The sequence below is a fragment of the Streptomyces sp. NPDC032161 genome, assembly GCF_040636995.1.
Classification (GTDB): Bacteria; Actinomycetota; Actinomycetes; order Streptomycetales; family Streptomycetaceae; genus Streptomyces.
The window spans coordinates 633,133-690,803 of the sequence record NZ_JBEZVN010000001.1; the positions used below are offsets into that span (position 1 = coordinate 633,133).

45 protein-coding genes are annotated in these 57,671 nt (G+C 72.4%); 17 read left to right on the forward strand and 28 right to left on the reverse strand.

From position 1 onward, the window contains the following. Positions 1 to 183: 183 nt before the first annotated feature. From AB0E67_RS02655 to AB0E67_RS02670, 4 genes are all read right to left on the reverse strand, one after another. On the reverse strand, positions 184 to 522 hold the full coding sequence (locus AB0E67_RS02655; protein WP_362021418.1) for a hypothetical protein: 339 nt from the start codon (positions 520 to 522) through the stop codon (positions 184 to 186). A 17-nt stretch (positions 523 to 539) separates the two neighbouring features. Beyond that, entirely contained in the window at positions 540 to 908 is a 369-nt protein-coding gene (locus AB0E67_RS02660) for a WhiB family transcriptional regulator (RefSeq protein WP_362019936.1), read from the reverse strand. A gap of 196 nt (positions 909 to 1,104) precedes the next feature. Then, positions 1,105 to 1,431: a hypothetical protein gene (locus tag AB0E67_RS02665; RefSeq protein WP_362019939.1), complete on the reverse strand. Its 327-nt coding sequence runs from the start codon at positions 1,429 to 1,431 to the stop codon at positions 1,105 to 1,107. A gap of 164 nt (positions 1,432 to 1,595) precedes the next feature. After that, positions 1,596 to 3,791, reverse strand: coding sequence for an ATP-dependent DNA helicase UvrD2 (locus AB0E67_RS02670; RefSeq protein ID WP_362019941.1), 2,196 nt, complete (start codon positions 3,789 to 3,791; stop codon positions 1,596 to 1,598). Between the two features lie 280 nt (positions 3,792 to 4,071). Between AB0E67_RS02670 and AB0E67_RS02675 the strand changes: the two genes are divergently transcribed. Then, positions 4,072 to 4,326 (forward strand): mycoredoxin, encoded by a 255-nt coding sequence (locus AB0E67_RS02675; RefSeq protein WP_362019944.1) that lies wholly within the window; start codon positions 4,072 to 4,074, stop codon positions 4,324 to 4,326. A gap of 123 nt (positions 4,327 to 4,449) precedes the next feature. On the opposite strand, the gene nudC is transcribed toward AB0E67_RS02675, so the two are convergent. The 5 genes from nudC to AB0E67_RS02700 all read right to left on the reverse strand — a co-directional run bounded on the left by nudC (position 4,450) and on the right by AB0E67_RS02700 (position 15,476). Then, positions 4,450 to 5,397, reverse strand: coding sequence for an NAD(+) diphosphatase (nudC, locus tag AB0E67_RS02680; RefSeq protein ID WP_351525924.1), 948 nt, complete (start codon positions 5,395 to 5,397; stop codon positions 4,450 to 4,452). 55 nt (positions 5,398 to 5,452) lie between these two features. Further along, positions 5,453 to 6,847 carry a dipeptidase gene (locus AB0E67_RS02685; protein ID WP_362019947.1) on the reverse strand — a complete coding sequence of 465 codons (1,395 nt, stop codon included), beginning with the start codon at positions 6,845 to 6,847 and terminating at the stop codon, positions 5,453 to 5,455. A gap of 10 nt (positions 6,848 to 6,857) precedes the next feature. After that, on the reverse strand, positions 6,858 to 10,649 hold the full coding sequence (locus AB0E67_RS02690; protein WP_362019950.1) for an ATP-dependent DNA helicase: 3,792 nt from the start codon (positions 10,647 to 10,649) through the stop codon (positions 6,858 to 6,860). Positions 10,650 to 10,940: 291 nt separating this feature from the next. Further along, positions 10,941 to 14,585 carry an ATP-dependent DNA helicase gene (locus tag AB0E67_RS02695; protein WP_362019953.1) on the reverse strand — a complete coding sequence of 1,215 codons (3,645 nt, stop codon included), beginning with the start codon at positions 14,583 to 14,585 and terminating at the stop codon, positions 10,941 to 10,943. Positions 14,586 to 15,071: 486 nt separating this feature from the next. Further along, entirely contained in the window at positions 15,072 to 15,476 is a 405-nt protein-coding gene (locus AB0E67_RS02700; RefSeq protein WP_362021420.1) for an MGMT family protein, read from the reverse strand. A gap of 374 nt (positions 15,477 to 15,850) precedes the next feature. Between AB0E67_RS02700 and AB0E67_RS02705 the strand changes: the two genes are divergently transcribed. The 3 genes from AB0E67_RS02705 to AB0E67_RS02715 all read left to right on the forward strand — a co-directional run bounded on the left by AB0E67_RS02705 (position 15,851) and on the right by AB0E67_RS02715 (position 22,337). Further along, positions 15,851 to 18,751, forward strand: coding sequence for a lysylphosphatidylglycerol synthase transmembrane domain-containing protein (locus tag AB0E67_RS02705; protein ID WP_362019956.1), 2,901 nt, complete (start codon positions 15,851 to 15,853; stop codon positions 18,749 to 18,751). Positions 18,752 to 18,817: 66 nt separating this feature from the next. After that, positions 18,818 to 20,440 carry an alpha/beta hydrolase gene (locus AB0E67_RS02710; RefSeq protein ID WP_362019959.1) on the forward strand — a complete coding sequence of 541 codons (1,623 nt, stop codon included), beginning with the start codon at positions 18,818 to 18,820 and terminating at the stop codon, positions 20,438 to 20,440. Between the two features lie 292 nt (positions 20,441 to 20,732). After that, a complete protein-coding gene (locus AB0E67_RS02715) occupies positions 20,733 to 22,337 on the forward strand; it encodes an alpha/beta hydrolase (protein WP_362019961.1) in 1,605 nt (534 codons plus the stop codon). A gap of 162 nt (positions 22,338 to 22,499) precedes the next feature. On the opposite strand, the gene moeZ is transcribed toward AB0E67_RS02715, so the two are convergent. The 12 genes from moeZ to AB0E67_RS02775 form a co-directional block, all read right to left on the reverse strand. After that, positions 22,500 to 23,678: an adenylyltransferase/sulfurtransferase MoeZ gene (moeZ, locus tag AB0E67_RS02720; protein WP_351524267.1), complete on the reverse strand. Its 1,179-nt coding sequence runs from the start codon at positions 23,676 to 23,678 to the stop codon at positions 22,500 to 22,502. 85 nt (positions 23,679 to 23,763) lie between these two features. Further along, positions 23,764 to 24,672, reverse strand: a complete 909-nt coding sequence (locus AB0E67_RS02725) for a spherulation-specific family 4 protein (protein WP_362019964.1) — start codon at positions 24,670 to 24,672, stop codon at positions 23,764 to 23,766. Then, a complete protein-coding gene (locus AB0E67_RS02730) occupies positions 24,660 to 25,625 on the reverse strand; it encodes an NAD-dependent epimerase/dehydratase family protein (protein WP_362019967.1) in 966 nt (321 codons plus the stop codon). The genes AB0E67_RS02725 and AB0E67_RS02730 overlap by 13 nt, the downstream gene beginning before the upstream one ends. A 201-nt stretch (positions 25,626 to 25,826) precedes the next feature. Next, positions 25,827 to 27,419: a hypothetical protein gene (locus AB0E67_RS02735; RefSeq protein WP_362019970.1), complete on the reverse strand. Its 1,593-nt coding sequence runs from the start codon at positions 27,417 to 27,419 to the stop codon at positions 25,827 to 25,829. Between the two features lie 97 nt (positions 27,420 to 27,516). Further along, positions 27,517 to 29,451 carry a glycosyltransferase gene (locus AB0E67_RS02740; RefSeq protein WP_362019973.1) on the reverse strand — a complete coding sequence of 645 codons (1,935 nt, stop codon included), beginning with the start codon at positions 29,449 to 29,451 and terminating at the stop codon, positions 27,517 to 27,519. Between the two features lie 190 nt (positions 29,452 to 29,641). Then, the gene (locus tag AB0E67_RS02745; protein ID WP_362019976.1) at positions 29,642 to 31,414 is read right to left on the reverse strand and encodes an ABC transporter ATP-binding protein; all 1,773 of its coding nucleotides are present in this window, start codon (positions 31,412 to 31,414) and stop codon (positions 29,642 to 29,644) included. Further along, positions 31,411 to 32,400 (reverse strand): ABC transporter permease, encoded by a 990-nt coding sequence (locus AB0E67_RS02750; protein ID WP_362019979.1) that lies wholly within the window; start codon positions 32,398 to 32,400, stop codon positions 31,411 to 31,413. Before AB0E67_RS02750 ends, AB0E67_RS02745 begins: the two co-directional genes overlap by 4 nt. Beyond that, on the reverse strand, positions 32,397 to 33,515 hold the full coding sequence (locus AB0E67_RS02755; RefSeq protein ID WP_362019982.1) for an ABC transporter permease: 1,119 nt from the start codon (positions 33,513 to 33,515) through the stop codon (positions 32,397 to 32,399). Before AB0E67_RS02755 ends, AB0E67_RS02750 begins: the two co-directional genes overlap by 4 nt. Positions 33,516 to 33,529: 14 nt before the next feature. Continuing rightward, a complete protein-coding gene (locus tag AB0E67_RS02760; RefSeq protein WP_362019985.1) occupies positions 33,530 to 35,254 on the reverse strand; it encodes an ABC transporter substrate-binding protein in 1,725 nt (574 codons plus the stop codon). Between the two features lie 278 nt (positions 35,255 to 35,532). Further along, positions 35,533 to 35,628: an Ms4533A family Cys-rich leader peptide gene (locus AB0E67_RS02765; protein ID WP_362019988.1), complete on the reverse strand. Its 96-nt coding sequence runs from the start codon at positions 35,626 to 35,628 to the stop codon at positions 35,533 to 35,535. A 169-nt stretch (positions 35,629 to 35,797) separates the two neighbouring features. Then, positions 35,798 to 37,141 carry a DUF3152 domain-containing protein gene (locus AB0E67_RS02770; RefSeq protein ID WP_362019991.1) on the reverse strand — a complete coding sequence of 448 codons (1,344 nt, stop codon included), beginning with the start codon at positions 37,139 to 37,141 and terminating at the stop codon, positions 35,798 to 35,800. 8 nt (positions 37,142 to 37,149) lie between these two features. Then, on the reverse strand, positions 37,150 to 38,109 hold the full coding sequence (locus AB0E67_RS02775; RefSeq protein ID WP_362019994.1) for an alpha/beta hydrolase: 960 nt from the start codon (positions 38,107 to 38,109) through the stop codon (positions 37,150 to 37,152). Positions 38,110 to 38,399: 290 nt separating this feature from the next. Here AB0E67_RS02775 and AB0E67_RS02780 point away from each other — a divergent pair, with 290 nt between their 5' ends. The 4 genes from AB0E67_RS02780 (at position 38,400) to AB0E67_RS02795 (ending at position 40,307) form a co-directional block, all read left to right on the forward strand. Further along, the gene (locus AB0E67_RS02780; protein ID WP_351525254.1) at positions 38,400 to 38,615 is read left to right on the forward strand and encodes a hypothetical protein; all 216 of its coding nucleotides are present in this window, start codon (positions 38,400 to 38,402) and stop codon (positions 38,613 to 38,615) included. 168 nt (positions 38,616 to 38,783) lie between these two features. Then, the gene (locus AB0E67_RS02785; protein ID WP_073781814.1) at positions 38,784 to 39,425 is read left to right on the forward strand and encodes a TetR/AcrR family transcriptional regulator; all 642 of its coding nucleotides are present in this window, start codon (positions 38,784 to 38,786) and stop codon (positions 39,423 to 39,425) included. Positions 39,426 to 39,605: 180 nt separating this feature from the next. After that, positions 39,606 to 39,833: a DUF3107 domain-containing protein gene (locus tag AB0E67_RS02790; RefSeq protein WP_362019998.1), complete on the forward strand. Its 228-nt coding sequence runs from the start codon at positions 39,606 to 39,608 to the stop codon at positions 39,831 to 39,833. A 201-nt stretch (positions 39,834 to 40,034) separates the two neighbouring features. Continuing rightward, positions 40,035 to 40,307: a hypothetical protein gene (locus AB0E67_RS02795; RefSeq protein WP_362020001.1), complete on the forward strand. Its 273-nt coding sequence runs from the start codon at positions 40,035 to 40,037 to the stop codon at positions 40,305 to 40,307. An 85-nt stretch (positions 40,308 to 40,392) separates the two neighbouring features. On the opposite strand, the gene AB0E67_RS02800 is transcribed toward AB0E67_RS02795, so the two are convergent. Next, positions 40,393 to 41,127 carry a ferritin-like fold-containing protein gene (locus AB0E67_RS02800; protein WP_362020004.1) on the reverse strand — a complete coding sequence of 245 codons (735 nt, stop codon included), beginning with the start codon at positions 41,125 to 41,127 and terminating at the stop codon, positions 40,393 to 40,395. 482 nt (positions 41,128 to 41,609) lie between these two features. On the opposite strand from AB0E67_RS02800, the gene AB0E67_RS02805 reads away from it, so the two are divergent. Together AB0E67_RS02805 and AB0E67_RS02810 are read left to right on the forward strand one after the other, a co-directional pair. After that, positions 41,610 to 43,442, forward strand: a complete 1,833-nt coding sequence (locus AB0E67_RS02805) for a DEAD/DEAH box helicase (RefSeq protein WP_362020007.1) — start codon at positions 41,610 to 41,612, stop codon at positions 43,440 to 43,442. A gap of 331 nt (positions 43,443 to 43,773) precedes the next feature. Continuing rightward, positions 43,774 to 44,643, forward strand: a complete 870-nt coding sequence (locus tag AB0E67_RS02810; RefSeq protein ID WP_362020010.1) for an alpha/beta hydrolase — start codon at positions 43,774 to 43,776, stop codon at positions 44,641 to 44,643. Positions 44,644 to 44,751: 108 nt separating this feature from the next. Here AB0E67_RS02810 and AB0E67_RS02815 read toward each other — a convergent pair whose 3' ends face one another. Continuing rightward, entirely contained in the window at positions 44,752 to 45,687 is a 936-nt protein-coding gene (locus AB0E67_RS02815; RefSeq protein WP_362020011.1) for an NYN domain-containing protein, read from the reverse strand. A gap of 245 nt (positions 45,688 to 45,932) precedes the next feature. On the opposite strand from AB0E67_RS02815, the gene AB0E67_RS02820 reads away from it, so the two are divergent. Continuing rightward, positions 45,933 to 46,085, forward strand: coding sequence for a hypothetical protein (locus AB0E67_RS02820; RefSeq protein WP_199883112.1), 153 nt, complete (start codon positions 45,933 to 45,935; stop codon positions 46,083 to 46,085). A 77-nt stretch (positions 46,086 to 46,162) separates the two neighbouring features. Here AB0E67_RS02820 and AB0E67_RS02825 read toward each other — a convergent pair whose 3' ends face one another. The 3 genes from AB0E67_RS02825 to AB0E67_RS02835 form a co-directional block, all read right to left on the reverse strand. Further along, the gene (locus AB0E67_RS02825) at positions 46,163 to 46,768 is read right to left on the reverse strand and encodes a MarC family protein (protein WP_360111766.1); all 606 of its coding nucleotides are present in this window, start codon (positions 46,766 to 46,768) and stop codon (positions 46,163 to 46,165) included. A 242-nt stretch (positions 46,769 to 47,010) separates the two neighbouring features. After that, complete coding sequence (locus AB0E67_RS02830) at positions 47,011 to 47,877, reverse strand: PHP domain-containing protein (RefSeq protein WP_351627347.1); 867 nt, start codon at positions 47,875 to 47,877, stop codon at positions 47,011 to 47,013. Between the two features lie 303 nt (positions 47,878 to 48,180). After that, on the reverse strand, positions 48,181 to 48,819 hold the full coding sequence (locus tag AB0E67_RS02835) for a DUF6758 family protein (protein WP_362020016.1): 639 nt from the start codon (positions 48,817 to 48,819) through the stop codon (positions 48,181 to 48,183). Between the two features lie 162 nt (positions 48,820 to 48,981). On the opposite strand from AB0E67_RS02835, the gene AB0E67_RS02840 reads away from it, so the two are divergent. After that, positions 48,982 to 50,214 (forward strand): MFS transporter, encoded by a 1,233-nt coding sequence (locus AB0E67_RS02840; protein ID WP_362020019.1) that lies wholly within the window; start codon positions 48,982 to 48,984, stop codon positions 50,212 to 50,214. 129 nt (positions 50,215 to 50,343) lie between these two features. On the opposite strand, the gene AB0E67_RS02845 is transcribed toward AB0E67_RS02840, so the two are convergent. Next, complete coding sequence (locus tag AB0E67_RS02845) at positions 50,344 to 50,964, reverse strand: suppressor of fused domain protein (RefSeq protein ID WP_362020022.1); 621 nt, start codon at positions 50,962 to 50,964, stop codon at positions 50,344 to 50,346. A 409-nt stretch (positions 50,965 to 51,373) separates the two neighbouring features. Here AB0E67_RS02845 and AB0E67_RS02850 point away from each other — a divergent pair, with 409 nt between their 5' ends. Both AB0E67_RS02850 and AB0E67_RS02855 read left to right on the forward strand, forming a co-directional pair. After that, positions 51,374 to 52,489, forward strand: a complete 1,116-nt coding sequence (locus tag AB0E67_RS02850) for a magnesium and cobalt transport protein CorA (RefSeq protein WP_362020025.1) — start codon at positions 51,374 to 51,376, stop codon at positions 52,487 to 52,489. 253 nt (positions 52,490 to 52,742) lie between these two features. Then, positions 52,743 to 53,264, forward strand: a complete 522-nt coding sequence (locus AB0E67_RS02855; protein ID WP_362020028.1) for a hypothetical protein — start codon at positions 52,743 to 52,745, stop codon at positions 53,262 to 53,264. A gap of 114 nt (positions 53,265 to 53,378) precedes the next feature. Here the strand turns inward: AB0E67_RS02855 and AB0E67_RS02860 are convergent, their stop codons facing one another. Beyond that, positions 53,379 to 54,143, reverse strand: a complete 765-nt coding sequence (locus AB0E67_RS02860) for a hypothetical protein (RefSeq protein ID WP_362020031.1) — start codon at positions 54,141 to 54,143, stop codon at positions 53,379 to 53,381. A gap of 315 nt (positions 54,144 to 54,458) precedes the next feature. On the opposite strand from AB0E67_RS02860, the gene AB0E67_RS02865 reads away from it, so the two are divergent. The 3 genes from AB0E67_RS02865 (at position 54,459) to AB0E67_RS02875 (ending at position 57,612) form a co-directional block, all read left to right on the forward strand. After that, a complete protein-coding gene (locus AB0E67_RS02865) occupies positions 54,459 to 55,733 on the forward strand; it encodes a CBS domain-containing protein (RefSeq protein WP_362020034.1) in 1,275 nt (424 codons plus the stop codon). Continuing rightward, positions 55,723 to 56,289, forward strand: a complete 567-nt coding sequence (locus tag AB0E67_RS02870) for a DUF1003 domain-containing protein (protein WP_362020036.1) — start codon at positions 55,723 to 55,725, stop codon at positions 56,287 to 56,289. Before AB0E67_RS02865 ends, AB0E67_RS02870 begins: the two co-directional genes overlap by 11 nt. A gap of 189 nt (positions 56,290 to 56,478) precedes the next feature. Further along, complete coding sequence (locus AB0E67_RS02875; protein WP_362020039.1) at positions 56,479 to 57,612, forward strand: Mrp/NBP35 family ATP-binding protein; 1,134 nt, start codon at positions 56,479 to 56,481, stop codon at positions 57,610 to 57,612. Positions 57,613 to 57,671 lie beyond the last annotated feature (59 nt).

Genomic DNA, 57,671 nt, shown 5'->3' on the forward strand with positions numbered 1-57,671 from the left:
GCCGAACGACCGTGGGGCCGGTCCGTTCGGACCGGCCCCACGGAAGGGGTACTGAAGAAGGGGTACTGAGGAACCGGGTACGGGACCAGGTCCGTCGCCACCGGGCGGAGCGGTCGCCCGGCGGGGGCGGTGCCGGTGAAGGGCCCGGGTCAGTGCCCTCCCGCGCTTGTGCCGAGAGGGCTGCTAATGCATGACCGCCATGGCCAGCGCTCGGCGGGCGCGCATCGATACGCGCTCGGCCCTGCGCTGCATCCGACGCGCGTTGACCAGGCGCACGGCCCGGCGTTGCGTATCGGCCTCCCTCATGCGCTCGTGCATATGAGCACGGGCCAGGGCTTCTGGGATGAGTTGCATCTCGCGGGTCCTGTTCTGGCGCGAATCGTTCGCACCGATGATCGTGACGTTCGGTGTTGCGGAGCCGACGGGCTCATGTGTGGGGACGGACATTGGTGCCTGATTTCGGGGATCGTGGGTGCGGGGACGGTCGATGGTGCCGGTGCGCTTCGTGGGTTTGGGGGCCATGACCCCCAGTCCGGCGGTCACGCCGCGACCGGGTTCTTGCGCGGACGGCCCCGAGGCCGCTTGCGGGCGACGACGACGCCCTGGACGAAGAGCTCACCGCCCCAGACGCCCCAAGGCTCGCGCCGCTCCTTGGCACCTGCGAGGCACGCCTCGACGAGCGGGCAGGTGCGGCAGAGCGACTTGGCGTACTCGACATCGGCCGGCGACTCGGCGAAGAAGACCTCCGGGTCGTAGGAGCGGCAGGGGACGGGTACGTCGAGGTTCTCGATGGCGTCATCGAGCGAGGTGAGCGTGGTGAGGGGGGTCAAGGTGGAGTCCTCCGTGAGGCCGGGCGGCGGGATCGGGTCGGAAAGCGGTACGGACGGGGCGTGCGCTTCGAGTTGCACGGTGGGTGGTGTCCTCGTCTGGTCGTTCCGGCCTGTTGGCCGGAGGGCGGCTGGTACCGGGTGCTGCTTGTCCCGAGGCTCCTTCGCGCTGTCCGTCCGCATGGACGGGCAGGCTGTCCGTCCGTTCGGACAAACAAAAGGGCCGCGGATCCCGAGTGGGGTTCCGCGGCCCTGAAGGCGCCGGCCTGATGCTGAATCAGGCTGGATCACTCCAGGGTTCAGGCCCACGGAAGGCCCACATCGTGTGGTGGTGCGTCGTCTGCTTCTTGGCGCCGGCTTCCACTCCCGCACCGACAGCGGCGAAGGCATAGGCCTGGGCCTGCCCCTTCACTACTGCTGCTGCCGGTGCCTGAGCCGGTCGCTCATTGCGCTCCCGCACGGGGAAGCTCGCGGAGGACAGCGGGCTGACGACGGACAGACCGGTGCCACGGAGCGAGAAATCGCGGGAGCAGACGAGGCCGAGCGAGCAGGCGGAGACGACCGAGAGATCGGTCATTTTGTTGGTCTTGATGATGCTGATCACTTCAATCGCCTCCTCTCGGCGTCTCGGGGGACCGGCGGACCGATCCTGCGTATTCGAATAAGTACAGCACAGAGCCAGGGCTTCGGAGAAGCCGCTGTCCCTGTGGTTAAGAACCTATGGTGATGACTGGGGCAGGCGCAAACTATTTTTCCGACGAGTTTCCCTCACGCCTCGTCGGAGGCGTCCGGCGTCTGCTCCTCCCCCGTCCCACCTGCGCAAATGGCAAGAACTGCGGTCCCGAAGCGGTTCAGCTTCCGCGTGCCGACACCGGAGATCACCGCCAGTTCGCCCGCGCTGCCCGGCACCGCCTCGGCGATCGCCATCAACGTCTTGTCGGTGAACACGCAATAGGGGGGCTGGCCGATCTCCTTGGCTCTGACGGACCGCCAGTCGCGCAGTCGCTCGTACAACGCCTCGTCCATGTCGGACGGGCAGTCGTCACAGCGCATCAGCTTCATCTCGCCCGCGTCGGTGAGGGTCTTCCCGCAGACCCGGCACCGGGCCGGGCCGCGCCGGGTGCGCCTGGCGACCGGGCTCCGGCGTCGTTCGGCGCCGCCGTCCACTGCCGCCTCGATGTGCGGACCGCGGGCCGCCGTCCCGGGGCGCAGCCCGGTCAGGAACCTGCTCGGACGGCGTCCCGCGCGTCCGCCCGGCGAACGGGCGAGCGACCACGACAGCGAGAGGTGGACACGGGCCCGGGTGATGCCGACATAGAGGAGCCGCCGCTCCTCCTCGATCTGCTCGTCGGTCCTGGCGTAGGCGATCGGCAGCATGCCCTCGGTCAGTCCGACCAGGAACACGGCGTCCCATTCCAGACCCTTCGCCGAGTGCAGCGAGGCGAGGGTGACCCCCTGAACCGTGGGGGCGTGCTGGGCGGCGGCCCGTTCGTCGAGCTCCGCCATCAGGTCGGAGAGCGTCGCCCCCGGCCTGGCCCGTTCGAAGTCCTCGGCGAGCCGGACCAGTGCGGCGAGGGACTCCCAGCGGTCGCGCACCGCCCCGGAACCCGCGGGCGGCTTCGGTGCCCAACCCTTGGTGGACAGCACCGCGCGCACCTGGGCCGCCAGGTCCTCCGCGTCGTCCAGCAGACGGTCGTTGCCTCCCGCGCGCGCGGCGCCTCGCAGGGCCGTGCCCGCCTCCCGCACCTCCGCCCGCTCGAAGAAGCGCTCCGCGCCGCGCAGCTGGTAGGGCACGCCCGCGTCGGCCAGGGCCTGTTCGTAGACCTCGGACTGGGAGTTGACCCGGTAGAGCACGGCGATCTCGCCCGCCGGGACGCCCGCGGCGATCAGGTCGCGCACGCGGCGGGCGGTGCCCTCCGCCTCCGCGGGCTCGTCCGCGTACTCCGTACGGACGGGCTCGGGGCCGGGGTCGCGCTGCGAGATCAGTTCCAGCCGGTGCTCGGCGGCGCGGCCGCGGGCCTGGCCGAGCAGCCCGTTGGCCAGATGGACGACCTGGGGGGTGGAGCGGTAGTCCCGGACCAGCTTGACGACGGTCGCGTGCGGGTGGCGGCTGCGGAAGCTCAGCAGGTGTTCGGGGGTGGCTCCGGTGAAGGAGTAGATCGTCTGGCTCGCGTCGCCGACGACGCACAGACTGTCCCGCTCTCCGAGCCAGAGGTCGAGCAGCCGTTGCTGGAGGGGGCTGACGTCCTGGTACTCGTCGACCACGAAGTGCTGGTACTGGCGGCGGACGTGCTCGGCGATGTCGTGACGGTCCTGGAGGATGGCGACGGTCAGCAGCAGCACGTCCTCGAAGTCGATGACCGCGTGATCGCGCTTCAGCTGCTCGTACATGGCGTAGATCTGGGAGATCTCGGCCGGATCGCGCGGGGCGTCCCGATGGGTCCTGGCGACCACGGCCGGATAGTCGGCGGGCACGGTCTGGGTGACCTTGGACCACTCGATCTCGCTCGTGACGTCTCGCAGCTCGTTGCGGTCGAGCCGGATGCGGCAACGAGTCGCCGCCTCCGCGACCAGCTGGACCTTGCGCTCCAGCAGCCGCGGCAGGTCGCCGCCGACCGCCTTCGGCCAGAAGTACTGGAGCTGGCGCAGCGCGGCGGAGTGGAACGTCCGCGCCTGCACCCCGCCCGCGCCGAGCTGGCGCAGCCGTCCGCGCATCTCGCCCGCGGCCCGATTGGTGAACGTGACGGCGAGCACGCTCGCCGGCTGGAGTATCCCCGCGCGCACCCCGTAGGCGATGCGATGAGTGATCGCACGCGTCTTGCCCGTACCGGCCCCGGCCAGCACACACACCGGGCCATGCAGGGCCGTGGCGACCTCGCGCTGCTCGGGGTCGAGCCCGTCGAGCACGGCGTCGGCCGACTCGGGGACCTGTGGGAAGAGGGAGGAATGCGTTGCTGCTGTCACCCCGCCATGCTGCCAGGTTGCTCGTGACCGGTGCGGAGGTTGTCCACAGGGGCGGTCCGTCCGTCGTACTAATCGCCGCGCTCCGCGTTGCTCGCGGGGCTCCGCCCGATCACGGGGCTCCGTACGGGCCGGGCTCCGTTACGGAGACGCTGTCGCGGGCCCGGTGTGAGATGTCTCCGGACCGGGCGGCGACGGGAATGGTGCTCGGCTCGCGTACGTTGCCCATCCGGGCGGACCGAGCAGGACCGCGCAGTCGGACGAGACAGAGGAGCGGGAAGAGATGCCGGGCACTGTGACGATGTACAGCACCACGTGGTGCGGCTACTGCCGTCGGCTCAAGAGCCAGATGGACCGCGAGGGCATCGCGTACAACGAGATCAACATCGAGCAGGACCCGGAGTCCGCCGCCTTCGTCGAGAAGGCCAACGGGGGCAACCAGACCGTGCCCACCGTCCTGGTGATCGGCTCGACAGGCGCCGAGGCCGTCATGACGAACCCGTCCCTGGCCCAGGTGAAGCAGGCGCTCGCCGTCTGATCCGCCGACGCGGCAACGCCCCTCACCGGTATCGGTGAGGGGCGTTCTCGCGTCTTCCGGTCGTCGTCCCGCGTCGTCCGGTCGTCGCGTCTCCGCCGGTCGTCGCGCGCCCGGCAGACGTGCTCAGCCGACGCTGCCCGGCTTGGGAAGCGGCTTTCCGTACCACATCTCGATCAGGCGGGACGCGATCGAGATGCCGTACGGGGGCAGGACCTCGCCCGATTCGAAGGCCGCGGTCAGTTCCTCGCGGGAGAACCAGCGGGCTTCCTCGATCTCCTCGCCGTCCACGTCGATCTCGGCGGAGGTCGCCCGCGCCATGAAGCCGAGCATCAGACTGGACGGGAACGGCCAGGGCTGGCTGGCGACGTACTCGACCTCGCCGACCGTGATGCCCGCCTCCTCGAAGACCTCGCGGGCCACGGACTGCTCGATCGACTCCCCCGGCTCGACGAACCCCGCGAGCGTGGAGAAGCGGCCCTCGGGCCAGTGCACCTGACGGCCGAGCAGCGCGCGGTCCTGGTCGTCCGTCACCAGCATGATGACCGCGGGGTCGGTGCGCGGGTAGTGCTCGGCGCCGCAGGTCGGGCAGCGGCGGATGTGGCCGGCCGCCGCGATGACCGTGCGCTCCCCGCAGCGCGAGCAGAAGCGGTGCAGACGCTGCCAGTTCTCCAGGGCCACCGCGTGCACCATCAGTCCGGCGTCCCGGGGGCCGAGCAGCATCCCGGCCTCGCGCAACCCGGCCGGACGGGCCGGCTGGTCCATGCGGCCGGGCAACGAGTCCTTCTGGAGCGCGAAGTAGCTGACGCCGTCCGCGTCGGTGCCCAGGAAGTAGCGGTGGGTCTCGGTGAGCGGGGCCTCGAAGGCCGGTGTCATGACGATCTCCGTACCGCCGTCGGCGGTGTCGTCGATCAGCACCTGTCCGCCGGACACGACGAAGACGCGCGTGGTCGGGTGGCTCCACGCGGCGGCCAGCCATGCCTCGTCGAGGCGGTGGTGCGCCGCGCGGTCGATGCCGCTGGGCGCCGTGAGACCGATGGGCCGGTCCGTGACGGCGTTGTCGAAGGTGCTCACAGGTGCTTCCTACTCCCCGGGACGGTTCGGGTGTTCAGAGGGCTCGGCGAAAAGCTCAACGGAGTGCCTCGGCCAGTTCGCCCCAGAGGTGGGCGGTCGTCTCCACGCCCTTGAACAGCAGGTCCAGTTCGACCTTCTCGTTGGGGGCGTGCCAGCCGTCGGAGGGGACGGAGATGCCGAGGAAGAGAACGGGGGCGCCGAGGACGTCCTGCAGGTCGGCGGCGGGCCCCGAGCCGCCTTCGCGGGTGAAGAGGATCTTCCGGCCGAAGGCTCGTCCCATCGCGCGCGAGATCGCTCGCAGGGCGGGGTGGTCCAGCGGCGTGAGGCAGGGGCGGGTGGCCGGGGAGAAGGTGATCCGGTGTCGGATGCCGGCCGGGATCCGGGCCTCGGCCCAGGCGCGGACCACCTGCTGGATGTGGTCGGGGTCCTGGCCCGCGACCAGCCGGAAGCTGATCTTCACCAGGGCGGAGGAGGGGATGATCGTCTTGCTGCCCGCGCCCTGGTAGCCGCCGCCGATGCCGTTGACCTCTGCGGTGGGGCGGGCCCAGACGCGTTCCAACGTGGAGTAGCCGGCCTCTCCGGACGCCGACCGGGACCTGGCGGTGCGCAGCCAGCTCTCCTCGTCGAAGGGGAGTTCGGCGAAGAGTGCGCGCTCGGCCTCGGTGAGCCCCGTCACACCGTCGTAGAAGCCGGGTATCGCGATCCGGCCGTCCGCGTCGTGCAGCGCGGCGACGAGCCGGGCCACGGCGGTCGCGGGGTTGGGGACGGCGCCGCCGAACGAACCGGAGTGGATGTCCTGCTCGGGGCCGTACAGCTCGATCTCGCACTCGGCGAGGCCGCGCATGCCCGTACAGACCGTGGGCGTGTTCTCGTCCCACATGCCGGTGTCGGAGACGATCACGGCGTCGGCGGCGAGGCGGGCGGCCCGTTCCTCGACCAGGGCTCGGAAGTGCGGCGAACCGGACTCCTCCTCGCCCTCGATCAGCAGCTTGAGGTTGACGGCGGGGGCGGTACGGCCGGTGGCGGCGAGGTGGGCCCGCACACCGAGGGTGTGGAAGAACACCTGTCCCTTGTCGTCGGCGGCACCCCGCCCGTACATGCGGCCGTCGCGGATCACGGGCTCGAACGGGTCGGTGTCCCAGCCGTCCTGGCGGGCTGCGGGCTGCACGTCGTGATGCCCGTAGACGAGGACGGTCGGGGCGTCCGGGTCGCCGGACGGCCACTCGGCGAAGACGGCGGGGGCGCCGGGGGTGTCCCAGATCTCGGTGACCGGGAAGCCGGTCTCCTGCAGCTTGGCGGACAGCCACTCGGCGCTGCGCCGTACGTCCCCGTCGTGCTCCGGCTGGGCGGACACGGACGGGATGCGCAGCCAGGAGGCGAGGTCGTCGAGGAAGGCTGTGCGGTGCTGCTCGGTGTACGTGTGGACGGCGCTGTCCGGGGTGTCGCTCATGGTGTCGAGCCTATCGGCCGTCGGGAGATGGCTCGTCCAGCAGGATCCGCTCCAGTTCCGCCCGGCCCGGGAGCCGGGCGGGCCGTACGGTCTCGCCGCTGCGCACGTACAGGAACGTGGCCGTGACGGCGGTGAGGGGCAGATCGTGCAGTTCGGCCCAGGCCAGGCGGTAGATCGCGAGCTGGAGGGGGTCGGCGGTGCGGGTGCGGGTGGTCTTCCAGTCGACGATCTCGTACGTGTCCTCCCCGGTGCGGTAGACGGCGTCGATCCGCCCCCTGATCACCCGGCCCGCGAGGGTGATCTGGAACGGGGTCTCCACTCGGTGGGGAGTGCGGCGGGCGTACGGGGTGCGCTCGAACGCCTCCTTGAGCGCGGCGAGATCCCGCTCGTCGGCGATCTCGGCCTCGCTCTCGTCACCACCGGGCAGCTCGTCCGGGCCGAGCATGGGCAGGGGAAGCTCCTCGAAGCGGGACTCCACCCAGGCGTGGAATCGGGTGCCCCTGCGGGCCGCGGGCTGTGGTGGCCTCGGCATGGGACGGGCCAGCTCCCGTGCGAAGCCGTCGGGGTCGTCCGCGAGCTTCAGCAGTTGGGTGGCGGAGAGCGCGGGGGGTACGAGGACGTCGCGCACGGTGGCGCGGGCGCGGCGCAGTTCGCCGGTGAGGGCGTCGAGGTCGCGGTCCCAGGAGGCCAGCACGCGGGCCTCCTCCGGGGTGAGGCGGTGCGTCCCGGGGGTGCGGCGTGGTTCGGGAGGACGGGGGGCCTCCTCGGCGCGCTCGGGGGCACGGGCCGCCGGGACGGAGGTGGCGGTGCCCGGAGCGGAGGCGGGTGCGGAGGCCGGTGCGGGCGGGCGCTCCGTCGACAGGGCGTCCCAGTCGTCGGTCCAGTCCTCGGCCCCGTCGGGGTAGATCTCGTCGGGGTACGCCTCCTCCGGAGACGTCTCGTCCGGATACGGCTCGTCGGCGGGGAAGGGGGCGTTCCCGTACGGGTCGTCGTGCGCATCCGGGGCGGCGGCCCGCGTCCCGTACGCGTCCGGGTCGGCCTCCGTCGCGGTCAGGGCGTCCAGATGCGCCAGGACCGTTTCGGCGGCGGCCCTGCGGCGGATCAGCGCGGTGCCGTCGAGGGGCAGCGGCCATGCCCGGTCGGCCTGCTTCTCCTCCAGCGCGGGGTTCTCCTCGCCCTCGGCCGGTTCGTCGGCCCATGCCTCGATCTCGCCGTGTCCGGCCGCACAGTGCTCGTACAGCGCGTGCAGGAAGGCGGACGGGCCGCGCGGCTTCTTCTGGGTCGGCCCCCACCAGTGGCCGGAACCCAGCAGCAGCGATCGGGGCCTGGTGAAGGTCACATAGCCCAGGCGGAGCTCCTCGGTGTGCTGATGCTCCTTCATCGCTTCCTTGAACCCCTTGAGCCCCTTGGCGTCCGGGGAGTCGAGGGCGGGGAGCGTGGCCGTGTCGCCGCGCAGGGCGTGCGGCAGGACCTGGGGCTGGGACGTCCAGGCGTCGCGGGACTGGCCGCTGGGGAACTGACCGGCGACCAGTCCGGGCACCGCGACGACCTCCCACTCCAGGCCCTTGGACTTGTGCGCGGTGAGGACCTTGACGGTGTTCTCGCCGCCGGGCAGGGCGTTGTCCAGGCCCTTCTCGTACTGGACGGCGGTGCGCAGGAAACCCAGGAAGGCGAGGAGCGTGGCCTCGCTCTCGACGGAGGCGAAGCGGGCGGCCACGTCGAGGAAGTTGGCCAGCGTCTCGCGGCGGCGGGCGGCCAGCGCGTGCGGCGACGCGGAGAGCTCGACCTCCAGGCCGGTGGTGGCGAGGACCCGGTGCAGCACGTCCATGAGGGGATCGGCCAGGGAGCGGCGCAGGTCGCGCAGTTCGGCGGCCAGGTGGGCGAAGCGGACGCGGGCCTCGGCGGAGAACGGCAGCCCGTCGTCCGCCTCGCCGCCCGATTCGAGGAAGGTGTCCAGCGCGTCGGCGAGCGAGATCACTTCGGCCGGGTCGGTGCCTTCGACGGCCTCGGCAAGACGCCGTTCGGGATCGGGACCGTCCTCCTCGCCGTGGCCCGCGCGGTGCACGAGGAGGCGGGCGCGACGGCCGAGGAGGGCCAGGTCCCGGGGGCCGATCCGCCAGCGGGGGCCGGTGAGCAACCGGACCAGGGAGGCGTTGGCCCCCGGGTCCTGGAGGACCTCGCAGACCGCGACGAGGTCGGCGACCTCGGGCAGGTGGAGCAGCCCGGAGAGGCCGACGACCTCGACCGGGACGTCACGGGCCACCAGCGCGGCGTGGATCTCCGGGAAATCGCCCGCGGTGCGGCACAGGACGGCGATCTCGCCGGGGTGCCCGTCGGTCCTGACGAGGTGGGCGATGGAGTCGGCGATCCAGTCGATCTCCTCGTCGTGGGTGCGGAGCAGGGCGCAGCGGACGGTGCCGTCGCGCTCGGCGCCCGGGGCGGGGCGCAGGGCCTCGACGCCCTCGTGCATGGCGCGCAGGGGCGCGGCGAGGCCGTTGGCGAGGTGGAGGAGCCGGCCGCCGCTGCGGCGGTTCTCGCTGAGGGAATAGCGGGTGGCGGGGGTGCCGTCGGCGTGCGGGAAGTGGAGCGGGAAGTCGTCGAGGTTGGCGACGGAGGCGCCTCGCCAGCCGTAGATCGCCTGGCAGGGGTCGCCCACGGCGGTGACCGCGTGGCCGGTCGGCGTCGCGTCCGCCGCCTGCCCGTGGCCGTTCCCCGTCCGTCCGTGGCCGGTCGGCGTCATGTCCGCCGCCTGCCCGTGGCCGTTCCCTGCCGCGTCCGCCGTCTGCCGGTGGCCGTTCCCCGTCTGCCGGTGGCCGTTCCCCGTCTGCCGGTGGCCGTTCCCCGTCGCGCCTGCCCACGTGGTCCCCGCCGCTTCCATCCGCGCGGTCCGCGTCGCCCCTGTCCCTGCGGTCGCCGACGCCGCGTCCGGTCGGCGGCCGAAGAGGGCGGAGAGCAGGAGCCGTTGGGCGACCGAGGTGTCCTGGTACTCGTCGAGCAGCACGACCCGGAACTCGTCGCGCAGGATCGTGCCGACCTCCGGGCGGGTCAGTGCCAGTTCGGCGGAGAGCGCGATCTGGTCGCCGAAGTCGAGGAGGTCGCGGCTCCTCTTGGCCTCGCGGTAGCGCCGGGTCAGGTCCAGCAGCTCGCGGCGGGCCCGCGCGGTCTCGGGGATCTTGCGCAGCTCGGCGTTGGTGAGCCGGGCCGTTTCGAGCGTGTGGAACAGATCAGTGTCGTACTCCGCCAGTTCCTCGGGCCGCACGAGGTGCTCGGCCAGTTCGGCGTCGAGGGCCAGCAGATCGCTGACCAGTGTGGCGAACGACCTGGTCAGGGCCGGGTACGGACCGGGGGCCTCACGCAGTACGCGGGCGGCGAGCTGATAGCGGGTGGCGTCGGCGAGGAGGCGTGTGGTGGGCTCCAGCCCGATGCGCAGTCCGTGTTCGGTGAGAAGCCGGCCGGCGAACGCGTGGTACGTGGAGATGCTCGGCTCGCCGGGCGGGTCGTCCGGATCGATGACGTCCGGGTCGGTGACCCCGGCGGCCACGAGGGCCTTGCGGACGCGTTCGGCGAGCTCGCCCGCCGCCTTGTTGGTGAAGGTGAGCCCGAGGACCTGCTCGGGAGCGACCTGTCCGGTCCCCACCAGCCACACCACGCGCGCGGCCATCACCGTGGTCTTCCCCGACCCGGCTCCGGCGACGATCACCTGCGGGGCGGGCGGCGCGATGATGCAGGCCGTCTGCTCCGGGGTGAACGGGATCCCGAGGAGTTCCTTCAGCTGCTCGGGATCGGTGATACGTGGGGACACCCGATCGAGGCTAACCGGCCCCACCGACAACGTACGGCGCCGAGCCCTTCGATCCCCGCCGGAACCAGTCGGATCCCGGCGGACCCCGGTGGACCCCGGCGCCCCTGGTCGAGCCGTGCCGACCAGGGGCGAGCCGTGCCGACCAGGGGCGAGCCGTGCCGACCAGGGGCGAGCCGTGCCGACCAGGGGCGAGCCGTGCCTGGACATCGCAGAGCGTTGCCCGACCCCGATCGTTGTCGATCACTGCCGGTTGTTTCCGAGCACCGACCGGTCGTCGTCGAACAACGCCGGTCATTCCACGATGTGGCGGCCCTCCGGCTGCGCGCTGCACGAGGCGCGGAAGGCGCAGTGCGTGCAGTGCCCGCCCGTCGTGGGGGTGAACCGTTCGTCCAGGACCCGGCCGGCCGCCGTGGCCAGCAGATCGGACACCCACTCGCCGGAGAGCGGCTCCTGGGCCTGCACCTTCGGCAGGGTGTCGCCGCCCTCCTTCTTCGGGGCGGGCTGACGCAGTTGTACGAGTTCGGCGCCGCCCGGTCCGGGGCGGTGGCCGTCGAAGACGTCGTCGACCGCTCCTTCCCGTACGGCCAGCTGGTACACGGCGAGCTGGGGGTGACGGGCGACCTCGTCCTTGGTGGGCGACTGCTTGCCGGTCTTGAAGTCGACGACGTACGCCCGGCCCTCGGCGTCCCGCTCGACCCGGTCCATGGAACCGCGGATGCGTACCCGGTACTCCCCCGCCTCCAGGGTCACGTCGAAGTCGTGCTCGCTCGCGGCATGGGTGCGTCCGGCGCGGTCCATGACGTGCCAGCGCAGGAAGCGTTCGAGGGCGATCCGGGCCTGTTCCTTCTCCTGCCGGGACTTCCAGGGGGCGTCGAAGGCGAGACCGTCCCAGACCGAGTCCAGTCGTTCCATCAGGACGGCCAGGTCGGCGGGGGTGCGCCCGGAAGCGACCTCGTCGGCGAGCACGTGCAGGACGTTGCCGAAGCCCTGGGCCGCGGTCGCCGGGGCGTCCGCCTTGACCTCGCGACCGAGGAACCACTGGAGCGCACAGGTGTTGGCGAGCTGGTCCAGGGCGCTTCCGGAGAGGGCCACGGGCCGGTCCCGGTCTCGGAGCGGGACGGTGGAACGGGTCGGCTCGTTCAGGCCCCACCAGCGGTGCGGATGGGCCGCGGGCACCAGGGGCCGGCCCTCGTCGTCGGAGAGCGAGGCGAGCCGGGCCAGGCGGCGGGCGGCTTCCTCGCGCAGGGCCTCGGACGCGTCCGGGTCGACGGTGGTGGCGCGGAGCTCGGCGACGAGTGCTGCGACGGAGAGGGGGCGGCGCGGGCGGCCGGTGACATCGCGCGGTTCGACACCGAGTTCCGTGAGGAAGCGGGACGGCTGGTCGCCGTCGTCGGAGGGCGCCTTGACCGCGGTGACGACGAGGCGTTCGCGGGCACGGGTCGCGGCGACGTAGAAGAGGCGGCGTTCCTCGGCGAGCAGGGCGCCGGGGGTGAGCGGCTCGGCCAGGCCGTCGCGGCCGATCCGGTCCGCTTCGAGCAGCGAGCCCCGGCGGCGCAGGTCCGGCCAGAGCCCCTCCTGCACGCCCGCGACGACGACCAGGCGCCACTGCAGGCCCTTGGAGCGGTGTGCGGTCATCAGCCGTACGGCGTCGGGGCGCAGAGCGCGCCGGGAAAGGGTGTCGGCGGCGATGTCCTGGGCGTCCACCTCTTCCAGGAAGTTGAGCGCGCCGCGTCCGCCGGTGCGTTCCTCGGCGCGGGCGGCGGTCTCGAAGAGCGCGCAGACGGCGTCGAGGTCACGGTCGGCGTTGCGCCCGCCCGCTCCCCCACGCAACGCGGCGCGTTCCAGGCGCGCCGGCCACGGGGTGCCCGCCCACAGCTCCCACAGCGCCTCCTCCGCCGTACCGCCGCCTTCGAGCAGCTCGCGCGCCTTGCGCAGGAGCGCGCCGAGGCGCTGGGCTCCGCGGGCGTACGCCGGGTCGTGCGTGACGAGCCGTTCGGGTTCGGCGAGGGCGCGGGCCAGCAGGTCGCCGGAGGGGGGCGGTACGCGGTTCCCGGCGGCCCGCTCCTCGTCGCGCAGGGCCCGGCCGAGGCGGCGCAGGTCGGCCGCGTCCATGGAACCGAGGGGGGAGGCAAGAAGGGACAGTGCGGTCTCGGTGTCCAGCCAGGACACCGCCGATGCCACTGGTGACGCCGGTGCCGATGATGTCTCTGGTGCCGCCCGTGTCTCCGGTTGCTCCGACGCCTGCGGTTGCTCTGGTGCTTCTGCTGCCCCCGCTGCCCCTACTGCCCCTGGCATCTCGCATGGCTCCGACGTCGAAGACGCCGCGTGCGCCTCCGTCGTCCCTGACACACCTGACACCCCTGACGCCTCTGACGCCTCTGGCGTCCCGGGTGCCGCCGCCGTCACCGAGGTCGCCGACGCCGCACCCGAGGCATCCGTGCCCGGCGCACCCCGGAGCAGTGCCGCCGTGGCGACCGCGCGCAGGGCAGTCAGTAGGGGCGCGACCGCCGGTTCATGACGCAGGGGGAGATCGTCCCCGTCGACCTCCAGAGGGACCCCGGCCGAGGTCAGGGCCCGGCGGAGCGAGGGGATCGTGCGGCCCCCGGCCCGTACGAGCACCGCCATCTCGCTCCACGGAACGCCATCCTCCAGATGCGCCCGGCGCAGCAGATCGGCGATGTTGTCCAGCTCGGTGGAGGCGGTCGGATAGGTGTACGCCTCCACCTCGCCGCCCTCGCGGACGGCGGCGAGGTCCCGGTGGGCGCGTACCTGCTCCACGGGCAGCCGAGGCAGCGGCATCCGGCGGGTGAGCAGCCGGGTGGCCTCCAGCAACCGGCCGCCGGAACGGCGCGAGGTGGTGAGGACGGCGACCGGGGCCGGGGTGCCGTCCGCCCGGCGGAACGTCTCCGGGAAGTCGAGGATGCCGTTCACATCGGCCCCCCGGAACGCGTAGATCGACTGGTCGGGGTCGCCGAAGGCGATCAGGTCCCGGCCGCTCCCGCCCCTCCGGCCGCCTCCGCCTCCCGGGCCGCCCGCGGACCCGTGCCCGGCCCCCCTTCCCCGGCCGCTCCCGGTCCCCTGGTTCCCGGCCAGCGCGTGCAGCAGCCTTACCTGTGACGGGTCCGTGTCCTGGTACTCGTCGACGAACACCGCGTCGTACCGCTCCGTCAGCCACGCCGCCACCTCGGGGCGCTCCGCGAGCAGCACGGCCCGGTGGACCAGCTCCGCGTAGTCCAGCACCCCCTGGGCGTCCAGCACGTCCAGGTACTCGGCCAGGAACCGGGCCGCCGCTCCCCAGTCCGGTCGGCCGGTGCGGCGGGCGAAGGCGGCCAGGGCGTCCGGGCCGAGGCCCAGTTCACGGCTGCGGGCGAGCACCGCCCGCACCTCGTCCGCGAAACCGCGCGTGGTCAGGCAGGCCCGCAGCTCGTCGGGCCAGCGGATGTGCGGGAAGCCGTCCTTCTCCAGTTCGAGCTGGCCGGCCAGCAGCTCGCGGACGGTGACGTCCTGCTCCGGGCCGGAGAGCAGCCGCGTCGGTTCGGCGAAGAGGTCGGCGTCCTGGTGCGCGCGGACCAGGGCGTAACAGAAGGAGTGGAACGTGGTGGCCTGCGGACTGCTGGCGGCCCCCATCCGGACGGCCATCCGGTCGCGCAGTTCCACGGCGGCCTTGCGGCTGAAGGTGAGGACCAGGATGCGGGCGGGGTCGCGGCCGCTCGCCACCCGGGCTGCGACCGCCTCGACGAGCGTGGTCGTCTTGCCGGTACCGGGGCCGGCGAGCACCAGGAGCGCTCCTCCGGGGTGGTCAACCACCGCACGCTGCGCCGCGTCCAGAAGAGGGGGGTCCACGGGACCCGGCGGGGTGCGCACCAGTCGGAACGCGCCCGTGGTCCGCTGTCGTGCCTCACGGTGCGGACTGTGTCGGGTGGTGGAGGAGTTCACGTGGATCGCCGGTCCTGGTGGATGTACGGGTGGGGGCGGGTGGGTGTGCGGGTGACGAGGGTGCGGCGCGTGCCGCGGACCGACGACGCTACGCCAGTGGGGGCGCGGCGCGGCGCGGGCCGACTGCGCGACTCGTCACGTTACGCACCACAATCGGCCTCGCCCCGCGTGCACGCGTCGCACCACGCGCCACTGCGTCCCGCGCGCCGACGCACGTCACCTCGCGCGTCGCATCACGCGCGCCGGTCCGCGTGGTGGGCGCGGTGGCGCTGCCCGTCGGCCGCCGAACCGTGTCGCACATCACGCACACCGCCGCACGCCCCGCCGACACCCCCACCGTGTCGCACGTCACGTACGCGGGCGTACGCCCCGTCGCATTCCGTGTTCTGCCGGTCTCTCCGGGCATCCGCGCGGGTCCCCCGCCGGATGTCGGACGGATCGCACGGGCCCGGCGACGCCCGGTGCGCCCCCGAATGGCCGAAGCTGTCAGATGTGAGCACCTCTGTCCTCTTCCCGGTCCGCGTCGGCATCGCCGATGACGCCGTCCCACCGCGCCCGCTTCATGTCGAGGCGCGGCAGATGGCCCTCCGCGCCGCGCGGCGCCTCGCGCAGCGGGGTGTTCTCCTCGCGGTAGTGGTCCAGTGCGCGCAGTTCGTGGCCGGGCAGCAGCGCCCCATCGGCCCGCACCACACGCCACCACGGCACGGCGCCCCCGTACAGCGCCATGACCCGGCCGACCTGGCGGGGACCGCCGTCCCCCAGCCATTCGGCGATGTCCCCGTACGTCATGACACGGCCGGGTGGGATCAGGTCGACGACATCGAGCACCCGCTCCGCGTACTCCGGGATCCGGTCGGCATGCTCCGGGATCTGGTCGGCGCGCTCCGCGATCCCGTCGGCATGCTCCGGGGTCCCGTCGGCCGCACGAGCATCGCCCGTCGCGGCGCCGCCCGGTCCCTCGCCACGCGATCCCCCGGCAGCCGGCCCTTCGCCACGAGATCTCCCGGCGCCCGTTTCGTCCATGTCCGTTCCCTCGGCACCTGTCCGGTGTTGGCTCATCCGAGCCATCCTGCCGTACTCCACCGACAGCCCTCCCCGACCGGCGTGCGCCCGCTCACAAGGCGTGCGCGCGAGGGCAAAGGAGCGTATGTTGCGCTTCGCGTGTCCGCGCGGTGCACCCTGATGCCCTTCTCTGTCGCCGGGCCGTGCCACCATCGTGCGGGCGGTGACCGGTGATACGAGAACACGAAGAACACTCAGAGGCAATGAAGGAGCAGGGCGTGCAGCCACCGAAGGCGGCGGACGCCCCTGACGCCGAACCGCACCCGGAATCGCCGGAAACACAGGAAGCGTCACAAGCACCGGAAACCCCAGCAGTACCGGAAGCACCAGAAGCACCGGAAGCACCGGAAATGTCACAGGTACCGGACGCGCCGAAGACGCCGGGCAGGGACGCCGAGCCGTCCGGACGCCTGGCCGGTTCGACGCTCTCGACCGTCGCGGCGGAACAGGCCGAGCGGGTCTCGGGGGACGAACCGCTGCTCCCCGCCCGGGTGCACCGCCCCTCCGACCTCATGCGGCTGCTCATCGGCGTGCTGGCGATCAGCGTCCTGTTCGCGATCGCCGCGTTCGCCCACGGCACCACGGCCGGGCTCGAACAGGACATCACCAAGGGCACCGGCCAGGCGCCCGACGCTCTGATCAAGCTCGCCGGGCTCGTCTCCAGCATCGCCGTCCTGCTCGTTCCGGTCGTCTTCGCCATCGAGCGGCTGATCAAACGCGACGGGCTGCGGATCGCGGACGGAGTGCTCGCCGCCGTACTGGCGCACGGTGTCACGCTCGCCGCCGACCTCTGGGTGGCCGAGTCCGCCCCCGGCACCATCAAGGACGCCCTGACCCAGCCGCAGCCCGGGGACGCGCTCACCGACCCCGTGCACGGCTATCTCGCCCCCGTGATCGCGTACATGACGGCCGTCGGGATGGCGAGACGGCCGCGCTGGCGCGTCGTGCTGTGGGTGGTACTGCTGCTCGACGCGTTCGCCATGCTGGTGGGCGGCTTCACCACCCCGTTCTCGATCGTCCTCACCGTGCTGATCGGCTGGACCGTGGCGTACGGCACGCTGTACGCGGTCGGCTCGCCGAACGTGCGGCCGACCGGTCAGCACCTGATGGCCGGTCTGCGCCGGGTCGGCTTCCACCCGGTCACCGCGATGCGCGCCGAGGACACCCCCGACTCCGGCGACCAGAACGACCGGGGACGCCGCTATCTGGTCACCCTGGAGGACGGGCCGCCGCTCGACGTGACGGTCGTCGACCGCGAGCAGCAGGCCCAGGGCTTCTACTACCGGGTGTGGCGCAGACTCACCCTGCGCGGCATCACCCAGAACCGTTCGATCCAGTCGCTGCGTCAGGCGCTGGAGCAGGAGGCGCTGCTCGCGTACGCGGCGATCGCCGCCGGGGCCAACGCGCCCAAGCTGATCGCCACCTCCGAGCTCGGGCCCGACGCCGTGATGCTGGTGTACGAGCACATCGGCGGCCGTTCCCTGGACGCGCTGGAGGACTCGGAGATCACCGACGAGCTGCTGCGCGGCGCCTGGCGGCAGGTGAGGGCGCTCCAGTCGCGACGGATCGCGCACCGCAGGCTCACGGGCGACGCCATCCTGGTGGATCGTTCCGGCACGGTGTTCGTGACCGATCTGCGCGGCGGCGAGATCGCGGCCGGGGATCTGGTCCTGCGGATGGACGTCGCCCAGCTGCTGACCACCACGGGGCTGCGGGTGGGCGCCGAGCGGGCGGTCGCCGGTGCGCTGGAGGTGCTGGGGCCCGACGCGGTGGCGGACTGTCTGCCGCTGCTCCAGCCGATCGCGCTGAGCCGTTCCACCCGGGCCACGCTGCGGCGGCTCGCCCGGGAGCGTTCGCAGCGCGAGCGCGAGGCGGTACTGGCGGCGTCGGACGCGGCCAAGCGCGCCAGGGCCCCGGAACAGACCGCGCACGACGAGCACGCCGCCGCGGCGCCCCGCCACGAGGACGAGCGGGCGGCCGAGCGGAGGGCCGACGCCAGGGGCGGGCGCAAGGCCGAGCGCAAGTCGCTGCGCGTGCAGAAGCAGGCCGAGAAGCGGGCCGTGGACGAGGCGCTGGAGGGCGCGCGCGAGGAGGACCTGCTCTCCCAGATGCGCTGGCAGGTGCTGCGCATCCGGCCGCAGGCGCCGGTCGAGCCGGTCCGCCTGGAGCGCATCAAGGCGCGGACCCTGGTCAGTTGCATCGCCGGTGCGATCGCCGCGTACTTCCTCATCTCACAGGTGACCCAGGCCGATTTCGGCGCGGTCGTCGAGCAGGCGGAGTGGGGCTGGGTGGCGGCCGCGGTCGGCTTCTCGGCGCTGAGCTACGTCGCGGCGGCGATGAGCCTGCTGGGCTTCGTACCGGAGCGGGTGCCGTTCGGGCGGACCGTGCTGGCGCAGGTCGCCGGTTCCTTCGTGAAGCTCGTCGCCCCGGCCGCGGTCGGCGGTGTGGCGCTGAACACGAGGTTCCTGCAACGGGCCGGGGTGCGCCCGGGGCTCGCGGTGGCGAGCGTCGGCGCCTCGCAGCTGTTCGGGCTCGGCTGCCACATCCTGCTGCTCGCCGCGTTCGGGTATCTCACGGGCACGGAGAAGACGCCGTCCTCGCTCACACCGTCCAGGACCGTGATCGCCGGGCTGCTGACGGTCGCCGTGCTGGTGCTGGTGGTGACGGCGGTTCCGTTCCTGCGGAAGTTCGTGGTGACGCGGGTGCGGTCGCTGTTCGCCGGGGTCGTGCCGCGCATGCTCGACGTGGTGCAGCGGCCGCAGAAGCTGCTGACCGGCATCGGCGGGATGCTGCTGCTGACCGGGACGTTCGTGATGTGCCTGGACGCGTCGATCCGGGCGTTCAGCGGTCCGGACGTACCGACGCTCAGCTACGCGAGCATCGCGGTGGTCTTCCTGGCCGGCAACGCGCTGGGGTCGGCGGCGCCCACCCCGGGCGGCATGGGCGCGGTCGAGGGCGCGCTGACGCTGGGGCTGATCGCGGTCGGCCTGCCGAAGGAGGTCGCGGCACCGGCGGTGCTGCTGTACCGGCTGCTGACGCTGTGGCTGCCGGTGCTCCCGGGCTGGCTCTGCTTCAACCACCTGACCCGCAAGGGCGCGCTCTGAGGGCCTGCCACCCGCTTGGACCGGTGTCCCGTGCACGGGTCCCGCCCCCGCCGCACGATGGGCAGCATGAGGACCTCCCCCGCCCTGCGCGCCGCCGCTCTCGCCGCCACGGCCACCGTGCTCCTGCCCCTCGCGCTCACCGCCTGCTCGGAGAGCGGTGACGGCAGCGGCCCGGACGGGCCCGGGAACAACCCTTCGCTCGCGGCGAACGCCGCCGAGGCAACCGGTGGCCCCGGCGGCCTCGGGTCCCAGAAGCTGATGTGGAAGCCGTGCCCCGCCCCGTCCGCGGCGCAGGGCGGCGGGGAGGCCCCTGCCCCGCTGCCCGACGGCACCCGCTGGGAGTGCGCCTCCATGAAGGCGCCGCTCGACTACGCCAGGCCCGACGGCGCGACGATCGACCTGGCGCTCATCCGGGCCAGGTCCAAGACCGCGGACCCGGCCCGGCGCATCGGCTCGCTCGTCTTCAACTTCGGCGGCCCCGGCGCCTCCGGCGTCGCCGACCTGCCCGCCTTCGGCACCACGTACGAGAAGCTCCGCGCCCGCTACGACCTGGTCAGCTTCGACCCGCGCGGGGTCGGCCGCAGCGCCGGGGTGTCGTGCGAGAGCGACCGGCAGCTCGACGCGCGCTACGCGACCGACAGCACCCCGGACACCAGCGCCGAGGTCAACGCCTTCATCAAGGACACCAAGACGTTCGCCGCGGCCTGCCACAAGAACTCCGGCAGGGAACTCCCCTACGTCGGCACCACCGACGCCGCCCGCGACATGGACCTGATGCGCCAGGTGCTCGGCGACAGGAAGCTCCACTACTTCGGCATGTCCTACGGCACCGAACTGGGCGGCGTCTACGCCCACCTGTTCCCGAAGAACGTCGGCCGGGCGGTGCTGGACGCGGTGGTCGACCCGACCCTGGACGCCGAGCAGTCCTCGCTCGGCCAGGCCAAGGGGTTCCAGCTCGCGCTGGACAGCTTCACCAAGGACTGCGCGGCCCGAGGGGACGCCTGCAGGCTGCCCGGTTCCAACGCGAAGGAGATCGAACAGGGGATCGTCGACCTGCTCGACCGGCTGGAGAAGAAGCCCGTCCCGGGACTCGGCTCCCGGCAGCTCACCCAGACCCTGGCCACCACCGGCATCGCGGCGTCCCTCTACTCCAAGGCCACCTGGCCCCTGCTGGAGCAGGGCGTGGACGAGGCCGACGGCGGGAACGGCGGGCTGCTCCTCGCCCTCGCCGACTCGCTGAACGGCCGCTCCCAGGACGGCCGTTACGACAACTCGATGTCCGCCAACACCGCCATCAGTTGCGCCGACTCCAAGCAGCGGTTCACGGTCGACCAGGTGAAATCGAGACTCCCGTCGTTCCGGGCCGCCTCGCCGATCTTCGGCGACTACCTGGGCTGGGGCCTGATGAGCTGCACCGGCTGGCCGGTGGCGGGCGCCTGGAAGACCCCGGACGTCAGCGCCCCGGGCGCGCCCCCCATCCTCGTCATCGGCAACACCGGCGACCCGGCCACCCCGTACCAGGGTTCAAGGGCCATGGCCAACGCCCTGGGCAAGGGCGTCGGCGTGCAGATGACGTACGAGGGACAGGGGCACGGCGCGTACAACAGCAACAACGCCTGTGTGCAGAAGGCCGTCGGCGACTACCTGATGAACGGCAGGGTGCCCGCCGCCGGGACCGTCTGCAAGTAGCCGTCCGCTCGTTCTCCGTCGCCCGGACCAGTCCGCCGTCGCCCGGGTGCCGTCGTGCGCCCCTCCGTCCTCCGTAGCCCGACCTCCGCCCGCCGCGGTGCGTCCGCCCGTTCTCCGTCGCCCGGCCCGCCCGCCGCCGTGCGTCCTCCTGTCCTCCGTCGCCCGACCGACCTCCGTCCGCTGCCGTCGAACGGCCTGTCGGACCTCTCCCGTACGGTGTTCGTGCCGCAGACGCACCCCCGAACACGGGCGCGGCACACACGGAACGCGGCACACAGGGGAGGGCGAAATCGTGGTCGGACACGTACGGGCCGGGGCGCTGGCCGGGGCCGCGCTGCTGCTGACAGGGCTGCTCGGGGGCTGCGGCACCAGCGAGGACGGCAAAGCGGCCGGAGGGGCGGAGCGCGGCGCCGCGTCCGCGCCGTCCTCCGCCGCACCGCCCGGATCGTCCTCCGCCACGCCGGACACCCCGTCGCCCCCGCCCGCCCTGTCCGCCGCCCTCACCTCGCAGCGGCCGGACTGGAAGCGCTGCACGGCCCCCGAGGGCGGCAGCGCGCCCGGCGGTGACTGGCGCTGCGCGATCGTGGACGTACCGCTCGACTACGCGAGACCGGACGGCGACACGATCGGGATCGCATTGATCCGCAAGAAGGCCCGGGACAAGGACCGTCGTCTCGGCTCGATGCTCTTCAACTTCGGCGGCCCCGGAGGTTCCGGGGTCTCGATACTGCCGCGCGCCGCCGAGTCGTACGGGTACGGAAAGCTCAACTCCCGCTACGACCTGGTGAGCTTCGATCCCCGTGGGGTCGCGCGCAGCGCCGGTGTCGTCTGCCGCACCGACAAGAAGCAGGAGAGCGCCCTCCGGAACATCGATCTGACCCCCGACACGGCGGCGGAGGAGGCCGCGTTCATGAAGGACGCGACGGATTTCGGTGCGGGCTGCGCGCACCGCTCCGGCAAGATCCTGCCGTACGTCGGCACGTCGAACGCCGCCCGCGACATGGACCTGATCCGGCAGGTGCTCGGCGACGAGAAGCTCACCTACTTCGGCATCTCCTACGGCACCGAACTGGGCGGCACGTACGCCCACCTCTTCCCCTCGAAGGTCGGACGCACCGTGCTGGACGCCGTCGTCGACCCGACCGCCGACCCGGTCGGGCACGCCCGCAACCAGGCGACCGGCTTCCAACGGGCGTTGGAGAACTACTTCAAGGACCGCGGCCAGGACCCGAAGGCCGGGACGCGGCGCATCGCCCGGCTGCTGGAACGCATCGACCAAAAGCCGCTGCCCACCGACTCCGGGCGCGAGCTCACCGAGTCGCTGGCCGTCACCGGCATCGTCACGCCGCTGTACTCCGAGAGCAGCTGGCCCTACCTGACCCGGGCGCTGGACGAGGCGGAGAAGCGTGGCCGGGGCACCGTGCTGCTCCAGCTGGCCGACTCGTACAACGGCCGTGACGAGAACGGGCACTACGACACCCAGAGCCATGCGCAGCGCGCCGTCTCCTGTGCCGACAGCAGGCCCCGGCCGACGGTGGCCGAGGCGAGGGCCCTGCTGCCGGAGTTCCGGAAGCTGTCCCCGGTGTTCGGCCCGTTCCTGGCGTGGGACACCGCCGGCTGGTGCGCGCAGTGGCCGGTGGCGGGCGAGCACGACCACCCGGAGGTGAGCGCTCCGGGCGCCGCCCCGGTGCTGGTCGTCGGTACGACCGGTGACCCGGCCACGCCCTACGAGGGCGCGCGGAAGATGGCGGACGCGCTGGGCGAGGGTGTCGGCGTCCTGGTCACCAACAAGGGCGAGGGACACGGCTCGTACGGCAGGAGCGCGTGCGTGACATCGACCGTGGACGCGTACTTCCTCGACGGGAAGGTCCCGGCGAACGGCACGACCTGTTCCTGACGCGGCGGGGTACGAGAGATCCCCGGGGCACGGGGGCACCGCGGCACCCCGGTACGCGGAAGGGGCCGATCCGCGACATGCGGACGGCCCCTCCGGAGCGTTCGGCTTCATGCGTCGTGCATCGTGCCTCGCGCTTGGTGCTTGGTGCTTGGTGCTTGGTGCTCAGTACACCGGCTTCTCGGGCTCGATCTGGTTGACCCAGCCGATCACGCCGCCGCCCACGTGCACCGCGTCGGCGAAGCCCGCCGACTTGAGGACCGCGAGGACCTCGGCGCTGCGGACACCCGTCTTGCAGTGCAGGACGATGCGCTTGTCCTGCGGGAGGTCCTGGAGTGCGTTGCCCATCAGGAACTCGTTCTTCGGGATCAGCCGGGCGCCCGGGATCGAGACGATCTCGAACTCGTTGGGCTCGCGGACGTCGATGATCTCGATCTTCTCGTCCGCGTCGATCCACTCCTTCAGCTGCTTGGGAGTGATCGTGGAACCGGCCGCCGCCTCCTGGGCCTCCTCCGACACCACGCCGCAGAACGCCTCGTAGTCGATGAGCTCGGTGACCGTGGGGTTCTTGCCGCAGACCGCGCAGTCGGGGTCCTTGCGGACCTTGACCTGGCGGTACTGCATCTCCAGGGCGTCGTAGATCATCAACCGGCCGACCAGCGGGTCACCGATGCCGGCGAGCAGTTTGATGGCCTCCGTGACCTGGATGGAACCGACCGAGGCGCAGAGCACCCCGAGCACACCGCCCTCGGCGCAGGAGGGGACCATGCCCGGCGGGGGCGGCTCCGGGTAGAGGCAGCGGTAGCAGGGGCCGTGCTCGGACCAGAACACGGACGCCTGACCGTCGAACCGGTAGATCGAACCCCAGATGTACGGCTTGTTCAGCAGCACCGCCGCGTCGTTGACCAGATAGCGGGTGGCGAAGTTGTCCGTGCCGTCCACGATCAGGTCGTACTGCGCGAAGATCTCCAGCACGTTGTCGGCCTCGAGCCGACCCTCGTGCAGCACCACGTTCACGTACGGGTTGATGCCGAGGACCGAGTCCCTGGCGGACTCGGCCTTGGGACGGCCGATGTCGGACTGACTGTGGATGATCTGGCGCTGCAGGTTCGACTCGTCGACCTCGTCGAACTCCACGATGCCGAGCGTGCCGACACCGGCGGCGGCCAGGTACATCAGGGCCGGGGAACCGAGACCGCCGGCCCCGACGCACAGCACCTTCGCGTTCTTCAGCCGCTTCTGCCCGTCCATCCCGACATCCGGGATGATCAGGTGGCGGGAGTACCTGCGGACCTCGTCGACGGTGAGCTCAGCAGCTGGCTCGACCAGGGGTGGCAGCGACACAGGGACCTCAACAATGCAGGTGGTCGGTTTCTACGTACTTCATCTGCGTACGGTTGTTCTTCCCGTAACACTGCCACGCCCTTTCTCATTCCGAGTTACCCGGTCCGATCCGCGAGACGATTTCGTCCCAGTAACTGGGCAGCGCCGCAAATGGGTCATTCTGCCCGTGTTGACCGTCTCGGTCCGTGAAAAAGATCGTGCCCGCGCCCTGCCAGCGCGCGATGCGCATGGCCTCGTCGAGATGCGTGCGCGGAACACCGTGGACGAAGTGCGCGAACCGCTCGGGCGGGTAGTCGGCGGTCCACTCCGCCACCTGGGACCAGCGGTAGTCCGTCCACGGCCCGGAGAAGGTCACCAACTGGTCGGCGGCCTCGGCGTAGCCGGGATGCGGATGCGTGCCGATGCCCAGCACCAGCGGCCCGCCGCCTCGGCCGTACGCACCGTGCCCGGTGCCTGCGCCACCCCCGGTGCCTTCGCCGTACGCCCCGTCGCTTCCCGTCCCGTCGCCGGACCCGCCGTGCGTGCCGTGTTCGAGGAGGGTGGCGAGGGTGCTGGTGAGGCGGCGGACGGCCGGGAGTTCGGCCCGCTCGGACGGGCACCGGCCGAGGTAGAAGCCGTCGACGCGGTACCAGCTCAGGAAGGACTGCGCGTCGGCCATCAGGTCCCCGAAGGGACGGCTGCCGAAGGCCAGGTCGAGGTGCCCGAGCAGCCGGCCGCCCGCCGCCCGTACGGAGTCGTGCGGGGCGTCGCCGTGCAGCGCGCGCTCCCGCGCGTTGCGCAGGCGGCCCGCCGCCTCCAGGCAGTGCGGGTCGGGCCGGGCGCCGGGGCCGTCGTCGATGTTGAGGACGGCCCAGTGCAGCGGGGTGCCGGGGCGGGTGAGTTCGGCCCACTCCGTGGGGGCGAGCAGCGGGTGCGCGTACCCGGGTACGCCGAAGCCGAGCGGTGTGGCGCCACCGGTCCTGCGGGCGGTGCCGACCGAGGTCAGATACGGCACGCCGCCTCCATCCAGATGTCGGCGAGGGACTCCTCCAGATTGATCCGGGGGCGCCAGCCGAGCCGGTCCCTGGCGGTGCGGACGTCGGCCTGCTGCCAGGCGCCGCAGCCGTCCGGATAGGGGGACGGGGTCGCCGAGAGGTGCTCGATGAGCGACTCGCTGGAGGTGCGCGGGGCGCCGATGGGCAGCCGGGGCGGGGGCGCGTCCAGTTCGTGGAGTGCGCCCCCGTACCCGGCGACCCTGGCCAGGACGGCGGCGGCGTCCCGGAGGCGCACGGCACGGCCGGTACCGATGTTGACGACCCCCTGCGCGGCGGAGAGCGAGGCGGCGTGCACGGCGCGCGCGACGTCGCGCACGTCGACGAAGTCGCGCTGCACGCCGAGGCCGCTGAGCTTCAGTTCGCCGTCGCCGGACTGCATGGCCCGGCGCATCGCCTCGGCGAGCCTGCCGAGCGGGGAACCGGCCGGGGTGCCGGGACCGACCGGGGAGAAGACCCGCAGCACGACCGCGTCGAGGCCGGAGCCGAGGACGAGTTCGGTGGCGGCGAGCTTGCTGACGCCGTACGGGCCGCCGGGGCGCGGGAGCGCGTCCTCCGCGGTCGACGAACCGGGCTGCGAGGGCCCGTACTCCGAGGCACAGCCGAGCTGGACGAGCCGGGCCGTACAACCGCTGCGTCGCATCGCCTCGCAGACGGTGGCGACGGCGACCGTGTTGTGCCGGGTCAGGTCGCGCGCTCCGCCGCGGGTGGCGCCGGCGCAGTTGACGACGACTCCGGGGTGGACGGCGTCCAGGAAGCGGGTCAGCGCCCCGGGACTGCCGGTGGCGAGGTCGAACCGTACGTCGGCGTCGTCGCCGCGGCCCAGCGCCGTGAGGTGCACGGCGGGATCGGCGAGCAACCGGTCGGCGACGAACCGGCCGAGGAATCCGTTGGCTCCGAGCAGCAGCACCCTCATCGTGCGCCCCCTCGGTGCCGACGGCCGGCTGCCGGTGCGGGGGTTTGGGGGGTCATGTCCGGTGTCTCCTTCGGGAAGTGGAACGGGGTGGGGCGCGGGACCCGCGGCGTCGGCTCCGCGGGGCATGCGCGTGGTCCAGTGGTTCGTATGTGGGGGGGTGGTTCGTGGCCCGGCGCCGCGGGAGCGGGCCGGGAGCTTCGGTTACGCGATGGGCCGGGCCGAGTCGCCGCCCGCCCCATCGGTGGCGCAGGCCCCATCGGCGACCTGGGCCCCATCGGTGACCCGGGCCGATCCGTCCGGCCGGTCCGTCGCATGCACCGCGTCGTCCGGCCGGCCCGCGGCAAGGGCCGAATCGTCCGGTCGCGCCATGGCATGCGTGGTGTCCATGGCTTCCGTGGCGTCCGGCCGGTCGATGGCGTGGGCGGAGGCCCGGGGAAGGACGACGGCTGCGGTGATCAGCAGCGCGAGCGCGGCCGTGCCACAGGCGAGGGCGGGTACGGCCCCGGTGCCGGCGGTGGCGACCAGGACGTCGACGGGACGGGCGAGGGCGTGCAGACCGGGCAGCCGCCCGGTCATGACCAGGGCGGGCGCCAGGAGCTCGACGGCGCAGGCGGCGGCCAGCGCCGCCGTCGCGGGTTCGGGGTGGCCGTGCACGGTCAGCAGCCGGGCCGCCAGGAGCAGCGCCCCGAGCGCGGCCGCCCCGGCGAACCCGCCGCCACCGAACCCCAGGTACGCGAGGTGGAGCAGCGCGGCGAGAACGCAGAGGTGGAGCGCGACGGCGCCGAACAGCAGGGGGCGCACGCCCGCGGAGAACTGCTTCCGCGTCCGGCTGACCGCGAGGGCTCGGTGTGCGCGTACGGAGAAGAGGTGCGCGCACCAGGCGGCCGGGGCGACGGAGAGGGCCAGCCCCGCCAGGGGTGCCGGGGTGAGCGCCCACGGGCCTTCCGGGCCACCGCTGAGCACCTGGTGGAGCAGGGCGTCGCCGTACAGGGCGAAGCCGAGCAGCCAGCAGCCGTACGCACGGGCGGCGGCCGTGGACCCGCCCGCCACCCGCAGGGGGCCTACGCGCAGGGCGAGAGCGAGACCGATGACCACGAGGAGCGTTCCGGCGAGGCCGATCGCGAGCCGCCCCCGGCCGTCGAGCGCCCCCTCGGTCAGCCTCAGCGCCCCAAGGGTGGCCACAGAGACGACGCCGGGCACGAGTGCGCGGAGCGTCCAGGCAGCACGCGTCGCGATGTCGCGCGCCGACGGGCGGCGCGCGGTCGCGGGCTCCTCCGCAACGGCGGGCACCCGGGCGAAGAGTTCCTCGGCGAGCGAGAAGACGTCCCGGTGCCGGTAGCGGGCGGCGACCCGGTCGGTCACGCCATGGGTTTCGAGCCCGGCGGCGATCTCCAACGGGTCCACGGCCCTTTGACACAGGGCTCGGTGGCGGCGCATCAACGCCTTCACCGGGTCGGCGGAACCTCCGACCGGTTCGGCGGAACCCCGGCGCACGACGGCGCGCGGGTGCGCCGGGACGGGGTGGGCGATCTCCGGGGCGCGCGACGCGTCGGCCCCGACTCCCGCGGTGTGCCGACCGGTCGTCCGTGACGCGGAGGCGGCGACTCGTAACGGGGCAGCGCGGCCCCGCTCGGTTCCTGGGACGAGCCCGGCAGCCGTCTCCCCCGAGCGGAGGTCCCGGCTTCCGCCCGCGACGGACCCCACGCCGGAACCGGTGGCGGATCCAGCGCCGGACCCGATGGCGGATGCGGCGGCTGCGCCGGACACCTCGATCTGGTCGATCGGGCGGCTCATCGTCTCTCCTCCGTGATCGTCGCCCACTGCGGCGTCCCGCACCGGCCCGCTGCCGCGGTTCTGCTCGCCGCCGCGGTTCCGTCGGCTCGTTCCTCGTTCACGCATCGCCGTCACCCGCTCCCCGTGCACCCGCGCAGACGGTCCGGGGCCCGAAGGCCCAGCCGGGCGTACGGCCGACGGGCTCCGCGTGGAGGGCCCCCGAGGCCGTCCACGGACCCGGGACATGCGCCTCTGGCGGGGTGGCGAACGGGCGCGGGCGGCCGTCGGCGGCCACCGTCTCGTCCTCCCTGCGCCCCGGGACGCGTGAGATCAGCTCCAGATAGATGCCGCGAAACGCGGCGAGATTCTGTTCGACGGTGAAGAGTTCGAGCGCCCTCGCGCGCGCCGCCGCACCGAGCCGTGCACGGCGCTCGGGGTCACGCAGCAGCGCGAGACAGGCATCGGCGAGCGCCTTGGGGTTGCGCGGGGGCACGACGAGTCCTGTGCCGCCGACGACCTCGACCACCGCGCCGACGTCCGTCGACACCGTGGCCCGCCCGCAGAACATCGCCTCGACGAGGGTGTCGGGGAAGTGCTCGACGATGCTGGACAGGACGAGGACCCCGGCGGCGGCATAGGCGTCCACGACGTCCGGCACCTCGGCCCCGCCGAGTTCGTGGAAGGAGACCGGGCCGCCTTGGAAGGAGACCGGGCCGTCTTGGAAGGAAGCCGGGCCGTCTTGGAAGGAGACCGGGCCGTCGTCGACGGCGTGCGCGTCCGCCGCCTCGTCCGGGAAGAGCCGGGCGGCCAGCGCCCGGCACCGCGCGAGATGGTCGGCGCCCTCCGGTCCCGGCGCCACCGCGCCGACGATCCGCAACCGGACGCCCGGCTCGGCCTTCCGTACCTCCGCGAAGGCATGCAGCAATGTCACCAGGTCCTTGGCGGGTTCGACGCGGCCGACCCAGACGAGCGTGTCGTCGGGACCGCCGTCACCGCTCTCCCCCAGCGTCGCGAACCGGGCGGGGTCCAGACCGGGGTGGACGGTGCGCAGCTTCTCGCGTCCGGCACCGCATCGCTCCTGCCAGCGTCGGGCGTGGGTGTCGCCGGGGGTGATGAGTGCGGCCTGCCGGTACACCTCGGCGGCGAACCGTCGGTGGAAGCCCGCGAGCACGGCGCGCACCGGCGCGCTCAGGGGCGTTCGGGCTGTGGCGAGGTAGTGCGCCCGCAGCCGTGCGCCGTGTTCGGTGACCAGCAGGGGCACGCCGAAGAAGTGCTTGGCCAGCAGTCCCGGAAGCGCCGTGACACCGCCGACTGCGGCATGACAGAGGTCGACCGCGCCGAGGCCCAGGTCGTCGTACCAGTCGAGCGAGAGAGGGCGCAGCAGTTCCTCGATCTCGCGGGCGAGGTCGAGGAGGTCGGCGACGACGGCGGTCCGGACGGTGCTCCCGCTGCCCGGGGCACGGCAGGCGGCTTCGAGTACGCGCAGCGCCGTTTCCGAGCGGAGGGCCGCGGGCAGACCGCCGTGTTCGCGGGCCAGTTCGGCGAGCCCGTACAGCCCTTCGGCGAAGCCCTCGTCCATGGCACCGGCGTACGCGTGCGCGCAGCCGACAGCGCCCGCTCCCGCGCTCACGCCCCCAGGGCCGCCCGCCCCGCCCGGCGCTCCCGTCGCACCGCCGAGCGCGCGCTCCTCGACGTCCAGCACGCGCGCCGCGCAGATCGAGGTGGCGAGCGCCGTGAAGTGCGCCGTGAAGCGCCGCCGTTCACGCCGTCCGTACGCGCGTCCGCGCCGGCCCGTCGTCATCCGGCTGAGCAGCGAGCCGGGGGTGTGCCTGCCCAGGGCGTCCTCGTCGGGCGTCCAGAGCGGGGCCGTCCGTACCTGTCGGACGTTCGCCGGGAACGGCTCCCGGGCCCATTCCTCCTGGTCGGCCGCGCGGTTGAGCACGAAGAGAGCGAACTCGTGCGGGGCGAGCCCGCGCACCAGGCGGTCGCACCAGAGCCCGGACTCACCAGTCGCGCACGGACGACCATCGTCGGTGAGGAATCCGATTCGCACGGGCGCACCCCCGATCTCCCTTGTGGACGGCCTCCGTCGGCACGTCGACTCACAGCGGCACGACCGTAAGCGGATGCGCCGGTGGCGCGACGGACGGTTGTCCGTCGCACCACCGAAAGGGGTGAACCGTCGTAACTTTCCTGGCCCAGCGGCGTTCCGTTGCGCTAAGGTACCGAACGGTCACATACCGTCAGGTTGCGGCCAGCTCCTTGCGTGCTGCGCGCCGCACCGCTGCGAGCGCCGGATCGAGCGCGGGCACGGCCGCCAGGAGCTGCTTGGTGTACGGGTCCCGCGGGGCCGAGTACACCCGGTCCGCCTCGCCCTCCTCGACGATCCTGCCCCTCCGCATGACGGCGACCCGATCGCTGACCTGGCGTACGACGGCGAGATCGTGCGCGATGAAGACCAGCGCCAGGCCCAGCTCCCGTCGCAGCCGCTCCAGCAGGCCGATCACCTGGGCCTGGGTCGTCACGTCGAGTGCGGAGACGGCCTCGTCGCAGACGATCAGCTCCGGCTCGGCGGCCAGCGCACGGGCGATCCCGACGCGCTGCCGCTGTCCGCCGCTGAACTCGTGCGGGTAGCGATCGTACTGACCGGGGTCGAGCCCGACCCGCTTCAGCAGGTCCCCCACTCGCGCCCGGATCACCGCCTCGTCGCGCTCCCCGGACGCACGCAGCGGATCGGCGACCGATTCGCCGACCGAGCGACGCGGGTTGAGGGAGGAGACGGGGTCCTGGAACACCATCTGCACCCGGGCGTCCCGGGCGATCCGCCCGGAGGTGGGCTCCAGCAGCCCGACGAGCATCCGGCCGAGGGTGGTCTTACCGCTGCCGCTCTCGCCGACGATGCCGAGGGTCTCGCCGCGGCGGACGGTGAGGGAGACACCGTCGACGGCGACATGGGCGGACCTGCCCCTGCCGAACACCTGCCGGACGTCGACGGCCTCGACGAGCACCTCCCCGACATCACCGACATCCCAGACACCCCCGGCGTCACCGGCATCCCCGAGGCCCCGGGCGCCCCCGACGAGCGCCCCGCCGTCGTCCCCCCGCCCACGATCCGCCCCCGCCTCCGCGGCCCCGCTCGGACGTCCGGCACCGCCCGGACCCGCGGCCCCGCTCGGACCATCCACCGGTTCGCGCGAAACCACCACCGCGCCCGCAGAACCGGACCCACCACCCGGACCGCCCGCCGGAATGCGCGGTACCGCCGCCAGCAGGGCCCGCGTGTACGGCTCGCGCGGCGCCACGAGCACCTCGCCCACCGGCCCCCGTTCCACCGCCCGGCCCGACCGCATGACCAGCACCTCGTCGACAGATTCGGCCGCCACGCCCACGTCATGGGTGACCAGCAGCAGCCCCATGCCGGTCTCGCGCCTCAGGTCGTGCAGCAGGTCCAGGATCTGGGCCTGGACGGTGACGTCCAGGGCCGTCGTCGGCTCGTCGGCGATGAGCAGCCGGGGTTCGCAGGCCAGGGCCATCGCGATCAGCGCCCGCTGCCGCATCCCGCCGGAGAACTCGTGCGGCCGGGACCGGGACCGCCGTACCGCGTCGGGGATGCCGACCCGGTCCAGCACCTGCGCGGCCCGGGCCCGCGCCGCCCGCCGGGAGACCCGGTTGTGGACCCGGTACACCTCGGCGATCTGGTCGCCCACGGCGTAGTACGGGTCGAGCGACGACAGCGGGTCCTGGAAGACCATCGCGGCCTTCGCGCCCCGCAGCGCCCGCAGTTCCGCGTCGTCCGCCGTGTCCACGTCCACGCCCGCGACCCGGATCGAGCCGCGGACCTCGGCGCCGGTCCCCCGGTGCAGTCCGAGCAGGGCGTACGCCGAGGCGCTCTTGCCGGAGCCGGACTCGCCGACGACGCCGAGCGCGCCCCCCGCCTCCAGCGAGAACGACAGGTCCTCCACGGCGCGCACGTCACCGAACGAGACGGAGAGACCGGAGACGTCGACCAGGTTCATGCCGGCACCACCCGTCGGTCGGCCATCGCCTGCAGGATGTCGGCGACGGTATTGGCGAGGACGACGAAGAACCCGGTGACGAGCACCAGACCGACGACGACCGGGAGATCCACGTTCCTGACGGCGTCGACGAGTTCACGGCCGACCCCCGGGATACCGAACAGGGATTCGGTGAGGACGGCACCGCCGAACATCGACCCGATGTCGAGTGCGCCGAGCGCGATCACCGGCGCCAGCGCACCACGCAGCGCGTGCCGTCCGACGATCGCCCGCTCCCCGACCCCGTACGCCCTGAAGGTGCGCACATGGTCCTCGGCCAGCGTCTCCAGCATCGACGCCCGGGTCATCCGGGCGTACGGGGCCGCGGACACCAGGGCCAGCGAGATCCAGGGCAGCAGAAGGTTCCAGGCCCACTGCTCCGGGTCCTCGGTGAGGGGCACGTAGTCGGGGAACGGCAGGACCTTGAGCGCCGTGACCAGGATGATGATCAGCAGCAGTCCGATGACGAAGACCGGCGTGGCCATGCCGGCCAGGGTGATCCAGGTGAGAACGCGCTCCGTCGCGCGGCCGCGCCGCCACACCGAGAGCAGCCCGGTGCCGACGCCGAGCAGCATCCACAGCACGAAGGCGCCGACGGCGAGCGAGGCGGTGGCCGGGAGCTTGGTCAGGATCAGCTCGGTGACCTGCTGGTCGCTCTGGTACGAGAGCCCGAGGCAGGGCGCCTGGCAGTGCAGCACCCCGGTCCCGGTCGAGTAGTCGCGGCCGACGAAGAGACCCTGGAGGAAGTGCGCGTACTGCGTGTACAGCGGGTCGTCCAGGTGCAGTTGTTCGCCGACCTGCGCCACCTGCGCCGGTGAGCAGCGCGGACCGCAGGCGATCTGCGCGACGTTCCCGGGGGCGACGTAGAAGGCCGCGTAGACGAGGACGCTGAGGGCGAGCAGCACGAAGAGCGCCCCGCCGAGGCGCCTGAGCAGGAACCACTTCACGCGTCGGCCCCCCGCTCCGGACCCGTGCCGGTCTTCGTACGTCCCGGCTCCGTGCCGGGCCCTGGCTCCGGACCGGTGCCGTGGTCCGCCTCGCGCACCCTTCGCTCCGGCCCCGCGCCGGTCTTCCGCTCGCGACCCTTCCGTCTGCGTCCCGTGCCGACCCGGAGCCGGGATTCGGCGCGCGGGTCCAGCGCGGTGCGCACGCCCTCACCGAGGACGCTGAGCGCGAGCACGGTGACGAACAGCAGCAGTGCGGGGATCAGCAGATAGGTGGGCGCCGCCTGGTACCAGGTGTCGGCGTCGCTGAGCATCTGCCCCCAGGACGGCGTCGGCGGCTTGATGCCCACGCCGAGGAAGGACAGGGCCGCTTCGACGACGATGTTGCCCGGGAAGAGCAGTACGGCGTACGTGATGACGGGAGCGGCCAGCGCGGGCAGCAGCTCGCGCCGGGCCACCTGCCAGGAACTCCAGCCGCTGAGCCGGGCGGCGGCGACGTGGTCGAGCGACTTCAGCGCGAGCGTCCGGGCCCGCACGATCTTCGAGATGCCGGACCAGCCGACCAGGCCGATGATCACGGCGATCAGGACCGGGCGCGGGAAGCCCACGGGCACGACGGCGAGCGCCCCGAGCGCGATCACCATGACGGGCAGCGCCACCACGACGTCGGTGACCCGGCTGAGCGCCTGGTCGACGAAGCGGTTGCCGAGCCCCGCCGCCAGACCCACGGCGACCCCGACGACCACCTGGAGCAGGGTGGCGGCGAGCGCGACGCCGAGCGAGACCCGTGCCCCGTGGACGACCCTGGCGAACAGATCGCGTCCGGTGAGCGGTTCGACGCCGAGCCAGTGCTCGGCACCGATCCCGCCGAAGGAGCCGATCGGCACCCCGCCGGTGGCGGAGTCGACGAGATCCGGATGGTACGTGGTGGGGTCCTGGCCCTCGACGGCCGCCAGCAGTGGTGCGGCGAGCGCGACCAGGACCAGCAGGGCGACGACGACGGCGGCCACGAGGGCGGAACGCCGGGCGCGCAACCGCCGCCAGAACGGACGAGCCCCGGGGGCGGGGGCCGCGACGGCCCCCGCCCCCTCGGCCGGCTGCGCTTCGGCCGTGGTCACTGCTTGGGCCGTGGTCACTTGACCGCGACCTGCGAGACGTCGAGCACACCGGTCCAGTCGCTGATCACGACGTTCTTGACGGCCTCGCCGTACAGGCGCTTGTAGACCGGGTGGAACAGCGGCACGGTGAGCGCCTGCTCGCCGACCTTCCTGTCGAGCGCGCCCCAGCGCTTCGCGGCGGCCTCCAGGTCGGTCAGCTTGTTGATCTCGTCGATCTCCTTGTTGACCCCGGGGTCGTCGAGCAGGCCGGAGTTGAAGTTGTAGCCGTCCTCGACGATCTGGCGCCCGTCGAAGACCGGCGCGAAGAACGGGCCGCCGGACGGCCAGTCGGCGCCCCAGCCGGCGAGGAAGAAGCCGGGCTCGCTCTTCACGTCGTGGATCGTGTCGGAGTAGGCGTTGTCCTCCAGGCCCTGGAGCCTGACGGTGATCCCGGCCTTCTTCAGCGCCTCCTGGATCGCGGTGGCGATCTCCGGGCTCGTCGCGAAGTCCTTGTCGTTGGAGTGCGTGAGGGTGACGGTCAGCCCCTTGGGGTGGCCGGCCTCCTTCAGCAGTTCCCTGGCCTTGGCCGGGTCGCCGGACTTCCCGGCCGGGAAGTGGTCGTACGGCGTGTGGCCGAAGGCCGCCTGCTCGGGCAGGAAGGTGGTGGCGGGCTCGGCGAGCGAGGAGCCGCCGGCCGCGTTCACCACGGAGGATCGGTCGACGGCGTACGCGATCGCCTGGCGCACCTTCGGGTTGTCGAACGGCTTCACCTTCGGATTGAAGGCGATGTAGTTGGTGTAGCCGAAGTGACCGGTGCCGACGCGGTCGGCGAGCTTCTTGTCGCCCGTGACCTTGGCGAGTTCGGCCGGGCCGAGGTTGGTGTCCGTCGTGACGGCCGCGGCGTCGGCGCCCCGCGAGGCCGAGAGGCGCTGGTTGATGACGGCGGAGTCGAGACCGGAGCGCACGTCGATCCGGTCCGGGTACGCCTTGCGCTCCTCGTCGGTGTCGGCCGACCAGTGCGGGTTGCGCTCCAGGACGAGACGTTCGCCGTCGCCCTCGTTCTTCACGACCTTGTACGGCCCCGAGGAGATCGGGTGCTCCTCGTACTTCGTTCCGGTGTCCTCGGCCTTCGGCACCGGGGTCGTCTGGGTCTGCGTGGCCAGGAAGGGGAATTCGCCCTCCGGCTTGTTCAGGTGGAAGACGATCGTCTTCGCGTCGGGCGTCTCGATCGAGTCGAGGCCCTTCTTGTCCTTGTACGGGCCCTGGTAGTCGGCCCCGCCGATCAGCCAGTCGCGCAGGTACGGTGCGCCGCCGGAGAGTTCGGCGGCGAAGGAGCGCTCGATGCCGTACTTGATGTCGGCGCTCGTGATCGGGGTGCCGTCCTCGAACTTCAGTCCGTCCTTGAGGGTGTACGTCCACACGGTGGCGTTCTTGCTGGGCGTGCCGAGGTCGGTCGCCAGGTCGGGCACGACCTTCGCGCCGGCCGCGCCGTCCTCCCGGTTGCGGGTGGTGAGGGTACGGAAGACCAGGGACGGGACGTTGCCGCCGCCGGAGGTGTAGAGCCGGGCGGGGTCGAAGTCGGACTGGGGCCTGCTGTTGAGGACGGTGAGCGTGCCGCCCTTCCGCGGCTTGCCCGGCGCGCCGGAGCCGGAGCCGTCGGCCTTGCTGTCCTCGGGGCCGCAGGCCGCGGCGCCCGCGACCACGGCGAGTACGGCGGCGGCCGCTGCCGCGCGGCGCGATATGACGGACGGTTGACGCATCGGAAGGTGACCTCTCGGAAGGACTGCCGGGAAAGAAGGACGGTGGACGTCCGTGCGGCGGCGACGAGAAGCCGGTGCGCACGACCGGTGCGCGGGGGCGGAGCGCACAGGGGGATGCGCGGCGCGGATGCACAAAGCCGGTCTGCACAGGAAAAATGACCGGAACCATACGGTCGTCGCCGCGCCCACGGACGGGTACGCCCGGGCGCGGGGTCAGGAAACGCCGTCCGGGCCGGTTCGGGGCTCGGACGGAAGGCCGACGCGCACGCGGGCTGCCGTCAGCAACAGAGGATGTCGGCGACGCTGTGCCCGGTCACACCGATGAGCGCCAGCTCGATGGCGGCGCGCTCGGAGGCGACGGGGCTGCGTGACATGCCGAGAAATATGGATCAGTGCCCAGGTGATGTCAACGAAGAATGAGACAGCGATCTCACTCTGCGGACAGCCGGACGGCATGACGGCACCCTCGCCACCGCTCGTCCGCGGGATCCGGTCCGATCGGGGGGAGGACCCGACGCGCCCGCAGGCCTCCACTCCCGCTTCTCAACTTCCGGGATGTACCCAGGCGTTGGGGCGGCACTTGATGCCGTCGATGTCCAGGGACTTGGTCTGCTGCTGCATCACCGGAGCGAGCGCTCCCGGCGTGCGGCAACTCACATGGTTGTGTCCCAGCCGGTGGCCGACCTCATGGTTGATCAGCATCTGGCGGTACGCGAAGAGTTCGTCCGGTCCGAACGTCGCCGAGCCCTGTGCCCAGCGGTAGGCGTTGATCATCACGCGTTCGGTCGCCGCGGAGTCGCAGGAGACGTTGTCCACGGTCGTGTCCAGGCCCGACTTGAGGCACCAGTCCGCGGTGGTGCCGGGGCTGGCCAGGGTGATCACGAAGTCGGGGTCACCGGAGGAGATCCGCTCGAACGTCATCGCGCCGTCGTGCGCCCAGCTGCGGTCGTCGTTGAGCGTCTCCTGGACGGCCCGGGCGAAGAGGTCCGGGTCGAGGCCGAGCCCCTGCTCGACGTCGATCCGGTAGCGGTATTTGTGCCCCGCCCCCGGGGCCTTCGCCGTCCCGGGGACGGTATCGAACTTCCCCGGGCCCCGGAGCTTCGCGGCCAGCGGGTACGCCCTGGCCATCTTCTGCTCGTACGTCGGGGGCTTGACCCGGGGCGCCGTCGGGGTCGGCCGGTCGTCCGAGCGGGAGGCGTCACGCGTGTCGTCCCGGTCCACGCCCGCCGACCGCGCGGTGCTGTTCGCGTCCGCGTCGTCCTGGGCGACCTGCCCGGCCACGACCACCGCAAGAACGGTGGTCACTGCGGCGGCCGCGATACCGGTGAAGGTACGGCCCTTGCTCCCCCGGCCCTCCTTGCCTTCCTCGGCCTCCTCGGCCTGCCCGGTGCCGCCACCGGCGCCCTCGGCCCCTCGGCCGGCCGCCGGTCCGCCGTCGCCGCGCGGCGGGGGCGAGGTGGGCGGGGTGTCGAACGCCCCGACGAACTCGCGGCGCGGTCCCGGTATCAGCGGCTTGGTCCCCACGGGCCGGGCACCCGGCGGCGCTCCCTGCGCCCGACCGGCCTTCTCCGCCCGGTCCGCCGTCCGCGCCTGCCCCATCGGCCGACGCGGCGCGGGGCGCTCGCCGTCGGCGGGGCGTCCGGTCCCCGGCCCGGCCCCCCAGCCGCCGCCCGGTTCCCGGTGTTCGGGGTGACCGCCGCGGACGTGCGCGGCCTGCTGGAACGAGACGTGGCCCCCCGCGCCGCCGGTCGCGCCGGTGGGCCTGCGACGCCGCCCACTGCCGGGCCCTGGCCGTACGCCTTCCGGGCCCTCGTCCGCCGCCTTCGCGAGAGCGGCGTCGGTGTCGGGCCCCGCGCGTTCGGGGCCCTTTCGGCTGTGTCGTCCCACGCCGCGGATCAGCTCCCGCCGAGTTCGTCGAGCAGCGCCCGGAACGCCTGGGCCACCGCCTCCGGGTACTCCATCATCGCCACGTGCCCGGCATCGGGCAGCGTCAGCAGCCGCGCGTCACGGAAGGCCGAGGACGCCCGGCGTGCCATCCGGTACGAGACGAGCTGGTCCCGTCCGCCGTACACGAGCTGGGTCGGAGCGAGTACCCGCTCGGCCTGACGCCACAGTCCGTGCTGCCCGCCCAGCGTGTACGCATCGACAATGCCACGTGCCGAGCGAGCCATCGCGTCCCAGAAGTACGGCTGCCCCAGGCGGCGCTCCATTTCGGCCACCGCGTCGCGGAAGCCGGCCTCGGACACACGCGCCGGGTCGCCGTAGCAGAGCGCCATGGCGCCCCGGGTGCGGTCCTCCGCGCTCCAGTCCCTGGTCATCCGGGCGAACAGCGTCGCGATGCCCGGCACGGCGAGCAGCCCCGTGGGGAGGGCCGTGCGCTGCACCCGGATCTCGGGGAGCGCGGGCGAGATGAGGGTGAGCGTGCGCACCAGGTCGGGGCGGACGGCGGCGACCCGGGTGGCCACGGAGCCGCCGAGCGAATTGCCGAACAGGTGTACCGGCCCGCGCTCCATCGCGTCGAGGAGACGGATCACGGCGCGGGCATGCCCGGTGACCGAGTAGTTGCCGTCGTCCGGCGGCGGCGAGTCGCCGAAACCGGGCAGGTCGAGCGCCTCGCCCGCCACCACGTCCTGGAGCAGCGGCATCAGCGCCGACCAGTTCCGCGAGGAACCCCCGAGCCCGTGCACGAAGAGCGCGGGCGGCAGTCCGGTCCGCTCCGGTGGCCGGGAACGGACGGTGAGGGTCAGTCCGGGCAGCGCGACGGAACGCAGCTCCTCCCCCTCCGCGGCCCCGACGGCGCTCACGGCGGGGGCCACCGCGGCGACGCTCGCGCCCGGGAGCTCGGTCGAAGACATGCGGCAATGTTACGAGACGATCACACCCTGGTTCATGTGTTCGCCGTCACAGGCCGCGCGGCGTCCTCCACGGACGCCCCCACGCTCCGCCGCCCGGTCCCGGCGGCCCCGGACGGGACGCCGGATGCGGCGTCCCGTGTCCGGTTCGAGGCGCCCCGGGCCGGGAAAACGCTCGCATACTGGATGTATCCGGGCGTTCCGACAGCATGGCGAGGCGGCCCGGCCGCGTCGCGCACCCACCGGCGAGCACGGGACGCCCCCTGCGACTCCGAGCGAGGAAGGGACTGACCATGACGGTCGACCCCAGCGACCCCGAGACCTTCGAGGACGTCCAGCCCGACGAACCCGACCAGGAGACGCCCCGCGCGGACGCGGCCGAACAGCGGACCGACCTCCAGCAGCGGCGTGACGAACCGCTCACGGAGATCGACCGGGAGCGCGCGAACGTGGCGGACGCGGTGGAACAGGCCCGTGTGGTGGCACAGGATGAGGACGATTACCGCTAGTACGCCCCGCTTCGCCCGGCTGATCGGGGAATCCCCGGCTACCACAGTCGTCCGGTACATGAAATTCTGCGTCCGCGCCGCGCGTGCCCGGGTTACCCGAAAGTACGATGGCTGTACGGCGCGACGTGCACGGAAATGCCGTGTCCGATCACGATTTTGGGAGGCGGCGTGACAGCCATCGAGCAGACCGAGGCGGCGCGTCCACGAGGCACACGGCTGCCTCGCCGCGCCCGACGCAACCAGCTGCTGGGCGCCGCGCAGGAAGTGTTCGTGGCGCAGGGGTACCACTCCGCCGCGATGGACGACATCGCGGAGCGCGCCGGGGTCAGCAAGCCGGTGCTCTACCAGCACTTCCCGGGCAAGCTGGAGCTCTATCTGGCGCTGCTCGACCAGCACTGCGAGTCGCTGCTCCAGGCGGTCCGTACGGCGCTGGCGTCGACGACCGACAACAAGCAGCGCGTGGCGGCGACGATGGACGCGTACTTCGCGTACGTCGAGGACGAGGGCGGCGCCTTCCGGCTGGTCTTCGAGTCGGACCTGACCAACGAGCCCGCGGTGCGCGAGCGCGTGGAGCGGGTCTCCCTGCAGTGCGCCGAGGCGATCTCCGACGTCATCGCGGGGGACACGGGCCTGTCCAAGGACGAGTCCATGCTGCTCGCGGTCGGGCTGGGCGGGGTCTCCCAGGTGGTGGCCCGCTACTGGCTCTCCAGCCAGTCGTCCATTCCCCGCGACACGGCGGTGCAGCTGCTGACGTCGCTGGCCTGGCGCGGCATCGCGGGCTTCCCGCTGCACGGCATCGACCAGCACTGACCACCCCCGGCCGCGCGCCCGGAGGCCCGCCGGGCGTCCGGGCGCCCGCGTACCGCGCCCGGCACGCGTGTTCGCTGCGGGCGTGGCCCACCGGCCCCTGAAGGCTCCCCTCACCGGGCTAATCTGTGCTGGTACGGCGCGGCTCACCGCGCAGCAACCGACCGTCGGAGGGACATAGCCGTGGAGGTCAAGATCGGGGTGCAGCACTCGCCCCGGGAGATCGTTCTGGAGAGCGGGCTTTCCGCCGAAGAGGTCGAGAGCGCGGTCGGCGAGGCTCTCGCCGGCAAGGCGCGGCTGCTCAGCCTCACGGACGAGAAGGGCCGGAAGGTCCTGGTGCCGGCCGACCGGATCGCGTACGTGGAGATCGGCGAGCCCAGCACGCGTCGCGTGGGCTTCGGCGCGCTGTAGGCCACGCGCCCGGCGGGGCGGTCGTGGAAGCGGCCCGGTGGGACGTCCCGCCGGGCCGCTTCCCGTTCCGCTTCCGGCCCGTTCCGCCGCCTGGACCAGGGCCGACGAGGCACGGGGCCGACGAGGGTTGCGTTCCGTGTTCCTCGGGTAGTACGGCAGGTGACCGCACCACCAGCCCCGCAACTCGCGAGGTGATCAACTGTGATCCTGGAACCTCTCGGCGCCGTCGTGCTCGGACTCGCCCTCGCCTGGGTGGCGCTCCGCTCTCTGCCGGACCGGCTCCCCTCCCGTCGCACCGTCTTCACGACGGGCGCTCTGGGGGCTCTGTTCGGCGTGTTCCTCATGCACTCGGTGATGGGTCCGGGACATCTCGCCGCCGTGCTGATCGGCGCGGTGTCGGTCGGGGCGGTGACGCTCTCGTTGCTGGTCCGCCCCCGGAGCCGAAGCGGTCTGAGCCGGTCGGCGGCGGCCTGAGCGGCCCGCCCGACCCGACATCGTTCCGCGCCTCGCGCCTGTGCCGCCCCCCGGCGGGCCGCACAGGCGCGAGGCGTCGTGCGGACTACGCGGCGAGCCCCAGCGCGGCCATCCGCTTGGTGTGCGCCTCGGTGATCCGGGAGAACATCCGCCCGACCTCCGCGAGGTCGAAGCCGTCCGCCACACCGCCCACGAGCATCGTCGACAGCGCGTCACGGTCGGCCACGACCCGCTGCGCCTGCGACAGGGCCTCCCCCATCAACCGGCGCGCCCACAGCGCGAGCCGGCCGCCGACACGCGGGTCGGCCTCGATCGCTGCGCGTACCTTCTCCACGGCGAAGTCGGCCTGCCCCGTGTCGTCGAGGACGGTCAGGACGAGGGACCGGGTGTCCGAGTCGAGACGCACGGCGACCTCGCGGTAGAAGTCGCTGGCGATCGAGTCGCCGACGTACGCCTTGACCAGGCCCTCCAGCCAGTCCGACGGCGCGGTCTGGCGGTGGAATTCGTCGAGCGCCTTGGCGAACGGCTCCATCGCGCCCGTGGGGTCCACGTCGATCGCGGTCAGCCGTTCCGTCAGCCTCTCGAAGTGGTGGAATTCCGCGGAGGCCATCTTCGCCAGCTCCGCCTTGTCGGCGAGCGTCGGCGCGAGTTTGGCGTCCTCGGCCAGCCGTTCGAAGGCCGCCAGCTCTCCGTACGCCAGCGCTCCCAGCAGATCCACGACCGCCGCGCGGTACTGCGGCTCCGCGGACGCGGCGGCCCAGTCCTGGGCGGCGATTCCGGTGGGCACGGGGGCTTCGTTGGCGTTGTCAGGCGTCTCCATGAAGCGCAGAATAGCCCGCCCGGCGGGGGACGGAAGGTCCTGGTCAGCCGGTGACATCCCACCGTTCCGACGAATTCGCCCAACACACATGCGCGAATCCGGGGTACAGTGGTATTGCGCCTACTGAGTATTTTGGATGCTCGTACGGCGCGAAACCAGTAAATGGAATCAGGATGCCCGGTCGGTGGCCCGATCGGCTCCGACCCGACAGCCCTCCGCGCGGGGCGTACGACACGTACGACCGCAGATGAGGGGCCCCCTCAGCGGCACGAGCGCTCGAGCGACGGCAGTGGTCCCGCGCCACCCGGCCCTTCCGCGGCCGGATGACCAACCCGGCACGGTACGACCCCCAGCGTTCGCCTCGGACCGCGTCTCACAGAAGAGGCAGCACCCTGACTACGTTTCGAGAACTCGGGATTCTCCCCGAGACGGCCGAGGCCCTTGAGTCCGTCGGCATCGTGTCCCCGTTCCCCATCCAGGAGATGACGCTCCCCGTAGCCCTCGCCGGCTCCGACGTCATCGGCCAGGCCAAGACCGGCACCGGAAAGACCCTCGGATTCGGCCTGCCGCTGCTGGAGCGTGTCACCGTCCCCGTGGACGTCGAGGCGGGCCGCGCCGCGCCGGAGCAGCTGACCGACACGCCGCAGGCGCTGGTCGTCGTCCCCACCCGTGAGCTCTGCCAGCAGGTCACCAACGACCTGCTGACCGCCGGCAAGGTGCGCAACGTCCGCGTGCTCGCGATCTACGGCGGTCGCGCCTACGAGCCGCAGGTCGAGGCCCTGAAAAAGGGTGTCGATGTGATCGTCGGCACGCCGGGCCGACTGCTCGACCTGGCCGGCCAGCGCAAGCTCGACCTCTCGCACGTCCGCGCGCTGGTGCTGGACGAGGCCGACGAGATGCTCGACCTGGGCTTCCTGCCGGACGTCGAGAAGATCATCACCATGCTTCCGGCGAAGCGCCAGACGATGCTGTTCTCTGCGACCATGCCGGGCGCGGTCATCGGCCTGGCGCGGCGCTACATGTCGCAGCCCACGCACATCCGGGCCACCTCGCCCGACGGCGAGGGCGCGACCGTCGCGAACATCTCGCAGCACGTCTACCGGGCCCACTCGCTGGACAAGCCGGAGATGGTCGCCCGCATCCTGCAGGCCGACGGCCGCGGACTCGCGATGATCTTCTGCCGCACGAAGCGCACCGCCGCCGACATCGCCGAGCAGCTGGAGCGGCGCGGTTTCGCCTCCGGCGCCGTCCACGGCGACCTGGGCCAGGGGGCGCGCGAGCAGGCGCTGCGCGCGTTCCGCAACGGCAAGGTCGACGTGCTCGTCTGCACCGACGTGGCCGCCCGCGGTATCGATGTCGAGGGTGTGACCCACGTCATCAACTACCAGTCGCCGGAGGACGAGAAGACCTACCTGCACCGCATCGGCCGGACCGGCCGCGCCGGTGCCAAGGGCATCGCGATCACGCTGGTCGACTGGGACGACATCCCGCGCTGGCAGCTGATCAACAAGGCGCTGGACCTGGACTTCAACGACCCGGTCGAGACGTACTCCACCTCGCCGCACCTCTACGAGGAGCTCGACATCCCGGCCGGCACCAAGGGTGTCCTGCCGCGTTCCGAGCGGACCCGTGCGGGGCTGGGGGCCGAGGAGATCGAGGATCTCGGCGAGACGGGCGGACGGGGCCGCAAGTCCTCCGCCGCGCCCGCCGCTCGCGCGGAGCGCGCGCCGCGCACGCCGCGTCAGCGCCGTCGTACCCGGGGCGGTGCCGTCGTGGCCCCCGCGCAGGAGACCGCGGCCGCCGTGCCCGCCCCCGCCGGTGAGGCCGAGGCGGCCGACGCCCCGGCGCAGCCGCGTACGCCGCGCCGCCGTCGCCGGACCCGCGCCGGTGTTCCGGACGCCGCGGCCGAGGCCGCGGTGAACACCGTCCAGGTCCCGGACGCCGAGGCCCCGGCCGAGGACGAGCCCGCGGCGAAGCCGCGCCGCCGTCGCGCCCGTGCCGCCGTGGCGCGGCCGGTGGCGGAGGAGGTCGACTTCCAGACCGCCCCCGTCGTCGAGCCGGCCCCCGCGAAGACGGTGACCAAGCCGCGCCGCCGCACCCGCGTCGTCAAGCCGGCCGAGGACGAGGTCGACTTCCAGATCGCGCCGATCTCCGAGCCCGTCCCCGAGAGCAGGCCCCGCCGCCGCACCCGCGCGGCCTCGAAGCCGAAGGCCGTTGCCGTGGCCTCGGCGGAGACCCCGGCCGCCGACGGCGAGGCGAAGCCGCGCAGGCGTCGGACGGCTCGCGCCGCCACCGGTACCGGCGTCGAGGGCTGAGCCCACGACACCGGACGCGCCCGGTCCGGGGCCCAGCCCCCGGACCGGGCGCGTCCGCGTGTTCCCGGCCTGCCGGGAACATCCCGGTCCGGCGGGGTCCGGGCCCTGCCGCACGGTTCTCGTACCGGCCGTCCGCCCGTTCGGTGTCCGAGGACATAACGATCTGGGGAGCGATAGGGAGCGGGCTCGCGCCGCCCTGCGACTCCGCTTGCGGCGTTGTCGTCGGTTGTCGATGCGCCGCATCGACTCCCTCCTCCGCCTCGCAATCGAAGCCGCATGACGACGCTCCCTGATCCACTCCCTATCGCTCCCCAGGTCGTAACCTCGTCCCATGAGTCGGCCGCCCACGTTCACCCCGCCGCCCGGTACTCGCGCCCGTCGGCTCCGCACCGCGCGCGGCGAGTTCGCCGTGCTGGACGCCTCGCCGCAGGGCGTGACGCGCGGCACCGCCCTTCTGCTGCCCGGTTACATGGGCAGCAAGGAGGACTTCGTCGCGCTCCTCGAACCGCTCGGTGCCGCCGGGTACCGGATCGTCGCCGTGGACGGCCGGGGACAGTACGAGACGGACGGCACGGACCGCGAGGAGACCTACGCGCAGGACGAGCTGGCCCGCGACGTGCTCGCGCAGGCGTCGGCGCTCGCGGCCGGCGACGGGGGCGGGGTGCATCTGGTCGGGCACTCGCTCGGCGGCCAGATCGCCCGCGCCGCGGTCCTGCTCGACGCCTCGCCGTTCCGTTCGCTGACGCTGATGTCGTCGGGCCCCGCCCAGGTCGTCGAGGCGCAGCAGGTCAAGGTGAAGCTGCTCTCCGACGCACTGACGACCATGACCATGGCCGAGGTGTGGGAGGCGGTGCGCGCCTTCGACCCGCCCGAGGAGGTGACGCCGAACGGCGAGGCCCTGCGCCGACGCTGGCTGCGCCACCGTGCCGCCCAGTTGATCGCCACTGGCCGTCAGCTGGCCACCGAGCCGGACCGGGTGGCCGAACTCGCCGCCACGGCACTGCCCGTCCACGTGCTCTCCGGTGAGCGCGACGACACCTGGCCGGTGCCGCTGCTCGACGACATGGCCCGGCGGCTGGGCGCGCACCGCACCCGGATCGAGGGCGCCGAGCACTCGCCGAACACGGACCGTCCGGAGCAGACCGCGAGCGCGCTCGTCTCCTTCTGGGACACCCTTCGCGCGGCGGCAGCACCTTCCTGAGCATCTTCCCGGGTCCCGTCCCGGGCACGGACCCGTGGAAGGTCCGGCTCGGTCGGGCACGGGCACCGTGGACCATGAGGGGCGGTCGGCGCGGTGACGCGCCCGGGCTCAGTACTGCGCCTGCACGTGCTGCCAGAAGCCGTCGCGCAAGGACCGCCGCAGATGGGCGTGGCCGCGCAGCGAGTGCTGGAGCAGTCGTTCGGCCTCGATCAGCAGGTCCTGGTCGACGGAGCCCGGCAGGTACGGGTGGCCGGGCAGCAGCTCGGCGAGGGATTCCCGGCCCCGCGCGGCCAGCCAGGCCGCGGCGATCTGCGCGCCGACGAAGCGGACGTCCTCGCGGGAGGGCGCGGGGCTGTCGTCCTCGTACATGGTGACGGGGCGTCTGGTGACGTACGGGCGGCAGAAGTCCAGGTCGAAGGTGCGCTGACTGTCGACCTCCCAGAGCAGCGGTTCGGCCTGGTTGCGCCCCTCCCCCGCCTCGATGCCCCACAGGTGCACCCGGGCCCCGTACCCCTGTGCCGCCTCGACCGCGGAGACCAGGTCCTCGTCCCCGCCGACCAGGGCCGCGTCACTGATGGCGCGGTGGCGGGCGAGCGATTCGAGATCGCTGCGGATCAGTGAGTCGACGCCCTTCTGCTGGTTGTTGGCGTTGAGGTTGCCGAGCCTGACCTTGACGTCGGGGAGTTCGGCGATGGACTGCTGCTCGGCGGTGTGGATGCGGCGCCTGGCCCCGTCGTACCAGTAGACGCGCAGCAGCCGGCTGTCCGCGAAGATCGTGCGGGCCTTGTCGATGAACGCCTCGATCAGCCCCTCCGCGTCGAGGTCGAAGGACCGGCGGTCCTCGGTGCCGGTGACGAGCAGGCCGGCCGCGGCGTACACATAACCCGCGTCGACGAAGATCGCGTGGGTCGAGGGGGTCTTCGACACCTCGGCGAGCACGCGCTGGAGCAGTTCGTTCGTCCGGTCCAGACGGTCTCGGATCTCCGCGTCGTCGCGATGGCGGATCTCTGCGTCGTGGGGGTCGCGGATCTCTGCGTCGTTCATGCGGGCCTCGTGGTGCGCCTGATCGTGCACGTGGCCGCGGGCCGCGCGACCGGGGTGTGCCCGATGACCTGCTGATACTTAGACATCCAAAAATTTTCCTTAGCGTAGGGAATGTTTGTAGTGAGCAAGCCGTTGTACAGGAATCGGAGCGCGGACACCGGCGTCGGGCGCTCCCATCCTTGTGGACGGGGTCACCCGTCCTCCCAGCAGTTCTCCAGCAGGAGGATCAGACGAAGGGAAGCCATATGCGCTTCGAGATCATGCGCCTCGACGACGTCGACGGTACCGCCGTGGACAGCACCGTCGTGGACGCCGCCTCCGTCAACCGGATCGTGCAGCAGGCCGCGGCGACGGGCCAGCGCATCTACATCCGCCCAGCCGACTCCCCGGCCTCGTAACGCGCGACGACGCAGACAGACGTAGCGCCCCCGGACGGTCGGTCCGTACGGGGGCGCCGTGGTGTCCGCACCCGTCGTCACGCGTTCTGGACGACCTGGGTGACGCCGTTGATGATCTGCTGCACCGCGATGGCGGAGAGCATCATTCCGGCGAGCCGGGTCACCAGGACCACACCGCCGTCCTTGATGACGCGGATGATCAGCAGCGAGTAGCGCATGGTCAGCCAGAGCACGATGTGCATGGCGATGATCGCCGACCAGACCGAGATCTGGCCCCCCACACCGTCGGCGTGCTGCACCGCCAGGATCACCGACACGATCGCACCGGGTCCGGCGAGCAGCGGCATGCCCAGCGGTACGAGCGCGACGTTGACGTCCTTGGTCTGCGTCGGCTCGTCGGTCTTGCCGGTGAGCAGGTCGAGCGCGATGAGCAGCAGGAGCAGGCCACCCGCGATCATCAGGGCGGGCACGGAGACGTGCAGATAGTCGAGGATCTGCTGGCCGAGCACGCCGAAGACGGCTATGACGCCGAAGGCGACGGCGACCGCCTGGAGCGCCATCTTGCGCTGCGTCTTGGCGGGGCGGCCGGCGGTGAGGGCGAGGAAGATCGGAGTGATGCCGGGGGGATCCATAATCACAAAAAGGGTGAGAAAAAGGGATCCGAAGACAGCGATGTCGAACACGGTGAGCCTTGCACGAAGAGGGAGGGGAACCGGCCTGGGGGAACGCGCGCCGGAGCCGTGGGCGGCCCCGGTGGCAGGGAAGGACGCGGAAGCGGAATGGGAGGTACGGGCGGACGGGAGCGGTCGGCCGGAACGCGAGGGGCGCCGGGCCGTGCCGTACGGCATCGCGCCGGGCCGTAGCGCCGAGGGCGGCGGGCGTCCGGCGCCGGGCGGGCGCGGGCCCCTGGCGGACCGCCGGGCCGTCAGGTGCGGCGGGGTCCGCCGGCGCCCGGCACCGGGAAGGCTCCCGTCGCGCGCCGGGTGATCTCGCCGTAGATCTCGGGGTCGGTGGTGTACGCGCCGAGCGCGACGGGCTTGCGGCTGCCGTGGTAGTCGCTGGACCCGGTCGTCAGCAGACCCAGCTCCCGCGCGAGCCCGCGCAGCCTGGCCCTGGTCGGCTCGTCGTGGTCCATGTGGTCGACCTCGATGCCGTCGAGCCCGGCGGCGGCGAACCGCGCGATCGACGACTCGGGCACCACCTCGCCGCGCTTGACGGCGGCCGGGTGGGCGAAGACGGTGACGCCGCCCGCCGCCTTGACCAGGCGGATCGCGTCGAAGGGGTCGAGTTCGTGCTTCTCCGCGTACGCGCGTCCGCCGTTGGCGAGCCACTCGGGCGTGAAGGCGTCGGAGACGGTCTCGACGACGCCGAGTTCGACGAGCGCGGTGGCGATGTGCGGCCGGCCGACCGAGCCGTCCCCGGCGATCCTCGCGACCCGCTCCCACTCGATCGGGACGCCGAGGTCCTGGAGCTTGCGCACCATGGTCCGGGCGCGCGGCACGCGGTCGTCCCGCACCAGCTCGCGTTCGCGCGCCAGCTCGGGCTCGTCGGGGTCGAAGAGGTACGCCAGCAGATGCATGCTCACCCCGTCGATCCGGCAGGAGAGCTCGGCGCCGGTGACGAGGGTGAGCCCCTCGGGGAGGGCGGCGATCGCCTCGGCGTGACCGCGCACGGTGTCGTGGTCGGTGAGCGCGACGACGTCGAGTCCCGCGGCGGCGGCGTTCCGCACCAGCCCGGCGGGGCTGTCCGTACCGTCCGACGCGGTGGAGTGGGTGTGCAGATCGATGCGCACGACGCGTACTCCAGGGCTCGGGACGGACGGTAGGGCGCTCAAGATCCTGGCCGGACCGGCGAGGGAGACCTGGTGCGCGCGGGCGCCGGAGCGGCCTCACGGCGGGCGTCTTACCGCACCGGTGAGGCCGCGGGGGTGAAGCGGAGCCGTCGAGGCCGACCAGGATCTTCAGCACCCTCAAGGGGACATTCAAAAGGATAACCGGCATTCGAACAGCGCCCGGCCACGCCGGCGAGCCCGGCGGGACCCCGCCGGGCAGGGCCCGGGACGGGCGAGGACCCGGCACTAGTGCCGCTCCCGGCACTAGTCGAGCAGACGGGGCGTGAGCGCCCCGCACGGCACGAGGTCCATCTCTCCCCCGGCCTCCCGCAGATCCGCGAGCACCAGCTCGTCGTACATCAGCAGCCCCGACTGCTCGGGCCAGACGATCGCCCAGAGCCAGAGCCCGCGCGCCTCGCCCGCGAAGACCGCGCGGTCCTCGGGGGCACCCTTGACGTGCCAGAGCGGGGTGGGACGTCCGGCGGCGAGCATCTTGACGTCGGGCGGTCCGTCGACGTCCAGGTACGGACCGGGGTCCGGTCCTTCGACACCGGCGTACCGCGCCCCGAGGCCCACGCCGAGCTCCTCGGTGACCAGCAGCAGCTCCCCCATGCCGCCGACCGGGCCGGGCCCGGAGCAGGCGACGGCGATCGCCCGGCCGCCGCTGCTTTCGTCGCCCGCGCTCGCGACACCGGTGTACAGCCAGCCCACCGGCAGCGGCCAGGGCATCCACACCGGCACCCGGGCCCGGCGCACGACCACGCCCAGCGCCTCGACGCTGGGCGGTACGACCGGCTGCAGCGGGTACACACCGCCGTGCACGGAGCACTGCCAGGTGTCGGCGAAAAGACCGGGCGCCCTGACCCGGCCTCCGCACTTCGGGCAACTGGGTTCGCCCCTCATAGCGACCAACGGTCCTCCAGGACCGCCGCCGCGTCAAGGCGATCACCGTCCGCGTCGTGGCCTCACCAGGGAAAATAGATGTAATTTGCATTCATTAGTCTCTCTAACTTACTCTGTGGAGCGCACAACGAACTGGTGACCTAGTGGAGAGCGAGAAGCCCCATGCAGGGAGAGGATCCGTTCGATCAGGGAACAGGCGGCATCCTGCGCCAGCCGAAGGCCGTCTGGGCCACCGCGGGCGCGTCGGTCGTCGCCTTCATGGGCATCGGTCTGGTGGACCCGATCCTGCCGTCCATCGCCAAGGGCCTGGAGGCGACGCCGAGTCAGGTATCGCTCCTGTTCACCTCGTACTTCCTGATCACCGCCGTGGCGATGCTCGTCACCGGCTTCGTGTCCAGCCGGATCGGCGGACGCAGGACGCTGCTGGCCGGTCTGGCGCTCGTGGTGGTCTTCGCGGCGCTGTCCGGCACCTCGTCGTCCGTCGGCGAACTCGTCGGCTTCCGGGCCGGCTGGGGTCTGGGCAACGCCCTGTTCGTGTCGACCTCGCTCGCCGTGATCGTCGGCGCGGCGGCGGGCGGCAGCGCGGCGGCGATCCTGCTGTACGAATCGGCGCTCGGCCTGGGCATGGCGTGCGGGCCGCTGCTCGGCGCCCTGCTCGGTGACGCCAGCTGGCGCTACCCGTTCTTCGGCACGGCCGCGCTGATGGCGATCGGGTTCATCTGCATCACGGCGTTCCTGAAGGAGCAGCCCAGGCCCGCCCGGAAGACCTCGCTGCTGGACCCGGTCCGGGCGCTCGGTCACGGCGGCCTGGCCTCCGTCGCGGCCTCGGCGTTCTTCTACAACTACGCGTTCTTCACGATCCTGGCGTTCACGCCGTTCGTACTGGACATGACGCCGTACCGCTCGGGCGCGGTCTTCTTCGCCTGGGGTCTGCTCCTCGCGGTCTTCTCGGTGCTCGTGGCCCCGCGGCTCCAGAAGCGCTTCGGCTCGTTGAAGGTGCTCGGCGTCTCGCTGGTGCTGCTCGCCGTCGACCTGCTGGTCCTGGGGTACGGCGACCACACCGCAGCCGTCGTCGGCACGATCGTCTCCGGCGCCTTCATCGGCATGAACAACACGGTCTACACGGAGCTGGCGCTCGGGGTGTCGGACGCCCCGCGCCCGGTGGCGAGCGCGGGCTACAACTTCGTCCGCTGGTTCGCCGCGGCGGCCGCCCCGTACCTCGCCCCGAAGATCGAGGAGTGGAGCGATGTCCACATACCGTTCGTGGTCGCCGCGGCCACGGCCGTGATCGGCGCGGTCGTCGTCCTGGCCCGGCGTACGGCGCTGACGCACGAGGCGCGGGAGCTGGAGCCCCGGCACGCCACCGAGGACGGTGTCGCGGCCTTCGCCGACTGAGCGCCGTCACGCCCCTGGGCGCGCCCGCGACTCCACCTCCCGGTCGTGGGCGGGGCCTCGCATCGGCAGATCCCCGCGCGGCGGGGCCTCGTGCCGACCGAGCCACGTGCGCGAGGCCCGGTACGGGCGCTACGCGTCCAGCGGTACGGAGCCACGCAGCGGATCCCGCAGATCCGTGCCGTGCGAGAGCCACCGCTCCTGAAGCGCCTGCGCGCCACGGACCCGCTTCCACGCGGCCTCGTTGGCCGTCATCGGCAGCAGCGGCAGGAACCGCACCGGGTCCATCCCGGGACCCGGCGCGTTCGCCCCCGCGTCCGGACCGAGGTCCAGGTCCAGGTCCTCGACCAGACCGCCCGGCTCGGCGACCAGCACGGAGCTGAACGGCGCCCCGGGCCAGAGCGGTTCACCGGTCTCCAGCGAGGCGCCGGGCGCCACGATCACCCCCTCGACCTGCGGGGAGGCGGCCAACACCGCCAGCGGGCGCAGCACCTTGTCGGTGTCGGCGAGTCCGACGCGCACGGACAGCAGCAGTTCGGCGCGCGGGCCCTTCACCGGGTCCACGAGGGTGGTGGTCGGATCCGTCATGGGGTGCGCGGACATGCCGAGCGTGGCGTAGCGCACCACACCGCCGTCGATGAAGCGGAGCACCTCGATCCGGTCGGTGCCGAGAAAGGTCACCGCGGCCCGCGCGTCCGGTTCGCCGAGGGCCGTCAGCAGCCGGGCCTCGACCAGAGCAAGAATTTCTCCCATCCAGCGAGCATAGGACGCGTATGGAATGGGCAAAGTAAGGGATTGGCCCTCGGGTGGCTGATAGTGTTGGCCGCTGGTCGGGGCGTAACGCAGAAGCGTTCCTCTCGGTCCCGACGACACGTCATCCCCCACGGGGGACCGGCTGGAGGAGGTGGGGCTGCCATGGATCGAAGTCGATCGTGCAGTACGACCGCTCTTCCGCCCCACACCCTCTCCCCGGTGATCTGAAGCCTTCCCGGTCAGGGTCCAAGGCATCGCGTACGACGGAAGAGCACCCCTTTTCTGCCTGTCCGTAGCGACCGCCGTCCTCGTGTCGCCCCGGTGCCGCCCGCTTTGCGGACGTGATCCCACGTCCTCGTTCCGGGCTGTTCCACGCGCCCGACGACGGCCCTCCGTGAAGGAGTCAGCCATGTCGATGATCCGCGATCTGCGCGCCGCCGTGCGCCCGTCCCTGCGCAGGAACAACACCATTCACCACGTCTACGACGCCACTCGCGACCCGTCCGCCTCCAGCGCGGTCGTGGACTGCGCGGTCTACCGCGACGGCCGCAGGGTGGAGGACGGCGCCTGCCGCACCCCGCACGAGGCGATGCTCCAGGTGCGCAAGTCGGGCGGCTTCGCCTGGATCGGTCTCCACGAGCCGACCGAGGAGGAATTCGCCGGTATCGCCCGGGAGTTCGGCCTCCACCCGCTCGCCGTCGAGGACGCGGTCCACGCACACCAGCGGCCGAAGCTGGAGCGGTACGACGACACGCTGTTCACCGTCTTCAAGACCATCCACTACGTCGAGCACGCCGAACTCACCGCGACCAGCGAGGTCGTGGAGACCGGCGAGGTGATGTGCTTCACCGGCCGGGACTTCGTCATCACCGTCCGGCACGGCGGCCACGGCTCGCTGCGCGCGCTGCGGCACCGGCTCCAGGACGACCCCGAACTGCTGGCCAAGGGCCCCTCCGCGGTCCTGCACTCCCTCGCGGACCACGTCGTAGACGGCTACATCGCGGTGGCGGGCGCCGTGCAGGAGGACATCGACGAGGTGGAGACCGAGGTCTTCTCCACCCCCACGAAGGGCAGTCCGCGCGGCTCGGACGCGGGCCGGATCTACCAGCTCAAGCGCGAGGTCCTGCAGTTCAAGCGGGCCGTCTCGCCGCTGCTGCGGCCGATGCAGCTGCTGAGCGAACGGCCGATGCGGCTCATCGACCCCGACATCCAGAAGTACTTCCGCGACGTCGCCGACCATCTGGCACGGGTGCACGAAGAGGTCATCGGCTTCGACGAACTGCTGAACTCGATCCTCCAGGCCAGCCTCGCGCAGGCGACCGTCGCGCAGAACGAGGACATGCGCAAGATCACGTCCTGGGCGGCCATCGTCGCCGTGCCGACGATGATCTGCGGCGTCTACGGCATGAACTTCAAGCACATGCCCGAGCTGGACTGGAAGTACGGCTATCCGATGGTGCTGGGCGTCATCGGGGTGGTCTGCTTCTCGATCCACCGCACGCTCAAGCGCAACGGCTGGCTCTGAGCACGCCCAGGCACACGGGCCGCTCCGGGCACCCTCAAGGCGCGGCGGGCCGGCTCCGGACCCGCGTCACCGGCTCCGGGGACGCTCAGGCGCACGGCCGGCCGCAGACCCGCGTCGCCTGCTCCGGCCGCCACCGGTTCCGGAGCGGACCGTCGCCGGAACCACCTCCTCCGGAGCCGGCCGTCGCCGGCGCCGCCTCCGGAACCGCCGTCCCATGAGGGACCGTCCCCGGTTTGCGAATAGAGTTCGGGTCATGAGTGCTGCTGTCGCCGACGCGCCGTTGGACCGGGCCCTGGTCGAGGAGGCCACCAAGAAGTCCGGTCTCGTCTGGGTGCGGGGCACCGGCCCCGCCCGGGCCCTGTGGCACGTGTGGCACGAGGGCGCGGCGTATCTGGTGGGCGACGGCCCCGGCGAGCAGCCGTTCCCGGCCGGTCTCACCGACGGGTCCGCCGCCGAGGTGACCGTGCGCAGCAAGGACAAGGGCGGCCGGCTGGTCGCCTGGACGGCCATCGTGACGGAGCTGGCGCCGCACTCGGAGGAGTGGGAGGCCGCCGTCGGCGAACTCAGGAACAAGCGGCTGAACGCGCCGGACGCCGAGCACGTGCCGGAGCGGTGGGCGCGTGAGTGCCGGGTGCTGCGCCTGGTCCCCGGCGAGGTCCGCACCCGGCTGCCGGACGGCTCGCTGGCCGCGGCGCCGCTGCCGACGCCCGCGACCACCCGACGGCCGGTGCCGGCCGGGCTGCCGCGGCTGTTGAAGCGCGGACGCAAGGGCTGACCGTCGGCGCGGGTGCCTGCCCCGGACCCGCGCCGCGTCCCCTGTCGCGCATTCGACGAACGCCGGGCGCGCCCCCGTGCCGCGTGCGTGACGGGCATCGGGCCCGGCCCGGGCTCAGGGCGATGTCCTCGGCAGCTGCTTGCCGTAGTCGACCGTGTCCCGCTCCGTCGGCGCCTCCAGTGGGAATTCCCGGCCCCAGTCCGACAGCGTCACGGTCCCGCCGCCTCCGCCGCGTGCGAACCGCAGCGGGTACGGCGTGCCCTCCAGGGCGACGTCGAGCGTGCCGCCCTCGCCCTTGCCGCCCATGATCTGGACGGTGCGGACCTGCCCGACCTTCGTCCGGTCGCCCTTGTTGAGCGTGCCGTGCAGCGTGAGCACCCCGTCGAGCAGGGTCTTCTTGTCCGTGAAACCGCGCAGCTGCTTGTACGTGGGGTCGTCCTGCGGCACCTTGACGTACTTGTTCTGGAGCTTGTCGGCGGCGTCCCCGCCCGCCGCGGTGTCCGCCCTGGGCTTCTCCTTGTGGCTCCAGAACGCGGCGTTCGCCTTGAGGTAGAGCTCGTCACCGATCCGCAGCAGCTCGAAGGTGCTGTCCTTCGAGGCGACGGAGCCGGTGCCGCCCTTGTCCTTGAGCCGCATGTCCAGCTTGTACGTGCCGTCCTTGCCGACCAGCGTCCCCGCGAGGTGCACCGCGTCGGCGCCGTCCGCGGCGGTCTGCGCCTTCTTCTCGATCCGCTCGGCGGAGAGCTTGCCGACGCCGTTGGTCCCCTTGTCCGGGTCCTCGCCCGCGCATGCCGTGAGGGCGACGGACAGCCCCGCGCAGAGCACGACACCGAGGGCGGTCCGGCGTCGGGCCCGGGCGGGCGGCACGGAATCGGTCACTGGACGCACTGCCTCTCATCTGCGTGGCGGTTCACCTGTGCGGCGGTTCACCTGCGTGGTGGGGTGGCAGACCGCAGCGTACCCGTGCCGATCACACCGTCCGGCAGGGAGTCGTACGGACCGCTCCGCCGGAGCGGCACGGAGCGGCACGGGCTAGCCTGATCCCGTCATAACGGATGATTGACGGCCAAACAGGCTGGACGACGAAGTCGTACACGGAAGAGATCGCGATGCCGTACGCGCCGGAGTCGTACCCGGCCGGAACCGTTCACGGTCGGAGTCGTCCCCGGAAGAGACGGAAGAAGGAGACGCACCATGGCGGCAGGCGCCCCCAGGGTCTTCGTCTCGCATCTCGCCGGCGTCCCGGTCTTCGACCCCAACGGCGACCAGGTGGGCCGGGTGCGCGACCTGGTCGCGATGCTGCGCGTCGGCGGGCGGCCGCCCCGGCTGCTCGGTCTCGTCGTCGAGGTGCTGACCAGACGCCGGATCTTCCTTCCGATGACCCGTGTCACGGGGATCGAGTCCGGTCAGGTCATCACCACCGGCGTGGTCAACATGCGCCGCTTCGAGCAGCGCCCGACCGAGCGGCTGGTGCTCGGCGAGTTCCTGGACCGGCGCGTCCGGCTCGTGGAGACCGGCGAGGAGGTCACCGTCCTCGACGTCGCCATCCAGCAGCTGCCGGCCCGCCGCGACTGGGAGATCGACAAGTACTTCGTGCGCAAGGGCCGGGGCGGGACACTGCGGCGCAAGGGAGAGACGCTGACGGTCGAGTGGTCCGCGGTCAGCGGGTTCTCGCTGGAGGAGGAGGGGCAGGGCGCCGAGTCCCTGGTCGCCACGTTCGAGCGGCTGCGCCCGACCGACGTGGCGAACGCGCTGCACCACCTGTCGCCGAAGCGGCGGGCCGAGGTCGCCGCCGCGCTGGACGACGAGCGGCTCGCCGACGTCCTGGAGGAGCTGCCCGGGGACGACCAGGTGGAGATCATCGGCAAGCTCCAGGAGGAGCGCGCGGCCGACGTCCTGGAGGCCATGGACCCGGACGACGCGGCCGACCTGCTGTCCGAGCTGCCCGAGGAGGACAAGGAGCGGCTGCTGGCACTGATGCGCCCGGGCGACGCGGCGGACGTGCGGCGCCTGATGTCGTACGAGGAGCGGACGGCGGGCGGCCTGATGACGACCGAGCCGATCATCCTGCGGCCGGACGCGACGGTCGCCGACGCGCTCGCCCGGGTCCGGCAGGCGGACCTGTCCCCGGCGCTCGCCGCGCAGGTGTACGTGTGCCGGTCGCCGGACGAGACCCCGACCGGCAAGTACCTGGGCACCGTGCACTTCCAGCGGCTGCTGCGGGACCCGCCGTACGCCCTGGTGGGTTCGCTCGTCGACAGCGATCTCGTCCCGCTGACCCCGGACACCCCGCTGCCGGCCGTGACGAGCTATCTGGCCGCGTACAACCTGGTCTCGGTGCCGGTCGTGGACGAGAGCGGTTCGCTGCTCGGCGCGGTGACCGTCGACGACGTGCTCGACCATCTGCTGCCCGAGGACTGGCGGGAGGCCGACTTCCGCGGCGAGGGGGAGGCCGCCCATGGCCGGTGAGGACCGCGCGAAGGCCGCGACGACCGGTGCCTCGGGCATCGTGCGCCCGCCCCGCTACCGGCTGGACCAGCCGAAGACCCCGCGGCCGAGACTGCTGCCCGAGTACGACCCCGAGAGTTTCGGCCGGCTCTCCGAGCGGATCGCCCGCTTCCTGGGCACCTGGCGCTTCATCGCCTGGATGACGCTGTTCATCTTCGCCTGGCTGATGTGGAACGTCTTCGCGCCGCCCGCCTGGCGGTTCGACCCGTACCCGTTCATCTTCCTGACGCTCATGCTGTCGCTCCAGGCGTCGTACGCGGCCCCGCTGATCCTGCTCGCGCAGAACCGGCAGACCGACCGCGAACGGGTCACCTACGAGCAGGACCGCAAGCAGAACGAGCGCTCCATCGCGGACACCGAGTTCCTCACCCGGGAGATCGCGACCCTGCGGATGGGGCTGGGCGAGGTCGCCACCCGGGACTGGATCCGCTCCGAGCTGGAGGATCTCGTCAGGTACCTGGACGACCGGCGCGGCCGTCCCCCGGCTCACGCGGACGGGAGTGACGAAGACCGCTGAGTGCTGCTGCTCGCGCGTAGCGACAGGCGCCGTGGGCCCGCCCGTCGCCCACCACCACCCTCAACGAGCGCTGCGCGCACCCTCCCACCCGTCGCCCACCACCACCCTCAACGAGCGCTGCGCGCACCCTCCCACCCGTCGCCCACCACCACCCTCAACGAGCGCTGCGCGCACCCGTACTATCGAGGTATGGCTACGGAAGACGCGGTGCGCGAGGCACTGGCGACGGTGAACGACCCGGAGATCCACCGCCCGATCACCGAACTCGGCATGGTGAAATCGGTCGAGGTCGGCGCTGACGGTGCGGTCGCTGTCACGGTCTATCTCACGGTCTCGGGCTGCCCGATGCGCGAGACGATCACCAAGAGCGTGACCGACGCGGTCGCCCGCGTGGAGGGCGTCTCGCGGGTCGACGTCACACTCGACGTGATGAGCGACGAGCAACGCAAGGAGCTGGCGGCCTCGCTGCGCGGCGGCACGGCCGAGCGCGAGGTGCCGTTCGCCAAGCCGGGCTCGCTGACCCGGGTCTACGCGGTCGCGTCCGGCAAGGGCGGCGTCGGCAAGTCGTCGGTCACGGTGAACCTGGCGGCCTCGATGGCGGCCGACGGCCTCAAGGTCGGTGTCGTGGACGCCGACATCTACGGCCACAGCGTGCCCCGGATGCTCGGCGCCGACGGGAAGCCGACCCAGGTCGAGAACATGATCATGCCGCCGTCGGCGCACGGCGTGAAGGTCATCTCCATCGGCATGTTCACCCCGGGCAACGCGCCGGTGGTGTGGCGCGGGCCCATGCTGCACCGCGCGCTGCAGCAGTTCCTCGCCGACGTGTACTGGGGCGACCTGGACGTCCTGCTGCTCGACCTGCCGCCGGGGACGGGCGACATCGCGATCTCGGTCGCGCAGCTCGTGCCGAACGCCGAGATCCTCGTCGTCACGACGCCGCAGCAGGCGGCGGCCGAGGTCGCCGAGCGGGCCGGGGCGATCGCCGTGCAGACGCACCAGAAGATCGCAGGCGTCGTCGAGAACATGTCGGGCATGCCGTGCCCGCACTGCGGCGAGATGGTCGACGTGTTCGGTACGGGCGGCGGCGCGAAGGTCGCGGAGGGGCTGACACGGACGGTCGGCGCGGAGGTGCCGGTGCTCGGCTCCATCCCGATCGACGTGCGGCTGCGCGAGGGCGGCGACGAGGGCGAACCGGTCGTCCTGTCCGACCCCGACTCCCCCGCGGGCAAGGCACTGCGCACCATCGCGGACAAGCTCGGCAACCGCCGTCGCGGGCTGTCCGGCATGTCCCTGGGCATCACTCCGCGCAACAAGTTCTGAGCCGCGGGCCGCTGTACCGCTCACTGGACGCGGGCCCGCTGTACGCGCTCGCGCGTGTG

Excerpts from the sequence above, each read along its gene's own strand:
- AB0E67_RS02655 (WP_362021418.1), bottom strand. The coding sequence starts at position 522 with ATGGCCCCCAAACCCACGAAGCGCACCGGCACCATCGACCGTCCCCGC.
- AB0E67_RS02675 (WP_362019944.1), top strand. The coding sequence starts at position 4,072 with ATGCCGGGCACTGTGACGATGTACAGCACCACGTGGTGCGGCTACTGC.
- AB0E67_RS02685 (WP_362019947.1), bottom strand. The coding sequence starts at position 6,847 with ATGAGCGACACCCCGGACAGCGCCGTCCACACGTACACCGAGCAGCAC.
- AB0E67_RS02705 (WP_362019956.1), top strand. The coding sequence starts at position 15,851 with ATGAAGGAGCAGGGCGTGCAGCCACCGAAGGCGGCGGACGCCCCTGAC.
- AB0E67_RS02710 (WP_362019959.1), top strand. The coding sequence starts at position 18,818 with ATGAGGACCTCCCCCGCCCTGCGCGCCGCCGCTCTCGCCGCCACGGCC.
- AB0E67_RS02730 (WP_362019967.1), bottom strand. The coding sequence starts at position 25,625 with ATGAGGGTGCTGCTGCTCGGAGCCAACGGATTCCTCGGCCGGTTCGTC.
- AB0E67_RS02735 (WP_362019970.1), bottom strand. The coding sequence starts at position 27,419 with ATGAGCCGCCCGATCGACCAGATCGAGGTGTCCGGCGCAGCCGCCGCA.
- AB0E67_RS02745 (WP_362019976.1), bottom strand. The coding sequence starts at position 31,414 with ATGAACCTGGTCGACGTCTCCGGTCTCTCCGTCTCGTTCGGTGACGTG.
- AB0E67_RS02760 (WP_362019985.1), bottom strand. The coding sequence starts at position 35,254 with ATGCGTCAACCGTCCGTCATATCGCGCCGCGCGGCAGCGGCCGCCGCC.
- AB0E67_RS02765 (WP_362019988.1), bottom strand. The coding sequence starts at position 35,628 with ATGTCACGCAGCCCCGTCGCCTCCGAGCGCGCCGCCATCGAGCTGGCG.
- AB0E67_RS02775 (WP_362019994.1), bottom strand. The coding sequence starts at position 38,109 with ATGTCTTCGACCGAGCTCCCGGGCGCGAGCGTCGCCGCGGTGGCCCCC.
- AB0E67_RS02780 (WP_351525254.1), top strand. The coding sequence starts at position 38,400 with ATGACGGTCGACCCCAGCGACCCCGAGACCTTCGAGGACGTCCAGCCC.
- AB0E67_RS02800 (WP_362020004.1), bottom strand. The coding sequence starts at position 41,127 with ATGGAGACGCCTGACAACGCCAACGAAGCCCCCGTGCCCACCGGAATC.
- AB0E67_RS02805 (WP_362020007.1), top strand. The coding sequence starts at position 41,610 with ATGACGCTCCCCGTAGCCCTCGCCGGCTCCGACGTCATCGGCCAGGCC.
- AB0E67_RS02810 (WP_362020010.1), top strand. The coding sequence starts at position 43,774 with ATGAGTCGGCCGCCCACGTTCACCCCGCCGCCCGGTACTCGCGCCCGT.
- AB0E67_RS02815 (WP_362020011.1), bottom strand. The coding sequence starts at position 45,687 with ATGAACGACGCAGAGATCCGCGACCCCCACGACGCAGAGATCCGCCAT.
- AB0E67_RS02820 (WP_199883112.1), top strand. The coding sequence starts at position 45,933 with ATGCGCTTCGAGATCATGCGCCTCGACGACGTCGACGGTACCGCCGTG.
- AB0E67_RS02835 (WP_362020016.1), bottom strand. The coding sequence starts at position 48,819 with ATGAGGGGCGAACCCAGTTGCCCGAAGTGCGGAGGCCGGGTCAGGGCG.
- AB0E67_RS02840 (WP_362020019.1), top strand. The coding sequence starts at position 48,982 with ATGCAGGGAGAGGATCCGTTCGATCAGGGAACAGGCGGCATCCTGCGC.
- AB0E67_RS02845 (WP_362020022.1), bottom strand. The coding sequence starts at position 50,964 with ATGGGAGAAATTCTTGCTCTGGTCGAGGCCCGGCTGCTGACGGCCCTC.
- AB0E67_RS02850 (WP_362020025.1), top strand. The coding sequence starts at position 51,374 with ATGTCGATGATCCGCGATCTGCGCGCCGCCGTGCGCCCGTCCCTGCGC.
- AB0E67_RS02855 (WP_362020028.1), top strand. The coding sequence starts at position 52,743 with ATGAGTGCTGCTGTCGCCGACGCGCCGTTGGACCGGGCCCTGGTCGAG.
- AB0E67_RS02865 (WP_362020034.1), top strand. The coding sequence starts at position 54,459 with ATGGCGGCAGGCGCCCCCAGGGTCTTCGTCTCGCATCTCGCCGGCGTC.
- AB0E67_RS02870 (WP_362020036.1), top strand. The coding sequence starts at position 55,723 with ATGGCCGGTGAGGACCGCGCGAAGGCCGCGACGACCGGTGCCTCGGGC.
- AB0E67_RS02875 (WP_362020039.1), top strand. The coding sequence starts at position 56,479 with ATGGCTACGGAAGACGCGGTGCGCGAGGCACTGGCGACGGTGAACGAC.